The following is a 57,671-nucleotide window of genomic DNA, read 5'->3' on the forward strand; positions in this document are numbered from 1 at the left end:
AATCGTTTGCTGAACTTCTTTTGGGTAATGCTTTAACCAGATTTTGTCCATGTAGCTTCCTGTTTATAGCTATGATTAATAAATTTTATGGCCAAGAAAAGTAACCGATCGTATTGAATAAGGCAACTTTTAACAGCCAGTTGTCGTATTTTGAGCGTGATTTTCCAATAACTGGTTACCTTTCCATCTAACCCTGATTAAATTTTGCCCAGAATTTCAATACAGACTCCGCCACCGATTCAGGATACTGCATATGCAAATGATGGCCACCCTCAAGGTCGATCCATTCAGACTGTTGAAGATAAGAGAGCCTTCTCTCGATAGCCGGCTTTTCCTGCAACATCCCTTGCTTACCACGAATAAACAATACTTCAGCTGCTACGTTATTCATCAAGGCTTCGAGTTGTGGCTCAGTCATGCGTATCCATGAGGCATTCTTTAGACGCGCGTCACTGGACCACTGATAACCTCGGTCGCACAAGGTTACGCCGCGTTCAATTAAAGGTAACAAAGTCTCTGCGCTCAGCTCACTTACTTGTGCACGCGCATTCGCCGCTTCTTCAATAGAGTTAAAATAACGTTTCTGACTACGTTTAGCTTTTCGCTGGTCTATAGCTTGCGCCAATTGCTCAATGGTTTGATGAGGCGTGGATATAAAAGGACCCAGCGCATCAATAGAAACCAGGCTTTTAACACGATTAGGCACCGCTCCGGCATAAATCATGGCTAATGCAGCGCCCATAGAATGACCTAATATATGGCATTTATCGATATGAAGAACATCCAGCGCACCATCAATGATCGAAATCCCTGAAACAAACTGATAGTCCGCATCTTCCGACAAATGCTCAGACTGGCCATGCCCCGGAAACTCAATGGCAATCAGGCGGTATTTATCAGCTAAATAAGGAGCAAGATAGTGAAAAGTTGCCGCATTATCGAGCCAACCATGCAGACAGAGAATGGGTTCGGCTTTAGGATCGCCCCACTCTAAAACAGAAACTTTATTGTGGTGTATTTGGAAGTGGTATTCCTGATCAAATTTGACGTGCATAGTCTTATGTCTCAATCAATTGTTTCAAAACAAGTAACCATTGAAGAATAACATAGCGCATAAAAAAAGGGCCATTTACATGGCCCATATGAGGAAATAATTACTCATTAAAAGAGAAGTGACAATGACAACCCGGAAAACAATTCAGCAGTTTCGCGTTAAGCTGGGATTGCTTCATTGCTTTCCGTATATATTTTGAACAGTTGTCATGTATAAAGTTCCAATAAAGGGACATTTTTTTATTCAATTTCTCTAAATTAGTGTCAGTAATTAATGAAACAATAAGTTACATTACTCTGTTAACAAGATGCTTTAAATTTTCCTCGGTCGTAAAGCGCCCTTTTTCGTCTTTAGTGACCTTGCCGAGGCATGTTTCTGGGTCATGAGTAAAGTAAAGTTGCCCATTTTCCTCAATCAAGCGATCAAGTAACAGCTTCTTTTCCTCAATCAAATTCTCCGGGAAACGGTCATAACCCATGGTGATCGGCAGGTGAACCCAAGGCACACCGGGAATTAAGTCAGCCGCGAATACAACTGGTCCCTGCTCTGTGGTGATTTCGGTAAGCAGCATTCCCGGAGTATGGCCATTCGAGACAAAAAATCGATAATCATCACCCAAAAGAGCACTGTGCTCCCCTTCGATCAGATGCAAACGACCGGTTTGCTCGATTAAATCGGTAAGACCTGGAATAAAAGAGGCTTTATCACGAGGATGAGGATTATTGGCTCTCTCCCAGGCTTCTTTGCCAATGATAAATTCAGCGTTCGGAAACAATAATTCAGGCTCTTTGTCTTCTTGCCACTTACTGAGCAAGCCACCAGCATGGTCGAAATGCAGGTGAGATAAAACTAGAATGTCGATATCCTCATGACTAACACCTGCATCAGCAAGTGATTGTAGCAGCACATGCTCATCTTCCTGCACCCCATAACGATCTTTAAACTTAGGCTCAAAGAATGCTCCGATACCGGTTTCAAATAGAAGGTTTTTGTCACCATCTTTAACCAGTAACGCACGGCACACCAAGTCAATCCGGTTCTGCTCATCCACTTCCACCCAGCGCTGCCATAGAGCTTTTGGCGCGTTACCAAACATGGCACCGCCGTCCAGTTTCTGTGAGTTTCCAAGAATCGAGTAAAACTGTTTTGTCATCTTATAACCTTTTTGTTTGATCTGTGGTTTCGCCTTTATAGTGGATTTCCTCCACTCGAAAAGCAAACCTGTCATTAGTTTTGCTAAAATCAGCGCCATCCAAATTGATGGCTACTGGAATATGAGTGCTGGTAACCTGAGTCAGGTTCCAGGTTGGATCAACGGCAATCCAGTGTCCATCAACCAGAACCTCCACCCAGACATGGCCCCCAAAGCGTTTTTCGTGATCACCTAAATAGACCAAGCCATTGACTTCTCGTGCCGGAACTTGAGCAGCCGATAGCATCTCAATGAGTAGTTGAGCATACTCGGTGCAATCACCAATTTTGTTATCTAGGATATCATCAATATTGAAACCCGCTGGAACTGGTTGATAATTGAGGTAGCCGTAAACAAAGCTCACCAAAGTCTCTACTTTCTGCCAATCATTATTCGACTTTGAAACGGCCTCCAATGCCAACTCGCGTGCAATCGGATTGAGCCGCTTAGTAGCACCCTTACCGATTGAGACTATATCCTCACTTGATGCCTTATATCGACTACCAGGCTTTAACTGAATAGTCTGCTGGTCATCATTAATAGTGACCGTCGGGTAATGCTCAAACCAATCAAGACGACCATTCTGCAAACCCAGCGTTAGCGATTGGATATTATTAGCGCCTCCAAGGGGCTTATCCACCGCAACACCGCTGTTTAAATAAAGATCACTTTGCATTTCAGGACTAAGGGTCACTTGCCGGCTGCTGGCGACATACTCCATTCCGTTTGAAAACGTATGAAGCTTCGGTTGACCCTCTTTTGACAGCCTGTGCCAACTGATTTCATTGTTAGGATGCTTTTGCTGCAAAGCGATATAGGACTGACTAGACTTAGGCTTTAGTACTTGATAATGACTTGTTTCAACTTCAAAGCTGCGTGTATTCAAGCTTTTAACATCAAAAGTGCCTGCTGGTATCGAAACTGACTGCTCAATCAGACTCGATACCATAATGTAATCGCTTAGGTGATAGTCCACAGGCGGCAGCGTTTTGCGATAACTCTTATCATTGCGGTTTTCAGTAACCGTAAGCTCTTCATCATTGATAAAAGATGTTTCCACTCGCAACTGTGGCTCTTCTGAATAGAGTCTCCCGCCGAGTAGTTCATAGGGAGCCTGGTTAGCGAAGTATAACTCTCGGACGTAACGAAACTGAAAGCGACGACCTTGAACTCGCCCTTCCATAAAGTCATCCTCTATAACCGTATATTGATCGCCTTGCTCAAGAAGCTCAACGCTTGCTCGACCTACAGCCTGATTATGCCAATTGATTTGATACCACTGCTTGAAAGGTTCGATGGTGGCTAAGTCATAGCGGTATTTAGGAGAGGATTCTCGCAGTCCCAGCCACAATAGGGCTGCAACTGCGAGTATTAATACACAGAACGTAAAAGAGCGATGTTTAAATTGCGTCGTTGGCCTCATCATGTGGGGCTATTTTAAAGTTCAGCATCCCATAAATAAAGGAAACTATAGGATTTACCAGGTTAAAGAAGGCATAAACCCAGTAAGCACCGGTTGCGACACCTAAGGTGGCCGCCATATAAGCACCACAAGTATTCCATGGAATCAATGGCGAGGTAATGGTTCCGGCATCCTCGAGGGTTCTCGATAGATTTTTAGCATCCAGCCCGCGCCGCTTAAATTCAGCACGATACATACGTCCGGGCAGAACAATGGCAATGTACTGATCTGCGGCAATAATGTTCATACCGATACAGGTCAATAGAACCGAACCGATTAAAGAGCCGGTGGATTTAGCCATACCAATAATGGAATAAACCAGTTTATGCAACAAGCCTGTTTTCTCCATAGCCGCACCGAAACTCATTGCACAAATAATCAACCAGACCGTATTGAGCATGCTTGTCATGCCGCCACGGCTTAATAGTCCATCAAAGATCTCATCTCCGGTACTAATGGAAAAGCCGCTAAACATCGCTGTCCAGACCGCAGAGACATATTGCATGGCCACGGATAAATCGCTGTTATTGACAAACTTGGTAATCACATCGCCTTGAGTCAACATGGCGAATATACCACCAAGCAAAGCACCGATTAGAATCGTCGCAACCGCAGGCACTTTTTTGATAGCCATGGCAAATACAGCAACCAACGGAATCAAAGACCAAAGTGTGATATTAAAATTGGCGTCGAGTAATGCAAGCGTTGACTCAAGCTCTAAATTTTCAGCAGGCACATCACTAGTTAACCCGAAATAAGTAAAAAGTATTAACGCTATAATTAAAGATGGTGTTGTTGTCCAGACCATGTGGCGAATATGAGTAAACAAATCCGTACCGGTCACAGCAGGCGCGAGGTTAGTGGTATCTGAAAGTGGCGACATCTTATCACCAAAATAAGCTCCAGAAATAATCGCACCAGCGGTTATTGCTGGGTCTAATCCCAAGCCCTGTGAAATACCGATAAGGCCAATACCGACCGTACCTGCAGTAGTCCAGGAACTACCAATACTCACTGCAACAATGGCACAAATAATACAGCTTGCCACATAGAAATAATCGGGCGACAAAATCTGCAAACCGTAATAAATCATGGTAGGAACAGTACCTGCCAAAATCCATGTGCCGATTAAAGAACCCACCATTAATAGAATCAGCATTGCACCCATGGCTAAGCTAATGCCATCAACAATACCAGCTTCCAACTCCTTCCAAGTCTGGCCATTAAACAAACCAATTAATACTGCGATAGCAGCACTTAAAATTAGAGCTATCTGATTGGCCCCATAAGAGGAGTCGCTACCGAATAATTTTACGGAGAAAAAAAGCAGTACAATTAAAAAAACTACAGGCACAAGAGCCTGTAGCATACTCGGCTGTCTATCCGATGAATCAACCATAATCTTTCCTAGTTAAAGTTCTCAGGGCTACTTTCTGTAACCGGTATTTTTATCTGTATCTAAGGCTTTATAACGATCACGAAGCTTGGTCGAACGATTTTCCATGCTGGTGGCTTTGCCATCAATCCAAACCTGTTCAGACAAAGTCGTCACTTCAAGTGGATCTCCACTCCAAAGAACCAACTCAGCTTTAAAGCCTTCTGCAATCTTGCCGTAAGCATCGTCGCCACCAAAATAGCTGGCAGGCATTGTAATCATGGCTGCTAACGCCTTGTCGTAGTCCATGCCGTAAGCAACTGCATTCCCTGCAGATTGGCGTACTGTATAAGCGTTATGACTATCAAGGAAACCCTGGCCCAGGAACATCACCTTAACACCTGCTTTTGACAAGATAGCTGCGTTATCGTAACGCTTGCCCAGCGATTCAAAACTGCTTGGAAGGTTATCCATTGGGTCAACAAAAACCGCCGCGTCAGCTTCGGTGATTTGCTTTGCTACGCGCCATGCTTCGGCCGCACCAGCGAACGCAATGTTAATATTCTGCTGTTTAGCAAAGTCGAGTAATGTTAATAAATCACTTTCGCGATTAGCTGAAATGATCAGAGGCACTTTTTTATCAATCACGGCCTGCAAAGCACGCAGGTCGTCGATGCTATAATGAAGCTCGCGGAATTCACCCAACTCAATAGCAGAACGATTATTTTTATAAATTCGTGCTTCATCAAGAGCTTGATTCAACTGGTGCAAAGTGCTGGCTCTCGAACCGCCAGACATATCCGCCGCTCTCTCACCAAAGGCAGCAAAAATGGCGACATCTTTAGCAATTAGCGCGTTATAGTCCCCATCTAAAGACATGATAGCGCCGCGTCCTGCAAAGATATAATAGCCAAGGCTCGGAGCGATCAATGTACGGGTAACACCATTCGAGCGGTTAACGGGAATTAAAGTTGAGTTGTGGTTGAAGACCTTATCCACTCTGAAAGAAGCGCCCTGCTCTTCGTTTTCGGTTGCCATATCGGCTGTTTGGTCAAGCGACCCTAACTCTACTAAACCAATCTGGTTAATCAGGGCAAATATGCCAGGAGTAAGGACTTTACCTTTACCGTCTATTATATTGTCAGCTTGCATCGACAAGTCATCAGCAACTGATTTAATAACACCATCTTCAATTAACACATCACCGGTTTCTAAAACGCCCTGTGGTGACATGGTGTGAATCTTAGCGCCTTTGATTAAAGTTGTTTCAGCATTAGAAACAGAAACCATCAGACTGATCACACTCAAGGTGGCGACTATCGGCTTTATTAATGTTTTAGCTGTTAATAAACTCATTGTGCGCCTCCCTCTTGTGCTTTAACTTCAAAGTCGTACTGACCCAACTGGAAATCACTTACCGGCTGATACTTTTCATCATGGCGGTCATACATAAGCGCACCATCAATAAAGACTTTTTCGGCCTTGGTATAAACACTGAAAGGATTACCATCCCAAAGCACAATGTCAGCCATTTTACCGGCTTCAAGAGTTCCGGTTTGCTCACCGATACCCATTGATTTAGCAGGGTTGATAGTGATCCATTCAATCGCTTTCTCAGGAGTGATATTCATGCCCATGGCATTTCCAGAAGCCATCGATTTAGCAGCATCTTTATTCAGATGCTGAATCCCTGTTGGCGAATCCGAGTGTACAATCGCACAGGCACCCGCTTTTTCAACTAAAGCAACATTTTCAGGAACCATATCGAAAGCTTCCTGCTTGAAACCCCACCAGTCAGACCAAAGTGCTGAGCACACATTGTTTTCAGCTAATTTGTCAGCGATTTTGTAAGACTCAACCGCATGGTGGAAAGTGGAAATCTGGAAATCAAACTCTTCAGCAATTTCCATCATTAATGCCATTTCATCGGCACGGTAACAGTGGTTATGAATAAGAATTTCGCCCTTTAAAACGCCTGCCAGCGTTTCCATTTGTAAGTCACGCTTAGGAGCTTTGCCGTTACCCTCACCATTCTCATAATCTTCCCACTGTTTTTTGTAGTCAGCTGCTTTTATCCATGCATCGCGGAAGCCTGCAATATTCGCCATACGAGTCATCGGCGAGCGACCTTTGTTACCATAAACACGCTTTGGATTTTCACCGCAAGCCATTTTTAGGCCATGAGGTGCACCGGGAAACTTCATCTCCATCACTGAACGAGCGGGAACATTCTTTAAAGTCACCGTACGACCACCGATCAAGTTGGCGGAACCCGGTAGAATTTGCATAGAAGTGACACCGCCAGCCAGCGCCAATTCAAATTGAGGATCATGCGGCCAGACTGAATGTTCGGCCCACACTTCTGCAGTCACCGGCGCAGTCATTTCATTACCATCGGCTGCAGAGTCCACCCCCGGTGACGGATAAACACCTAGATGGGAGTGCACGTCTATCAGACCTGGTGTAACCCACTTATCTTGAGCATCAATTACTTCAAGATTATCATCAGCCGGTGTTTCAATATCAGTTCCGACAGCAACAATTTTGCCATCTTTAAATAACACAGAACCATTATCAATTCTGTCACCAGCGGCAGTGAGTACAGTAGCATTCTCGATTAAAACTGGATGATGACTGTGTGCCTGATAAGTGGATTCGAATGCTGTGTTCGGCTCTTCTTTTTTCTTCTCATCAGATTGCGGTTGTTCGCAAGCAGACAAAAAAGCAGCGCTAATGAGCGCTGCCAGAATGAGCCGGGGTTGTGCAGGAAACTTAATCATAGTGCTCTCCCGAAACTTAAAATTAACTAATAATAACAACGCCAAAGAAGCGGTCTAATATGGTCACGACTGTGATTAAGCCTAGTACAACTGGGCAGAAGAAGGTAATCGCAAAATCAATGTATTTTGATACCCACTTCCAACCACCCTCACGGCCAATAGCAATTTCAGCGTTAAGATTATTTTTCTTCCAAACATAAGCCACGAATATAGAAATTAAGGCACCGCCTAATGGCAAGAAAGTATCACTGGCAATCGCCTCAACAAAGTCCATAAAAGTTACGTATTGCCATTCTGCATTTTTGTTCATCTGTACAAATTGAGTCAGACTATCTACAGAACCATTGCCTAGAAGTGATGGAATACCAATTATGAAGATTAAAGCTGCCATGCCCCAAACAGCAACTGGACGTTTGATTTTCTTTTCATCAACCAGATAAGAAACAGGCACCTCGAGCAATGAAACGGTAGAGGTTAATGCAGCAAAACATAACAGCAAGAAAAATAAAGCCCCGACCACAACCCCAAGGGTTGGTCCAAAACTTGCGAAGACACCTGGCAATGTTGCAAAAATCAAACCAGCGCCGCCATCAACACCTTCCATTGTGCCTTGAGTTAAATAGGCAACAAACGGGAAGATCATCAAACCGGCAAGGAATGCTATAGAAACGTCAGTTAAAGTGATTAAAGCAGCTGACTTAACAATATCTTGTTTCTTTGACACATAACTACCGTAAGTAATCAAAGCACCCATACCCAAAGAAAGCGAGAAGAAAGCCTGTCCTAGAGCAGAATAGATGACTTCACCGTTGATCTCTGAAAAGTCAGGAACCAGATAGTACTCAATACCGACACCAGCCCCATCTAGAGTCATCGCATAAATAATCAGGCCGACTATCATCAAGAATAATGTTGGCATTAAAATCGTAGCGGCTCGTTCAATACCGTCATGAATGCCGCGAGAAACGATGAATGCGGTTATCGCCATAAAGACTAAACCATAAAGACCAATTTTCTGCCAATCCGTGATAAAGCTTCCGAATTCTTCGCCAATACCGAAGTTGCCCTGAATCATTTCAAGAAAGTAACCAAAAGCCCAGCCAGCAACGACGTTATAGAAGGATAAAATTAATACGCCGGCCAAAACGCCCATAAATCCAATAATAGCCCAGTTTTTATGGCCTAACTTTTTAAAAGCTCCCACTGGGTTTAAATTAGTTTTACGACCAATAGCGATTTCAGAGACCATAACAGGGAAACAAAGAAGGAAACAGAAAGCGAGATAAATGACAACGAAAGCCGCACCGCCCCCTTCTCCTACTTCAAATGGAAACTTCCAAATATTACCAAGACCCACTGCCGAACCAGCAGCTGCGAGAATAAAACCTATGCGAGTATTAAAATGACCGCGATCTGTTGCCATGTGATTTACCGAATTATATGTATGTTATTTATGATGGAATTTGCCCCAGCCGCTAATAACATCATAATTATTATCATCACTCAAGCATCTGGAATAATATAATTACAATTTTTTTAATGATTCTCATTAGCTGATTAAATACTAATCACTATATCAATTGACCTGTTAAATTAGCTGACATAGGATTAAAGAGCTCTATGGGGGGGCAAAATACGATAATAGCAAGGAGATACACAATGAAAGATATCTTAAACTTTAACAAAATGGTCACACCTATCATTATTCAAGTTATTTTCTGGGTTGGTGTTTTAGGTATTTTCATCACAGCATTCCAATATAACTTTCTTCAAGGAATATTAATGATAATTTTTGGAACTCTAATCTGGCGTGTTTACTGTGAACTGATGATTGTTATATTCCAGATAAACAAAAATGTGCGTATTCTCGCTGAAGGCAAAAGCAGTAGTGGTAACAGTCCGAGCGATTCTGAAAATATCTAAAGATCAGGCCTTACAAAGCAAGCTGGGGCTTAAAGCCCCAGCTCGTTTTCAATACTCTTCTTAAGACCATAAGCCCTCGGCAATAATCGATTAAAGAAGAATTGCATAGATTCTTTCTTGCCATCCTTACCGGTTTCAGCCATTTTCAACCACAAATAAGCGTATAAGCTCAATGCCATATAGTGCAGGTAGTCGCAGGCGATATATTGCTGCTTGTCCTGATCCGCTGAAAAATGCTCAACAATCTTAATAGACAGACTTTCCAGCTCTTCCAGCTGCGAGGCTAAGATTACTTTATGTGACGTATCCGAAAAGCTTTGCATATCATCGCGCATATCGGTTAACAATTCTGACAGAAACGCCCCTTTATTAGAGACAATCTTGCGACCGATTAGGTCTAGCGCCTGGATACCATTTGTGCCCTCGTAGATTTGGGCAATTCGCGCATCACGCACATGCTGCTCCATGCCCCACTCTCGAACATAGCCGTGGCCACCAAAAACCTGCTGGCCAATAGTACACACCTCATAACCAATATCGGTAAAGAATGCTTTTGCAACAGGCGTTAATAATGCTGCCATGTTTTGGGCTTTGCTAACTACGGCCTCATCCTCTGAATGAAAAGCTTCATCAAGCCATGCGCCAAGCCAGACAGCCAAGGCTCTACCGGCTTGTGTATATGCTTGCATGGTTTTAAGCATGCGCTGGACATCGCCATGCCTGATAATGGGAGCTGTACCTTCTACGCCTTCAGCTCGGCCCTGTAGTCGGTCATTGGCATAATCAAAAGCCTGCTGGTAAGACATTTCACCAAGTCCAACACCTTGCAGACCAATTGAAAGGCGTTCCAGGTTCATCATAGTAAACATGCAACGCAGGCCCTGGTGTGGGCCGCCGATAATAAAACCAGTAGCATCATCCATATTGATGACGCAGGTTGATGAAGCCTTAATGCCCATCTTGTGCTCTATCGAGCCGCAACGAATGCCATTACGTTCACCTAGCGAACCATCATCATTAACCATAAATTTAGGCACTAGAAACAGGCTAATCCCTTTGGGACCAGCTGGCGCATCTGGCAAACGCGCCAATACCAGATGGATGATGTTGTCCGTCATATCATGCTCACCGCCGGTAATGAATATCTTGGAACCACTCAGCTTATAGGTGCCATCTTCTTGTGGTTCAGCCTTAGTTTTTAAAATCCCAAGATCAGAACCTGCATGGGCTTCCGTTAGACACATTGAACCTGACCACTCTCCACTGATCAGTTTCGCTAGATATTGATCTTTGATGACATCATCAGCATGAGCCTGTAATAAGTGGTAAGCGCCAGCGGTTAAACTGCCGTAGAGACAAAAAGAGCTATTGGCTGAATAGAACATTTCTTCTACCAGAACATGCAATGACTTGGGCAAACCCTGTCCACCGTATTGAGCACTCGCCGTTAACGACTGCCAGCCACCTTCAACATAGGCCTGGTAAGCTTCCTTAAAACCTTTTGGGGTCGTAACCACACCATCGTCAAATTGGCAGCCTTCTTCATCACCTGAGCGATTGATCGGTTGCAATATACCTGTAGCAAACTTACCCGCCTCTTCAAGAATAGCGTTATACAGCTCTGCGTCGAACTCAGAGAAATCTGCAATACCTTTCAGTCGATTTTCCAGATCAAAAACGTCTTTAATTAAAAACATCATGTCGTCAACGGGGGCTTGGTATTGCATTGCTTCTCCTAGGTTGTCTGTGCTGATTTATTACAGGCATAAAAAAACTCTGGTGACCACGAGCGCAACGCCGTGGTCAGACCAGAGTCAGTATAGAAAAAACCTAAAGAGTTTGTCTAGCCCTAATCGGCTTGATCTTGTTTAAAGTTTTTCCAGTAGTCTTTAACCGTATTCTTCATGTCTTTATGCAATAAAGTAATACCAATCAAGTTAGGTATCGTCATCAGAGCCACCGTGACATAAGCCAATGTCCAGACAACTGTTGAGTCAACGATTGCGCCCAGGAAGAACAAGGCGACAAATGCAATTCGATACGGCATAACCGCTTTAGGGCCAAATAGGTAAATCGATGCCCTGTCACCATAATATGACCAGGCAATGGCCGTGGTGAACGCGAACAGCAATAAGCCTAGCGACACAATATACTTACCGCTTTCGCCCATGTATCCCTTCGTGAAAGCTAATGCCGTTAAGTTTGCAGAGTGAATCAAAGACTTACCCTGAACGGTAATGGATGAATCTTCAAGTCTACCCTCAGAAACAGGAATCTCACCGGTGAGAGGATTGCCTTCACTATCCAGATAGGTCACCTCCTCAGCAACTGAACGAGAGTTTAATAGTGTGAAGCCATCAGAAATCACTTTTCCCTCTTGCAGCGAGATTGTTCCGGTGAATGGCTTAATCTCAGAAGGTACTGAACGTTTTTCATCGAGGTGAATCATCAGCTTTTTCACATGCTCTTCATTGGAGTCAGTATAATCACCAACCACAAATTCCATATCCGCACGATCAAACTTATTGAAGTGCTTTTCACTCCAAACACCCGAAGACAGAATTACTAAGCCAGTCAAGGTACAAATAATAATGGTATCAATAAAAGGCTCTAGCAGTGACACCATACCTTCAGATGCTGGCTCTTTACCTTTAGCTGCTGAGTGCGCAATAGCTGCCGAACCCTGACCAGCTTCGTTCGAGAATAGGCCACGGTTAACACCACGATCCATAGCGTAAGCAAAGCTTGCACCCAAGAAGCCGCCAACCGCTGAAGAACCAGAGAAGATACTACCGAAAATAGCTTGGAATGAAGGAAGAATATTCTCATAGTTATAAGCGATGACCAGTATGGCACCGACAACATATACAACCGCCATGAAAGGTACGACTTTCTCTGCCACTTTAGCGATCCGTTTAATACCGCCAATAATAACCATGGCTAATAAGATCGCAAGAACGCCACCAGTAATCCATTTTTCAATATGGAAGGTGGTACTCATTACCTCAGCGATGTTATTGATTTGCGGCATATTACCGCTACCGATGGAACTGATGATAGTCGCCATCGCAAACAGCACCGCCAACCACTTCATGTTTAATTTCTTTTCCATGAAATACATCGGGCCACCAGCCATGGTGCCGTCTTCTGTTTTCTCACGGTATTTATGAGACAGTGTGACCTCAACGAATTTGGTCGTCATACCAAAGAATGCTGTCACCCACATCCAGAATAGCGCTGCCGGACCACCAATGAAGATAGCCAAGGCTACGCCACCAATATTACCGGTACCGACGGTGCCGGATAAGGCTGTGGTTAATGCCTGGAAGTGAGAAGTGTCGCCTGGGGAATCTTTTTTAGCATATTGGCCACGGACAATTCGAGTTGCTTGGCCAAAGTAGCGAATTTGTGGAAAACCTAGATATAGCGTGAAGAAAACACCTACACCTATTAATAAATAAGGAAAATATCCTGCTGAGCCCAAGTAACCATCTATAAAAGTGAGCGCATCATTAATCGTCTCGACAATCTCCAAAATCGAATCCCCATTGTTAATTTGTTAGAATCTGTTAAGTGGCATAACCTTACCACAAGTGTAAAAACCTTGGCTAGACTACCCAAAATCATCGTCTAAGTCACTATATTCTAAGGGCAACTGTATAAAGTTAGTGGACTCAGAAGCTTGGAATCGAACGCCAATTCCCAATAATCGCACTGACTTTTCACGTCGATAAAAGCCTTCTTCCATCAACTCATAAAACAAATCATCATTAATTCCGAAACTGGTTCGCTCGACGGTCGTGGCAGTGAAGTCATTGAATTTTAGCTTGGCAAACAGCTTATTTACCGGAGCTCCAACCCCCGATCTGGCCACTCTCCGTTTTAATGTTTGTAATAGATGAGGGAGCTCTTCAAGGCACTCTTCCAAGGTCACCAAATCTTGATCATAAGTATTTTCGACGCTTAATGACTTTCTGGGGTAATGAGTAATCACCTTTCGATTATCAATACCGCGCGACAGTTCGTACAAACGTTGGCCAAAACTGCCAAAGGTTTTGCTGAGAGTTAACAGATCGACTTCTCTCAGCTCTTTGCAGGTTTCAATGCCCATACGCTGAAATTTTTCAGCCGTTTTCTTACCCACGCCATGAATTTTATTGACCGGCAAACGCTCAACAAACCCTTCAACCTCGTCAGGGGTTAACACAAACTGTCCGTTAGGCTTATTCCAGTCTGAGGCGATTTTAGCCAGAAACTTGTTCGGCGCAACGCCTGCAGATGCAGTCAGCTGAAGTTTCTCAAAGATTTGATAGCGAATGGCTTGTGCAATATAAGTAGCACTACCTTTGTATTCTGTGCAGTCGGTAACGTCTAGATAGGCTTCGTCCAGCGATAGAGGCTCAATCAAATCCGTATATTGGGCAAAGATATCTCGAATGACTTTTGAATCATGCCGATACTTATCGAAGTTGGGGGGTACGATTATCAGTCCAGGACACAGACGCCTGGCATAAGCAGAAGGCATCGCCGAACGAACTCCATAGGAGCGAGCTTCATAATTGCAGGTCGCGATAACACCCCGCCTGTCCGGCGATCCGCCAACTGCAATGGGATGGTTCTGAAGAGAAGGATCGTCCCGCATCTCAATAGCCGCATAATAACAATCCATATCAACATGGATGATTTTACGCATGGGCTGTGTATCAGATACGGGATCAGGCATACCCTATTATATTCTGGCTGTATCTCATTGTCTTTTAATCACAAAAGATTAGTGAGTCATAGCTTGCAGAAAACCACACCGAAAGAACATTATGTAACCATCAGTCTGTTAATTTGAATCTGCAACAACTTCCAAGTTAGCACATTTACCCAATGTTGGCTCATATCGTGAAGGGTCATCGTCATCGAATAAATCAATTGTTGTCACTGTCTCTGGCAAAACAAGGAAAGCGACAACTTTCTTCCGGCTCTGACTAAAAGCCGCGCAAAGTCTAATCTGATTCTCTGAGGTGTTATTGATTAAAAACCTTACACCGCTACGTTCAAGCTTATCATTACTTCTTTGCTCATATTCGTTATATCCCATACCGGGGTTTGCCTCTAACCACGGCATATGTGGTAACCATATCAACTCTTCAATAATTAACGTATTCGTACTGTTACCAAGCTCAGATTGAGCCGCTAACCGATCCTCTTTCATATCCCTAACCTTTTGCTCGGTAAACTTAAATGTTTCCATATCATAGAGATGGCAAAACGTTCGGAATTCAAGGTTCCCGCTTGAGCTATAAGGGATGTCTACCTTAAAACTTGATTTGCCTTCCAAAGCGAATGTTAAAGAACTTTCACCATCGTTGTAAGCTAGAGCACAGAAAGCAATATCATCTTCACGTTTAAATTGAATCTTGTACTCTAAGCCAACTTGATGGCCTTGAATATACTGTTCTTCAGTAGAGATTTCTAAAACATCGTCGGAGTTAGCAAAAGAGCTGGTAGAAAAGAATACACCCATAATCAGCGCAGCAAAAATAGATAATTTATAACTCATCATTTTGTCCTCATCATATAACCCAATATCACTGAGTTGAATAGAGTGCGCTTAACCATTGAAACTCACTTTTATCAAAGCTCCACCCAAGTCACTAACATCAACATCAATATCACCGCGATAGGCATCGATAATTTCTTTAACCACTGACATACCGATGCCCTGCCCATCCACAGACTCATCCAATCGCTTTCCACGCGAAAGGACAGCATGACGAACCTCTTCTGCAATACCCGGACCATCATCTTCAATGCAGATAGTCGTTTTCAAGCCATTTCGGCTAGCGCTGACTATGACCTGCTGTTTCGCCCATTTACAGGCATTATCCAGCAGGTTTCCGCAAACCTCATAAAGATCGCCTTCATTCAGCAATACTTGAATCGATTCAGGGATATCAATGCTAATTTCAATCGCCTTGTGTGAATAAACCTTCTCCAAGCCTTTTACTAATTTAGTCATCGCAGGTTTTAAAGAAATAGATTTCATCATAACCTGCGGACCGCTGGTGGCACGTTGTAGCTGATAGCCAACAATCTGGTTCATTCGTTGCAACTGCTCACCACACACTCTTGCCAGATCTTTCTCGTCCGCATCATTTTGTAATGCCGCCTGCATAACTGCCAATGGAGTTTTTAAACTATGCGCGAGATTACCCAGTGTTTCTTTGTAGCGCTTACTTTGGTGCCGCTCATTACTGATGAAACGATTAATATTATGTGTTAACAGACGAATCTCCTGAGGATAACGATCAGATAATTTATCCAGCACTCCCTGCTCCACTTTGTGCAGCTCTTTAACCGCATGCCTGATAGGTTTTAAAGTCCAACGCAATACCACAAAAAGAATCAGTATAAGAGAAGCAGCCAATCCAGCAAGCCACATCCACAAAGTATTTCGATAGGCTTCAATGACCTGATTAAAGGGGCGTTTATTTTCGAGCACCACAAAATGGTAGAGTGAGATTTCACCCTCTTCTGATTCCCATTCAGCAATGTAATGGAATTGAAAAAAGCTTTCATCACCCAACGTGACAGATTTGAGCGTTTCTTCTCCAGGCATACTTAACGGCAGGGAGATTTTGCCCTGCTCTATATCATAAGTGGCCGATAGTGATTGCCAGATGAGACTTTCTGTTTCGTCATAAACAAGTGCCGAGATGCCGCTTCCATATTGATTGAATCGCTTATCCGAAGGAATTTCTTCGGGCAAATAGAGTTCGCCGGGTTCTAACTGATCGGCAACAGATAATAAACTGTAAAACTGTGCATAAAGACGCTCAAAGGTAGCCTGCCGTATGCCAGTTTTATACGTATTAAGTAGAATAAAACTCATTGCGGCAATAAAAAATACCAGCACAATACTGGTATTTAATAATATTCGCTTTTGTAAAGAGTAAGATTTTTTTAAATTCACAGATCAGCTCTTAATCGGTAACCTCTTCCACGCAATGTATCAATCGGTTGAATGGTACCGTCCGGATCGATTTTTTTGCGTAAGCGGCCAACAAAAACCTCCAGGACGTTGGAGTCACGATCATAGTCTTGCGCATACAGGTGCTCGGTAAGCTCAGTTTTTGAAACCACTTTATCAGGATTAAGCATCAAGTATTCTAATACCTTATACTCGTAAGCGGTTAAATCCATTACCTCGCCATTAACCTTTACCTCTTGTTTCAAGCTATTCAGGCTAATAGGTCCTTTGACAATTTCAGGCTTGGCATAACCGGAAGCACGACGCAATAAGGCATTAATCCGTGCCAACAATTCTTCGGTTTGGAATGGCTTAACCAGATAGTCGTCAGCTCCTGCCGCCAACCCATCAACCTTATCCTGCCAATGACCACGGGCGGTTAAAATAAGAACTGGAAATTGTATGTCTTCGTCGCGCAAACTAGTGATCACGTCCATACCCGAGATATCAGGCAGGCCCAGGTCAAAAATCCCTAAATCAAACTCATATTCTCGCGCCAGATAAAGCGCCTCTTCACCGTTTGGAGCTTCTTCTACAACGTAATTTTGTGCTTTTAATGCGCTAACTAGTTGTTCACGCAATGCATCATCATCTTCGACTAATAAAAGTTTCATACGCTTATCTACACCCCACTCCTGACTTACCTTCCACTATGGAAGCTTTTTTCTTTATTAACGGATAACACGTCCGTTACATGCGTCGACTAAAACATAGCTCACGCGTCCTGAAGAACTTAATACTTTGACTCGATAAACTGGCGGCCTGCGATTCATGTTCAATGAAGCCGACAGCACTCTTCCATTGGTGTGTTGTGCGGCTGCACTCATTGCCGCGCTTTTACCAATGGGCACACAAGCCTGCTCTTTGCGCTCAATTTTTGTATCCAGCCGAACGCCAGCAGCTTCAGCAGTACCGAGCAAAAGTGCTGACGTTGCCAAAAAGATGAACAATATATATTTCATAATAACCTTTATTTAATGCTATGAAATTTAATGTCTATAACCACGGCCAGGGGTGACGTTGACTTCAACATCAATCCAACGACCTGGATCATAGTCCATAAAAGTGGTGTATCGCTGGCCTTTATATTTATAGGTGACATTATAGCCAATAATAGCGGCATGACCATATCGGCTTTCTGGGACCTCACAGTGGTAGCGAGTATCGCGTCCTTTATCAGCCACAGACTGACCAATCACAGAGCCTACCACAGCACCAGCGACTGAACCAATACGCTTATCGCCTCGATCGCCACCCAATTTATAGCCTACAACACTTCCCACAACGGCGCCGACAATGGAACCTTTACGGCGATCACGATCTGAACTTACGGTATAGCAGCGCTCTCTTGGGTAGCGACTTTCACTGTAGCCTGAAATTGGCTCAACATGCACCACTTTAGCGCGTGCATAGCGAGTATTCTCGTAGCGAGAGGAGTCGTAGCGAGAACCTTCATATCGCCGCTCATCATGACCAGCTTGGGCAGTGCTAACTAAACTCAAGCTAACTAGAATTGATGTGATTAATAATGGGCTTTTCATACACAATACCTCATATTGTGGACGGGGCCTGCTCAGCAGGTCCCGTAGATTTAAGGTAAGTGTATAAAAATCAAGCTGAATGCTTTCTGAACTTGATTAAGAAGAGTGGATATTTTATTTTTTAGCGAACATTCTTTGCAGTACGAGCAAAATAACAGCTCCAAGAGTGGCCGTCAGTAAGGTTTTGATATTAAAGCCTGATATCTCGCCGAAGCCCAAAAGACTTCCGACATAACCGCCAAGAATGGCACCAACGATACCGATCACAATGGTCATAATGATGCCAGCACCTCTAGCGGCAGGAATAATTGCACGAGCTAAAAGACCAGCGATTAAACCAACGACAATCCACGTTAAGATTCCCATAACAAGATACTCCTTCAGTTTGTCAGTGAGTTAACATCGGTTATTCAGGTTAATCCCAAATAATCATTTCTTGCTTTTTGTAGTGCTTCTCAATGATGGCCTGATAGCGCTTTTCCACTTGCTGACGACGGATTTTTAAGGTCGGTGTAATCAATCCATTGTCAGTTGTCCAAGCCTCATTAACAAATATGAGCTTAGTCAAACGCTCATGTTTTTCAAGCTGATTATTAAGCTTTTGCAAAGTTTGTTCGGTTTCTTGGGTAAATGCAGCACGGTCTTTGATCGTTTTATTATATATCGAAGCAATTGCGACAGGAGACGGCAATCCATCTCCAATAACGCACAAGTGCTCAACCCCAAGTTCTGGTTCAAGTTTTGCCTCAATAGGTGCTGGCGAAACATACTTTCCTTTTGATGTTTTGAAAATATCTTTCACACGACCAGTAATAAACAAGAAACCATCGTCATCAATCATGCCAATATCGCCGGTATGAAAGTACCCTGCTTCATCAATAACTTCTGCTGTCTTAAGAGGTTCTTTATAATAGCCTTGCATCAGACATGGGCTTTTAAGAAGTATCTCGCCACTGTCGGCAAGCTTAGCTTCTGCGGTTGGCATGCAAACACCCACCGAGCCTTTTTTACGACGCTCTGGTTTGCTGGCATGTGAGAAAGCCATCGTTTCAGTTAGTCCGTAAGCCTCGCAAATTTCTAATCCCAGGCTATCGAAAAAATCCATGGTCGCCTTGGGCAAGGCTGCTGCGCCAGATAAAACAATCTTTGTCTTATCTAGTCCAAGACCTTCTAACACTTTGCGTCTGATAATAGTTTTTATAATAGGTAGTTTAAGCAACAACCACAATTTTCTCTTGCCGACTTTTTCCTCAATGCCCTGCTGGAACTTGAGCCAGATCCTAGGCACACCGAAAAATATGGTTGGTCGGACTGAGACAATGTTTTCCTGAAAGCGATCCAAGGATTCAGTAAAGGAAATGACACTACCAGTATGAATACTGATGATTTCGGTCAACTCACGCTCAGCGCAATGTGCCAATGGTAGGTAGGAAAAAGCGCGCTCTTGTTCTATATCCACAAACTGGGCAGCTGCGGCAGCTCCATTAGACAAAGCTCGATAGTCGATCATGACACCTTTCGGGATGCCCGTTGTGCCCGAGGTATAAACAATAGTCGCAAGCTCATCAAGACTTGGAACCGGTGACTCAACCATCGGTTCAGTTTCAGCAATGATTTCATCCCACTCTTTAATACCTGAGTGAGGTTGGTAAAAACTGATTTTGGGTAGGTCATCGGCAACCGCTTCATTCTTAGCTGCCCAGTCAGGCATCTTACCCACGAAAAGCAACTTGGACTCGCTGTGCTCCAAGATAGTCGTAATCGTTTCTTTACCAGCAGTCGGATAAATTGGAACCGATATATGGCCTGCCATCATGATAGCCAGATCTGCCATGACCCAGTGCGAACAGTTTAAGGACAAAATTGCAACCTTGCTTTTGGGGGGTAATGTCGTCTTAAGGTGCTGAGCCATCTTTCGAACCTGCTGCCCAACCTCACGCCAGCTGTATTCCTTCCAGTCATTACCAAAGGGCTGTCGCAAAAAAGCATTGTCAGCGGCAGCTGTTTCCCAATGATAAAAGGCCTTAAGTGTTGGTTCCAAGTTTGACTGACTCATATATTGTTCTCTTATTGAAATGTATAGGACATAAAGTAGTGCGGACCGATGCCTTCGATCACGAACTCTTCACCCTTTATATCAAAATTCAGCTTACTGTAAAATGGTGCAGCAGTGGTTCTTGCATTACACCACAACACCTGAGCCCCCTTTTCTCTACATATGCGCAAGCCTTCTCTTAGTAGCTCAGCGCCATATCCCTTTCCCTGGAATTCAGGGTCAGTAGCCATGCCACGAAGACGCCAAGCACTATCACTGCCAGATTTAGGGGCGGTGTCTAGATTAGGGTGAGACTCCAGATAAAAAGATGCAATAGAAACCAGCTGCTTATCAATTAAGGCAGCCAAATGAAAACATTCCTCCCTATTGTCTTCTTCGTAATAACAAGATTCTATAGGCTGCCCTGCTCTCAAAACAGAGTGGCGAAGAGGAATTATGGTGGCTTGGGGTACTGACTTAATGGTTAACATTTGATAGTTCTTGGTAATTGGTGATTCTTAATAATCAATTCTGTTCAAAACTTTTACTTTTATATCATTCCTACTTAATTACTGATAGTAAAAACAATACAGGCATGAAATTGTCCAGGCATAAAAAAAGCCACTCAATTGAGTGGCTTCTAATACTACATTAACGACTCGACTACTGGTCGTCTTCAATTTCTTTTTCAACTTTCTCTTCCGCTTCTTCAAGCTCTTCTTCGGCAGAGTGCATCATTTCTTCCGCTTCTGCTTCAGCGTCTTCAACCATTTGATCGGCTTCAGCTTTAGCTTCATCTACCATTTCTTCAGCTTCAGCTTTAGTTTCTTCATAATTTTCTTCAGCAGCTTCCTGCAAAGAGCTCACTGTTTCTTCGGTAGTCTCAGTAGTATCTTCAACCGCTTTTTCAGTCGCCTCAACAGCATCTGCTGTTGCTTCTTTTACTGACTCAACTGCTTCCTGTGCTTCTTCTTTCGCAGAATCTTGCTTGTCATCACTACAAGCAACCGCAAGTGTTGATGCTAAAAGTGCAATAGCTAAACGTTTCATTCCTATCTCCTCCTCGGATTATTTACTTATAAGTAAGGTTTTAAAATTTCATAACCTTTTTATAAAGCTTGGGTAAAAAGCCAGGTGGCGGTTACCCAAGCGCTCAATAATATAACAAGATAGATTACTTTTTCCCTAGGAAAAGCCACGTTTCGAGAACTGTGTCAGGGTTTAGTGATACGCTATCAATGCCCTGCTCCATCAACCACTTAGCCAAGTCAGGGTGATCAGACGGGCCTTGACCACAGATGCCAATGTATTTATTGGCTTTTTTGCAGGCCTTGATGGCATTGGCTAGCAACACTTTAACCGTTGGGTCACGCTCATCAAATAGATGCGAAATAATACCTGAGTCACGATCCAGACCTAGTGAAAGCTGAGTCAGGTCATTTGAACCCACTGAGAAACCATCAAAGTGCTTCAAGAATTCCTGAGCCAAAATAGCATTCGATGGTAGCTCACACATCATAATGACGCGTAAACCATTATCGCCTCGACGCAGACCATTCTCTGCCAGTAGTTCAATCACTTTTTCCGCCTCGCCTAAAGTACGCACAAACGGGATCATCACTTCAACGTTATTGAAGCCCATCTTGTTACGAACGCGTTTAATCGCTTCGCACTCAAGCTCAAAGCACTCACGGAACTCTTTGGAAATATAACGAGAAGCACCACGGAAGCCCAACATTGGGTTTTCTTCATGCGGCTCGTATAAATGACCACCGATCAAGTTTGCGTATTCGTTCGACTTGAAGTCAGACATACGAACAATCACTTTTTCCGGTGCAAAAGCACAGGCAATGGTCGAAATACCTTCTACTAATTTACTGATGTAGAACTCTTTTGGATTTGGATAACCCGCCATTTGCATGGCAATGGTCTTTTTCAAGCTTTCATCTTCAAGCTTGTCATAATCCAGCAATGCTTTAGGGTGAACACCGATCATGCGGTTAATAATAAACTCTAAGCGAGCCAAACCAACACCAGCATGAGGCAAATGAGCGAAATCAAATGCGCGATCAGGATTACCCACGTTCATCATAATTTTGAACGGTAATTCAGGCATATCATCAACTGAGTCTTTGCTGATTTCAAAGTCCAGCAGCCCTGAGTAAATCATGCCTGTATCGCCTTCAGCACATGATACGGTCACTTCCACGCCATCTTTGATACGGTCAGTAGCATCACCACAACCAACCACTGCAGGAATACCCAATTCACGAGCAATAATTGCCGCATGGCAGGTACGGCCGCCACGGTTAGTCACGATAGCAGCCGCGCGCTTCATCACTGGCTCCCAATCTGGGTCAGTCATGTCAGTAACCAGAACATCACCCGGTTTTACGCTGGCCATTTGATCTATGGAGCTGATCACACGTGCCTTACCTTTGCCGATCTTCTGACCAATCGCACGACCAGTCGCCACCACATCAGAAGTATTCTTCAGGCGGTAACGCTCAATAATATTCTTATCTGAGCGACTCTTAACCGTTTCAGGACGCGCCTGAACGATATAAATTTTGCCGTCGGCGCCATCTTTGGCCCACTCGATATCCATTGGACGCTGGTAATGCTTTTCAATGATCATGGCTTGCTTGGCAAGCTCCTGAACTTCAGCATTATTGATACAGAACTGCATCCGTTCATTAACACTAACATCCACCGTATCCACAGATTTACCATGCTCGGTATTGTCGGTGTAAATCATTTTGATCGCTTTGCCACCAAGGGTCTTACGAACAATTGATTGACGACCTTCGTCTAAGCCCGGCTTATACACATAAAACTCATCAGGATTAACGGCACCCTGAACCACGGTTTCACCTAAACCATAAGCGCCGGTAATAAAGACCACATCGTTAAAGCCTGACTCAGTATCCATCGTAAACATCACGCCACTGGCAGCAATATCACTACGAACCATTTTTTGAACACCGGCAGAAAGCGCCACTAAAGCATGCTCGAAGCCTTGGTGAACGCGGTAAGCAATCGCGCGGTCATTGAACAATGAGGCAAACACTTCTTTAAGCGCTTTCATCACATTGTCCAAACCGCGAACATTCAAGAAAGTCTCTTGCTGGCCTGCGAATGAGGCATCTGGCAAGTCTTCAGCAGTAGCAGAAGAACGAACGGCAACCGCAAAGTCATCGTTTGCGTCACCTTTTAATTTGGCATACGCCTCAGTGATAGCTTGCTCCATTTCTGGAATAAACGGAGTATCCATCACCCAACCACGGATTTTTGCACCAACTTCGGCTAACTTTGTCACATCATCAACATCCAGGCTGGAAAGCTCGTCGTTGATGCGCTTGTTCAGGCCACTTTGCTCAAGGAAAGCGCGGAAAGCATCGGCCGTAGTAGCAAAGCCATTAGGAACACTAACGCCCATATTGCTCAAGTTGCTGATCATCTCGCCCAGTGACGCGTTTTTACCGCCAACGCGCTCAACGTCACCCATCCCAAGTTGGTCATACCAAAGTACGTAATTATCCAAGGTTCTAATCTCCAGTTTATAAATTTGGAATTACCACAAACCGCCCATTTTTGACTGATGTTCTTGCCGATAGTGAGCGTAAATGCTTAAATTCACGAACAAAGTGGTCTTTGTGGCCGCTATTTTACTGATAAATGAGCAAATATGAAACGCACAGTCTTTTTTATTTCCGACAGAACCGGTATTACCTCAGAAATGCTCGGTCAATCGCTGACTTCCCAGTTCGAAGGCGAGGTAGAATTCACCTACCACACCATTCCATTCGTTGATGATGTGGACAAAGCTAACGCTGCCGTTTCTCGGATCAATCAGACTGCAATTCGTGATGGCCACAAGCCGATTGTCTTTGAAACCATCGTTAAACCGGACATTCGTAACATCATCACTTCCGCCAATGCACTACTAGTGGATTTTTTCCACACCTACATTGGCCCTCTCGAAAAAGAACTGGGCGTACACAGCTCTTTCCGTGTAGGTAAGTCGCACTCCACTGATGATAGACAGGCTTATGATACGCGCATGAGTGCGGTCAACTTTGCTTTGAATAATGATGATGGAGCTTCCACCAAGCATTACAACCAGGCCGATATCATTCTGGTGGGGCCATCGCGTTGCGGCAAAACGCCTACTTCGCTTTACATGGCGATGCAGTTTGGCATCTTCGCAGCCAACTATCCTTTTACAGAAGAAGACCTGCCGAATATAAAATTGAAACAGGGCTTAGCGCAGAATAAACACAAGCTATACGGACTCACCATAGACCCAATGCAGTTGCATGAGATCCGAAACAAGCGCCGCCCCAACAGTAAATATTCAGCGCTCAATCAGTGCATGCTAGAAGTTCGAGAAGTTGAATCACTGTATCGAAGAGAAAACATTCCCTTTATCGACACCACATCCCGCTCGGTTGAAGAGCTAGCAGTCAAGATCATGGCCGATAAAGAAATCCTGAGAAAAATCTTTTAAAACAGGGTCGTTTTAAATTAAGTTAATTGAGAGCGTTAAGAACAGGCTCTAAGAGGTTCCATGAACTCAAGGTACTCGTCTGAATATTTTCTACAAAAAGATCAAAAGCAGATCCTGAATCAAGTTCAGGATGACAACTTTCTGTAAGTCTGATATCCAGAAGGTTAGATACATTGAGCGCTCCGATCATAGGGAGGTTGATTACCGTCCTATTAAGAGCTCGATTCTATCAATAAACCAATTTCCTAAAAGCCTGTCATCCTGAACTTGATTCAGGATCTGCTCTTAAGGTTTTTAAAAGCTCCGTAGCTTATAAAGTGTGGGACGAATAGTTTTCCACTAGCGCTTCTCTTTGAGTTACAGTTAGTAGTTTAATTGACTAACCCAAACTCACCGGCTCTATCAGCAAGGCCATTCTTTGCCCCATCGGAACTTTATTATTGGGGAAAACAATGGCCTCACCATCTGACTCCACAACATAAGGCTCTTCAGGATCAGACAGCAGTTCAAAGCCCTGTTCAAACTCGGTGAAGTTCGCCAGGTCATCGTCCACATTGAGATGAGAATCATCAGAAACGCGCAACAACTCTTTCTTCACCGCAAACAGATTTAACTCATCGGTAGAACGATCATTATTGAAGTGATAGTTGGCAGCGACCAGCTTGCGCAATTGGTTTTCAGATTGCTTAAAATCATCACGGTTATTTTCGCCAAACGGTTTCACTTTCCCGAGCTCGACGGTAAATGCATCGGCTTTAAAATGATGGCTGCTGTGATAGGAAAAAGTAGAACTTGGTTTGTGATACAACAAAACCGTATTAACACCACAGTCTTGCATAAAAGCTAATTGCTCGGCCTTAGCATCGCGCCCATCAAGATAAGGGTAAATAGCAAAGCGCTGATGTTTAGAAGCTCGAATCGCGGTGTGAAGGTCGTAATGATAACGACGCGCATCCCCAGGTGACTTTTCAAAGAAATCCTGAACCGCACTTTCTAAACGCTTTGCGCGCAGAGCTTCATAACAGTTTGGATCAGCTTCCAGGTACGATTTCCAATGATGGTTAAACATGCGATTCAAGTTAAATTCCAGGAAGCGCTCCTGTTGCAGCATGGCTTTAGGATTGCCCAGCAATATCAGAAGATTAACCTGTAATGACTGAACTCCAACAAGAATATCGCGTACTATGTCGCTGACAATTTCCATCGGCGCTGTTTCATTTCCATGCACACCGCAGGAGAGACACACATATTGATCGCTGGTTTGCTTAGGAATAAATTCGAGGATGCCAGCATCATGGAAGATGGCCTTACCCTGCTCGATATCTAGCTCAAAGCGCTCATGCTGATCAGGATTCTGGCAAACAAAATCGATAAAGTTAAAAGTATTAAAATCTTGTGTCGTTAACATAAATAGTGGGGTTACTTAGGTTCTGATTTAGTTTTTGATTGAGTTTCTGTTTCTTCAAAAGGCGGAACCACTAACTGTGGATCCAGGCGGTGATGCAACCAGTTGATACGCCAATCGAGATGTGGCCCAGTTGCTCGACCGGTAGCACCAATTCGACCAATAAAATCGCCCTGCTTTACCGATTCTCCCACTTCAACATCGACACTGCTTAAATGTAAAAAAGTAGAATTCACGCCAAAGCCATGATCGATAATGATAGTGCCTCCTGAAAAATACATATCAGGATGCACCAGACGAACAACGCCATCAGCAGGCGCAACCACTTCAGTACCAGTGGGCGCAGCCACATCAACGCCGAAATGAGGGCGTTTCGGATCGCCATTTAATACACGTTGGCTGCCGTAAAAACCACTCAAGCGCCCTTTTGCTGGCCAGATAAAATCCTGCATGAAATATTTAAAATCAGTGATTTCTGCTCTAGCTTCAGCAACCAATGCCGTTTCACGCTTGATACGTTCAAGTACTTCTGGCTTTCGCGGCGTTACCTTTGATGGAGGAAGTCCGTCAATACGCTCAATGTTGTATTGTCTTTTACTGATGGTAATCGGTTGCGTCTCTGTCTGCTCACTCTTGGAAACTTTCAAGCTAGCCGTTTCTGGCATATCACGATGAAAACCAAATACAAAATATCCATCTTCAGAAACTTTGACTTCCTGACCGTCAAACTCGACTTTAGCACCAGGAACCGCCTGACCGATCACCAGTCCACCTTGAGTAAAGTCACCTTTTAATGACAATATCAAGGGCTCCTGAGCACCTAGTTTAGAAGCACTAAGACCAGTCGCTAATAATAAAACCAAAACAATCAATTTTTTCATTTCATCAACCTACTCAGAATCTTTTTTGTTTTCAATCTTGGCGGTAGCTGCCACTTCTATAGAGTGCTCATGATCCTCATGGTTCAACTCAACCTGCTCAATTTTCTCAAATCGGCTACTGATCTTATCAGCGGAGATAGTCACTTTCTTAACATCATCAGACACGTTATTAATGTGTCGAGCCAAATCACTCATACGCGTTCTAAAACGGCCGAAATCCTTCGACAGATACCCTAAATGTTCCTGAATAATATGGACCTGTTTGCGCGTCGCTTCATCTTTCAGAACAGCACTGGCCGTAGTCAACAAGGCCATCATGGTGGTTGGTGACACCATCCACACCTTTTGTTGCTGAGCAAACTCAACCAGCTCTGGGTGATGCGCATGAATTTCAGCAAACACTGCCTCAGCCGGAATAAACATCACAGCACCAACAGCAGTTTCCTGGTCGATAATGTATTTGCTGGCGATATCATTAACATGCTTTTTAATGTCTTTAATAAAAGCTTTATGCGCCTGATCACGCTCTGGCCCTGAACGCTCGACGTCAACCATCTTCTGATAATTTTCCAGCGGAAATTTGGCATCAACGCCAATCACACCCGTTGGCTCAGGCAAAAACAAAGCGCAATCAACAATTTTGCCATTACTAAAAGAATGCTGAAATTTGTAATGGCTGGTTGGCATAACGTTGGAGACTAAAGACTCCAGCTGTACTTCACCGAAAGCACCACGCGAGCGCTTGTCAGAAAGAATTTCCTGCAAGCTAACCACGTTACTGGACAGCTCGGTAATCTTTTTCTGCGCATCATCAATCAGCGCCAGACGCTTTAATACATCCTGGAAGGTCTGAGTGGTTTTCTCAAAGCCATCAGCCAAACGCTTCTCAACCTGACCACTGATTTCTTTAAGGCGCTCGTCGGTGGTTTTGGTCAAGCCAGACATGTTTTTCTCAAAATTTTCAGCCTGAGTTTTCAGATTCAGCGTAATCTCTTCGCGAACATCTTTCATGCCGCGACGGAACTGCTCCTGCAACATAGCCAAAGCTTCTTTTTGATTCAGCTCAATCTGATCCTTGAGTTGTAGAATATTCTTCTGCAGAGTCTCTTTGAACTGATACAGCTCTTTTTGTTGGCTAACCGTATTGTCGTTAACCTTCTGGCCAAGATTGTCACTAAACTTATTGAAACCGCCCTGCACCAGACTTTGGAACTGTTGAAAGGATTCAGAAAGCTTAACCTGATTACCCGCCAGCTTTTCAACCATGCTATCGGAAGCACGCTGATTCTGTTCAACTAAGCGATTAAAATCGTTCTTAGTCTGCTCAAAGGTATGGCTCTGACGAGAGTCCATGCTCTTCAACAAATCCCGCGACACCGACATATCATCAAGCAGCTGCTTGAAGGTATTCTTTTGACGAATCAAAGCCGCCATAAAAGCAATCGCCAAAATGACAATGATGACCAACAAAATGATTTCAATCGGATACTTAGACCAAAGAGTTTCTAATGACATGAATAATAGGCTTGTGGTTGCAATCGTTTAGTTTCGTTATAGGCACTTATTATACACACAAGCCACCGCATCAAAAGTAGCATTTGCAGACCCCGCTCCTGTAGGTTGGATAAAGCTAAACCGCCATCCAACAGTCGATGCAACCAGCCCCCAGTCCTTTAGGGGCGAACTGCATTCGCCCTAAATTTTTTCATTCAGCGACACCAAGGCGAATCCCCCAGACGAAAGAAGCACTGAAGTCACCCCGCAATGCAAAAGTGCATCAAAAGCGACCCAAATCACAGCCCGGGTACCGAAACCTGCCTACGCCTTGTTGTTTTTTTATACATTTCATAGAGTGTTTTTTGCTGATTTGCTCGCTTTATTCAGCAATAGGAGTATTTGTTGTTTATTGAGAGAGTTGGTCGGCAATACAAAATGGAAATCTAAGGAGAAAGTTTATGAAAAAACTATTAGTAGGAAGCTTAATAGCGTCATCTCTCGCTATTTTAAGTGGTTGTGGGGCTGATGGAAGAGTGACAGGTGGTGGAACCATGCACTCAGCCGGCGGCGATGGAAAAACCGTCTTCACAATCAATGCCAGCCGATGTCCCGACTCCTCTGGGGAAAGCGTTGTAAAAGGAAAAGTTCAATTACACGATAAAACAGCCATTGACTTCGAAAATACAGGCGGTGTCAGCTTGCATGCTGACGTCACTTCAGCCATGTATTGCTCAGATGACCCAGCCGATGACAGCGGTGAATACTGCTTACAATGCCAGTCAGCCGGATATTTCGAAGTTGAGTTTGCTTATAACTCTCAAAACAACCAGAACCCAGGCGAAGGAAGCGGCTATATGTGTATCGCCGATGCAGGCTCAGGAAATGGACTACACGGGATCGCCATCGTTCAGGTTACTTCTGGACCATACGACGGCTACACCAACCTCGGTGGAGTCAGCGGTAACGTACAAACTCACGAATGCGACACTCAAGAGTAAAGGGAGTTTATAACATGAAATTAAATAAAATCAGTCTAGCAACCCTTGCTGCGGTAGGATTAGCTATTTCATCAGCAGCTGCAGCGAACACCTTGGTTCATAAACGCTTTATAGTTGAATACCCAACGCAAAAAAAAGCGGAAGTGATTCAAAAATTAAATGAAGCCGGTGCAGAGATTAAACTGGAACTCGACTCGCTGGATACCATCGCCTTTGAAGTGGATTCACTGGAAACTTTACGAAACTTACGGGCAAGTTCCAATCTAAAAATCGAGATTGATCCTGTCAGAACCGTAACACCTTCAGATGTCACACAGATTGAAGACCACACGGATGATCCTTTAAAGACTCACCCTTCGCTCTACGGTATTCATATGGTGCAATCCGGTGACTTTCCAAATGGAGCGGCAGCAAACCCTTCTAAAATCTGTGTGATTGATACCGGCTACGATATTGCTCACGAAGATTTGCCCAAAAACGCAATGGGCTCAAATGATCTGAGTGGCCCCTGGTATGGCCCACTGCCAGAAGATTTGCACTATCATGGCACCCACGTTGCCGGCACGATTGGCGCGATAGGTAATAATGGTATTGGTGTGTCCGGCGTTATTCCCAATGTTGAAGACACGGGCGGTTTCTATATCGTTCGATATTTTGACTCGGAAGGCGGTGTTGCCTACGCTTCAGGTCTTGCCGGAGCGATTGAGGAATGCGCAAATAACGGCGCTAACGTCATCAATATGAGTTTAGGTGGACCAGTCTATTCCAAAGTGGAAGAAAGAGCCTTTGAACGTGCTCGTAAGGCAGGTGTTTTGAGTATCGCCGCCGCAGGTAATGATGGAGTTTCGACTCATAGTTACCCAGCTTCTTACGACTCGGTCATGTCTGTGGGAGCGCTCGACTCGGCAAAAGTCATTGCTGATTTCTCGCAAACCACTTCACAGGTAGAAATCTCTGCCCCCGGAGTTAGTGTTGGCTCAACAGGTCCCGGTAATGAATACATAATCGCCAGCGGAACCTCAATGGCAACGCCACACGTCGTCGGAGTCGCAGCACTAGTCTGGAGCCATTATCCACACTGCTCAAACTTCGACATCCGCACCGCACTTAAAGCTTCAGCGGAAGACCTGGGCGAACCAGGCCATGACTATGCCTATGGCGCAGGACTCGTTCAAGCCAAAGCAGCCTATGATTATCTTGCAACCAACGGTTGCACAGGCAGAGTCTGCAAAGGTAAAGAATGCGACCCTGCAAAATAATCACCTACTCACCAACCTAAAAGGCGGCCTTAGCCGCCTTTTTTTATGAGTCTCATCAAATCAAAACTCCATTTCTATAGAGAGCGAATAAATACAGTTTTATAGATCTGAATTGAGTTTTCTGCAGGCAATAAAAAACCCCGCATAGTGCGAGGTTTCTTGAATAATGGCGCGCGTGGAAGGATTACTGCGTCGCTACGCTCCTTGCCCTTCGGGCCGTCGTCGGCTACGCCTCCAACGTTCAAAGCACTTCGTGCTTTGTCGAACTCCTTCGGAGGTTCTCATCATTTTCTTTGATACAACGAAAAAAGGCTTCCGGTTTAAGGGAAGCCTTTCGAATAATGGCGCGCGTGGAAGGATTCGAACCTCCGACCGCCTGGTTCGTAGCCAGGTACTCTATCCAGCTGAGCTACACGCGCATCTCGTTGTCGGGCGGTATTATGCCACCAGACGATGATATGTCAACGCCCTTTTGTAAATTTTTCCAGAATATTTCAATAAAATATCTAACTGATTGTTTATCAAACAAATCTGGTTCAAATAGTAGTCAAATTCAATGACTCTTAGTTATAATTTTTTTGACTCTTTCTTATCTTCATACATCATTAAATCAGCTTTGTGTACGAGCTCTTCCATATCATCTGTATCGTAAGGGAACAAGCCGTATCCCGCGCTTAGGGATAGATTTAAGTTATGCTGCTCAAATTTGAAGCTCCGTTCATTAACAGCCTTTTTCAGTTTATGAATAACGCTTTCAACCTCATTCTTTTTGTAAACCCTTGGCAATAAGATTAAAAATTCATCTCCTCCGAGACGACAACAGATATCTGTTTGTCTTACATTATCAAGAATAATATTTGCAACCTCGGTTAGTACATAATCCCCGGCTTGATGGCCGAAATTATCATTTATGTCTTTAAAACCATTTAAATCAATAGAAATTACAGCGAAAGGCTTCTTCTTTTGATCCTCTGTAAGCTTTTCAAGCAAAATAAATGCAAACCTTCTATTGCGCAGCCCTGTTAGTTCATCAAGCATTGAAGCTCTATGAGCTAAATGGTAAGAGCGGTATAGCAGCATGACTAAGAGTAAAATTAAGACTATAAGGCCATAACCCATTACTCTATATATTATTAAGCTATTAAGAAATGTATTAGATGGGGCTTTCATCATGCTACCTGTCATTACCCAGCTACCACCAGGTATTTCAATGACAGAAGTAATATCCGCCTCATCAAAAACCTTTTTATTACCTATAAAAAATGGTCCTTCTCCACCAGTTCCATTCAGGCCCCTAATAGCCACATCAAACTTATTAAGCAGCCTGTAAAGTCCAGCATCTTCAAAAAGCTTTTCAACATCAATTACAATGCTTACCCCACCCCAATAATTGGAATTTAGGGGAACGTCATCAAATACTGGGAAGCGGGCAATAATGGCTTGACCACCTTGCACTAACTCTAGTGGGCCAGCCATAACAACAGACTTAGTAAGACGTGCATTTTCTACCGTCTTGAACTGCTCAGGCTTGCTTCTGAAATCAAAGTCAATTGCCTTTTCATTGCCTTTAAATGGATAGACCTTTGAAATTACATAACCTTCAGAAATTCCGATGTTTCGTATATAACGACCATTTTGGATCAGGGTTTTAGCAAATGCATCAAAATTATCAAGTGCCAACTCTTTATTTACCGACAACACTGTCACTAAGCCGTTAGCTATAAATACATCTGAATACAAGGCAGATTCAACATTAGCTCGAACCAAAAGAAATTCTTCAGTCAAATGTTGCCGAGCCTCTCTATTTATATCTTCTTCGTATGATTTTAAAAAAAACTCAAACAGAATAGTTGTTATTACCAAATAGAAAAAACAAGCTAAAATAACAGCTAGATTAATAACCTTTTTTTTCATAACCTATCTCTCGTATAAACTATTCGCTTATTTTTAATTAGCTGCTCGTTACTATTTTATATTTTTGCTGACAATTTAATCTGATTAAAAACTAATCAGCACCTGAATCTTACCGTTTTCTTGGTGTCACTGAAACCCCATCTTCAATTTCTTCGCTGGGGTTATAAATTAAGTCTTCCCCTTCGCTAACACCACTCAAAACTTCAGCTTCCAGTCCATTAATCGCCCCTATCTGCAAAGTGCGTTTGGTAGCAACTCCATCTTCAATCGCAAAGGTTACCCACTGATTACCTTCGCGAACCATGGCAATAACCGGAACAATCAGGCTGTTCGGTTTATCGGCCAGTATAATATCCACATCCAGCTGGTAGCCATGTCCGAGTTTCAGCCATTGCTCCTGAGGACTTGTGAAATCTATGTAAACATTAACTCTCTGCTCTTCAATTCCTAATGCGGTTACTTTCTTATATGCCATGGGCTCAACCTGCCTGACGAAGCCTTCAAGAACCGTATCGCCGCCCCAACCTTTCATCCGGACCTTCTGTCCCTTGACGACTCTAACTGCTTCGGTTGAAATCAGCTCAACTTTAATATCTAGGTTAGTGGGATCGCCAACATCCATGATTGGCTGAGCTGCATTAATTACACCCGCACTTTCACGGTAGCGAGTTAATACCACGCCGTCAGCTGGCGATAACACCTGGCTGCATTCACACTTAGGCAGGAACTCAGATAATGAGGTATCCAGCAAGGCCTGAACACGCTCCAGCTCTGCTCTTCTGAGTTGTAACGTTGCCTGAGTAGCCTGTAGCTCCTGTTGTAAACTTTGATAAATTTTCTTAGCAGTATCATACTCACGTTCGGAAATCGCCTGGTCTTTATATAAACTATCAGCTCTTTCAAGATCACTTTTGGCAAAGCTTAATTCGTTTTGCACCTGTCTCAATTTAGCCTGAGTCATTTCCAGTGCGGATTGGGCTGCATGCAACTCGGCAACGGCCTGTTTTTCACTGCGCGGATCGAGCGGCTGCGAACGTAACGGCTCGATTTCAGCAACAACGGTTGTATTTGCTTCAACGGGATCACCCACCTCCAGCTCAACGCGACGCAAATAACCAGTTATTGGTGCTGACACCTGGTAAATATTTTTAACCCGAGTCTCGCCGACTTCAGACACCACTTCATAAAATTGGCCTTTAGTAACCGTTACTGCTTCGACTTCAATCGCTCTTGGCCAAAAGCCATAAGCCAGCAAAGCAACCAAAATCGCCACTAACACAATCCATAACTTAAATCGCTTATTGATACCCATGAATAGTTATTCCTTGGTCTTTAATACTTCGATAAGGTCGAGGTGATGAATTCTTTTTACCACAAACAGCGCAGACATCACTGAAGCTATGATCGCCACAATCACGGCATAGCTATAGGTATGGGGGTAAATAATGATCGGGATCCTGAATAATTCAGTTTCAAATGCATAGCCCAATAACTGAGTCAGTCCCCATCCGACAAAACATCCTAAAGCCAATCCGATCAATGTCAGTAACCCCACTTCACATAACAAAATATAAGAGGTTTCACCTTTAGTAAAACCCAAAACTCGTAATGTGGCCAGCTCGCGTCCTCGCTCTGAAAGAGAAATTCGAATCATGTTATAGGAAACCCCAAACACCAGAATTGAGGATAGAACTATAAATATAAACATAAACACCAGCATACTCTCAGCGACCGTTTCATTAAATGCATCAAGCAACGATTGCTTCGTCATCAAGGCCGTAATAGCCGGAGACTCCTTAACTGCTTTATAGAGCTCGTTGTAATGTTGCGAATCAACCACAAGGTTAAGCATAAAATACTGGCCGACTTCCCCAAGCTCCCGATTAAGTGTTTTGAGGTTCATATAAGCTGGCAAGCCAATAAAAGTATCGAATATTCCAACAACGGGGTAATCTCGCCGCAAACCGGACTTATCCAGAAACTCAACATAAATCCGATCGCCAACGCCAATATTTAACTTCTCAGCCAAAATGCTTCCTATGACCATACCCTCTTCAGGCAATGTGACGACTTGTTCTGAATAGGTGTCGTAAATAGGCTGCAAGGTAGCATCCGATTCTAATCCTGTGATAGAACCGCGGTGAGTTTTTGTGCCATTAATAAACTCTACGGAAACATAACGAATTGGCTCTGCTTCAATGACGCCAGGAAGCCGCTTAACCTGATACAAAGCCTCCTGCTTCTGGTTCTCATAAAAAGCCAAGGTCATATCTTGGCGTTGGGCGTCATTAAAAAATGAAATCCCTAAATACTTAATCGCATCTGACATCTGAATGGCTAACACCATCAGACCCACAGCAAAAGAAATTCCGATAACCGTAAAACTGGCTCTGAGCGGCTTACGAATAATTTGACGAACGGCAATTCGGGTTGGCTGATCGAGCCAATGCTTAATATAAGGAGTATCGACAAAACTTTTATGGTAGATATCAGGGCTTGGCGGAACCATCGCGACGGCAGGCGGTAATTGAACCACTCGAGCTATCGATCCAACAATTCCGGAAAGTGCAGCTAAAACACTAACTCCCGAACTGGCTATAAACGAGATAAATGAAAAATCATAAACCAGAAGTGGGAAACGGAAAAACTCCGCATACATTTCAGTATTCGCCTGACCAAGATAAGCGCCCGCGGCTAAGCCAATAACAGCCCCCACTAAGCACATGACCAACACCATCTTGAAGTAATGAGCACCGACTTGAAGGTTGCTATAACCAAAGGCTTTTAATAATCCAATTTGCTCACGCTCATTGGTAATCATCCGGCTTAGTACCATGTTCGTAAGAAATGCCGATACCAGCAGGAAAATCACCGGAAAGATGATTGAGGTGGTTTTTAATTGCTGTATTTCATTATTAACGAACCAATAAGAAATCTGGTCATCACGTAAATAAGAATTCCTGCCACCGTAAGGCTCAAGAACCATATCAATCTGTTTTAATAAAGCCTGATGATCTGACGCCGCGTCGAATTTGAAAGCAACATCATTAAATGCACCTTTGAGGTCAAAGGCAGCCTCAAGTGAGCTTTGCCCCGCCCATAAAATTCCGTAGCGTGCGTCATCAGGCATCAAGGAACCCGGAGAAATTGAGTAGATATACTCAGGGCTTAGCGCAATACCAACTATCCTGAAATAACGCTTTTTGCCATTCATCACAGCCGAAATCCTGTCACCCAAATTCAAGTTGTGTGCTTCGGCAAAAGGTTCATTCACAATCACCTCGTCCGAAGCTCCCGGAGCAATCCAGCGCCCTTGCCTCAGGGCTAGCTGATTAAGCCTCGGTTGCCCCTGGTCGGGAATGGAAGTCAGTAATCCCATAACGGGTTCATTGAAATCCGGCATATCCAGACTGGCATATTTCTTGATACGAGTTTCAACTAAGCTGATACCCTGAATCGCTTCTAATCGCTGCTTAACTGTATTCGGAACTCGCACAGCGCTAACAAAAGCATCGGCAAACTGATAATCGGAATAATACTGCTCGGAAGTTTTTTTCAAGGATTCTAAAGTGGTCAAAGCCATACTCAAGGTTGCAATACCCGATGCAATGACTAAAGCCACAGCAATGACCTGGCCTTTGACATGCCATAAGTCACGCAACAATTTCAGGTTCAGCGCGCGCATATCACCACTTTAACTCGCTCGGAGACAAACGGTTTGAATTGGATTGGATATCAGAAACCTTGCCATCGCGAAGCGTCACCACGCGATCAGCAATGCCGCCCACCGACGTATTATGGGTAATCACCACCGTCGCAGTACCCAGCTCACGATTGACCTGCTCAATAGCTTCCAGCACCAAAATACCGGTCTGATGATCCAAAGCCCCGGTCGGCTCATCGCACAACAGAATTTCAGGTTGCTTGGCGATCGCCCTGGCAATCGCAACGCGCTGCTGCTCGCCGCCCGAAAGTTGCCCAGGGAAATGATCCTTTCGCGGTAACAAACCGACCAAATCTAACGCTTCTTCAGGCTTAATAGGATTTTTAGCAATCTCAGTGACTAAAGCGACATTCTCTAAAGCCGTAAGACTCGGAATCAGATTATAAAACTGAAACACAAACCCCACATGCTCGCGACGAAAACTGGTCAAAAGCCCCTTACTGTCAGAGCTAATCAGCCGGTCTTTGAAATACACCTCACCCGAAGTCGCCACATCCAGACCACCGAGAATATTCAGCAGCGTCGACTTGCCGCTTCCAGACTCCCCCAGCAAAACCACCATCTCATGCTCAAACACCTGAAAATCAACGCCATCCAACGCCTTAACCTCAACCTCCCCGGTCTTATAAACCTTAGTCAGATTGTGCGCATGCAACACAGGCTTTGACTGAGTTGATGATGAATCACGAGTTTCTTCTTTAGTAGATAGTATTTCAGACAAGCTCAAATCCCTGATTAAAAAACAAACACCTTTGATTCATAGTAAGAATCGAACCGAAAGATAGCAACAGAATTTTAAAGGGAATGGGGGTTGGTTGATTTATGTCAGCTGGGTAAGAGCGTTTGGGTCTGAAGTAGCTAAATGCTAGGAACTATTCAATCCAATGTTTGTGGGTGTCCAATACTTTTTCATGTGGAATGTCTCCCTTTTATGGAGTTAATGGGGTCAGAGTATATTTCAAAGCAAAACCATCACACTAACTTAATTAATTTACTCTGACCCCATTAATTCGGCTAACATTAGCGACGAAGGAACGCAAGCCAAGCGTTTTGCGTCCTTTTGAGTAACGTGTTAAATGGCTTGTGCTTTCACCTCTGCCATCTTTTGTTTGTTCTTTAATTGTTTAATTAGGAATTTTACCCACCTCATTGAATATAAGTAATGATCAAACCCTTCGATAAAACTCGAGTACTCACCTTTAAAGCCTTCTTCGACTTCTCTTGGTCTTGCCTCGTAAAATTTCCAGCACTTTGTATGCAAGGTCATATTAAAGCCTTTAACCTTCTTCTCTACCAACTCAACCACTTTTGAGGGCTTCAATTTAAATGGGTTCTCTATGCCTTTTATAAACGCAACCCCCTGCTCATAATTTTCTATTTCTTCATCACTCAAGTTGCTTACGTTCAAAAACTCTACTGCGATATCGGATGATTTTGCATGATTTCCCAATTTAGGTACCAAGAATGCGCGAATCCGATATTTTTGGCTTTGGACAATGTCGTCGTTAAGATCATTTCTATAAGTTTCCATATATTCACGAACAACCTTATAGTTTTCTTTTTGAAGTTGTTTTAATGAGTCGACTTGGGCTTGCTCGCTAATTCTAGTTAATTGCATTGCAATGGCTAAATTAGCTGTAAGAGCGTGGTCGTCACCAAACTCTTCAACAAGTAAAGTTTCAAAGTTACTTAACGCAGACTGACACTCCCCACATACAGCCAAATCGATTGCTGGTAAACTACGATGTTCAATTTTATTTCTTAAACCAATCAAAAATTTAATATTGGCTTTTTCTGCATTTGTCTCTCCTTGCCAAAACGCATCACAACACTCGCTTAGCTCCCAAGCTTTCTCTTCACCATCGATGAATATTGGCTCTCCATTTTCGTCTAAATGGAAGTAATTAGAACCACGCTTTTCGAAAATAGCATGAAAAAGTGAAGTATAAGCAATAACAATGTTTACAATAAAGCCGTAAGTTTTGAATTCTGTATAAGGGTTGTTGTAGGTTGATACAGCAAGTAAGGCGAACTCTTTTGCTTTATGAACTAGGATTCCTTTAGTTGAAAAATCTTCGGTTTTTTGCAGTTTTTGGCTATGTACACTTCGAAATTCTTCTTTACTTAAATATGAAACCCCTGAACTTGAGTACTGAGTTCCATCTTTTGCCACATATTGATGCCAACGCTTAGAAGGGTATGTACTGCATGTACCTGTGCTCCACCCCGTAGCTTCTGCTAACTGCGCAATTGTAAAAGTCTCGGTTTCTTTTTCTTTGGCTACCAAGAATTCGTAAGCCAAATCAACTTTATCATATCTACTCATGCGCGATTCCATTTGCCATTTTAAAGTTAATGAGGATTCAAAGTTAATTCTCTAAACCCATTAATTTTCCTATACTGAAATTTGTGGGTGTCCAATAATTTAGTTTTAACTTTCAAACTTCTGAAAGCTAATTTGATTTGAAGTGTAAATTGGCTCACCTCTCAAAACCCCTCTATTTGGCAAGCATATTTTATATGGCTGACCGGCTGAACTGGGAGGGAAGATTGCCTGAACCTCTGGGGCCGCCTCTTTATAATACTCATCGACAGACTCACCTACTGTGGCCACCATAGTCTTTCCATTGTGTTTATAAGTAAGTGAGTAGATCATTTCTTCTGGCTGAGGACTGGAGTTACCAATAAACTTTGCAATGCTATCTATTACACTTAATGCTTCTTCGGTGCTTTGTGTGTGTGGAACAAAAAATTTCATATTTTCATCCTTGCTTTAGTTTTGAAATATAATACTGACAGTACCGGACAATATGGAACGTAGGGTAAATATCGTTCGGTGTGACTGCTAATGTTATACATAGCTACTTAAATTGATTAAATGTTTTAAGTAGCTTCATTGTTGCTTCATAATCCAATGCGTCACCTTCGTACTCTGAACGATATAACCCTTGGAGGTTGGAAGGAAGCTTAACGCCCTTTTTTACAAGTAACACAAAGTTCTTATTATACAATGCAATAGCTGCACCAATTTCTATAAGAACATTTTCATTAATTTTTGAGTGCTTATTGCCCTCAGGGTCAAGAAGTTCCTGCTCTGCCTCTAAATGTATAACCGCAGCCGAGCACTCTCGCATATCCTCGAAAACCTTCTCTGGGACGGGTATCGAGGCAGTTTCTTTCTCAACCGAGACAACCGGGTTAAACTTGCCAAAAGTCAAAAGTTCTTTTAGCTGCTGCACAACTTTTTTGTTCTTGCCATGGCTTATGAAAACATTGCTATTTCGCTGTACAGGCTTTACTGGTTTCGGCTCACTCTCATTATTTTCCGCAATCCTCCTAGCAAAATGCTCTTCATCTTCCTCAGCATGTCGATCCAACAAATCTTCGTCATCAAGGCTATCGTTTATGTTTTCATCTTCTATTTTTGGCGGAGATGCTGGAGAGCCAAGAGCCACGAACAAACCTGTTTTAGTCTCCTTTAATATCCCTGTATAAATACCATTTTCACGAATAATTTCGACTGACTTTTCAGCACGCTCTTTCGGAAGACCCATTCCAACCAATACGTTTTGAGCAATATTTTCTTTTGGAAACTTGGCCTTGTTATACTTCTTTAGAAATTCACCCATCTTGGTTGGCTGCAAGATAGCCTCAACTCTAGCGAGATCATCGTCTCCATCATCTTCAGGAGCTACAATTCGCCTACCGAGATCAGTTAAAATAATTTCGTTAGCATTGTAACCGCCTTCCGTGAGACCATAAGCAATTGAGGTACCACAAAGGCTACGCCATCCACCGCTAGTTGGAGACAACCCCAAAGCAAGTGCTATTTCGTGTGGCGCAGCTCCTTTACCCGCGAAGTTTTCCCATATAGCTTCTCCTATCACCAGAGCCTTAGCTAGAGTCTCTCTGGGAAATTCTTTTTGACTAAGCTTTGCTCTCTTTTTGCTCTCTGACATTTCAAATCCTTCTAAAGGTACACATTGTATAACCGGAATTTCAACGATAATCTTATGATTTAAAGTGATATATTTTTATATATCCGTTTTATGACTAACACCCTATAAAAAGCGGTCATTCCTGCTCAGTTATCTCTTCCAAGATCTCAGCTTAACTACTCTTTTGTGACATAGTTAACACCTTATAATAGTTTGGTTTTCGAGTATTGCAATGACTTTATTGGTTGAATATTAATCAATACTATATATGCAGGGATAAATTACAGGCATAAGAAAACCTGCCGAAGCAGGTTTAAGTAGTCTAATAGCAGAATTAAGTACGGTTACTTCAGTAAAACTTTGAACTCATCGTCCATAAATTTAATAACGTCACCTGACATGATTTTCTTTCGTTTTCTCTTCTCTATCTCACCGTTGACTAACACCTGACCGTCATCGATTACAGCCTTTGCCTCACCGCCACTACTTACAATACCTTCGAACTTTAGTATTTTATAAAGCTCAACAGGCTCTTTTGTAATTTCTACTATCTTCACTACATGTCCCCTTCTGTATCAATTAATCACATTACATCATATTAACGGACAACAGCGCTTTTAGCCGCTTGCCCGCTGCAGTGCTTTATTTTTCGCAATGTTGAATCGCAACCGCCACTCAGCAAACACAATGTTCGGTACCCAGCAAAGCCAGGCAATGACCATATACGCTTTGGTAAATTCGAATCCAGCAACCATTGAGGCTGAAAGGTATATCCGCAGTGTTACCGCCGCAAGGGTGAGGGAGAAATTACGAATCATCCATTTGCGGTGCTCAGAAATGTCACCACGACGAACAGCAAGATACGCACTCAAACCAGTATACAGCCAGAGCAAAGCAAGTGACGCAAAACCCAACTTGCCCACTAGACCGCCGAATGCAAACTGAGACATATAAAGACCCGAAACACCGCCGATAAGGATGCCCACACCTAAATACACACGCCCGAGCCAGCGGTGAACATTGGTGTGCTTTTGCCTGAGTTTGGTGGAAAACTGGAGCGGTCCAATTACTAGAGCAACAGAAGAAGCAAATATATGGGAATAAATACCTATTTTATTCGCCATAAAACTCACTTTCATTTCTGGGTGTACTAAAGACCCTAGTGGTAGAAAGCTATAAACAAAAACAGCGTAACCAGCCACACCGAGAACCATAAGATAAAACAGTCCATTTCTAATTATGCGCATTTAATTCTTCTTTTAGTTGTGAGTTAAGGATGTCTGAGTACATTCCAACACCAAATCCATCATTCGAATCTAATTAATTTACTCTGGGCTTAACATTGACTCATGATTACTTTGTAAACTGTTTATCAATGATTGACCCATCTTCTTCGGATATCTTGCATAGAAAACCTTCCCATGAGTTTGAATACAATTCATTTTCATTATAGTAAGGTGAATTTGAGTAAATATCTTTTTTAGAGGGTAATTCAGCTCTCCATATGATTTCGCCTTTGAGGCTTACCTTTGCAATATTTCCTTTCCCGAAACTAGACACAAAGTCGTAATACCCATTGTAAACAATTATTGCATCGTTACCTTTGGTCGAAAGAATCTTGTATATAGGAGTGTTTCCTGTACAAACCCTCCATATTTCCTCTCCAGTTTCGGGAGAAATACAAATGGTTGTATTTGATGCTGCAAAGAAAAGTAAATCATTAACAATCTCTGCCAAATGAATACCATTCCATGCTCCTGTCGGCATTTCAATGTTCCCCAGACTTCGTTCCCACTCTAGTTGCCACGGACTACTTTGACAATGTTGGTTAACTTTCGATAGAAGCCTAATTTTTACATCAGTATTGGATGGATTCCCTTTGCCTACCTCACCCCCTCCATTGAATGATAACTCAATCGACCAGCGCTCAGATTCAGACTTAGTAATATATCTTACTTCGTTCACGGCATTCCTTTTCAATCAGCAGTTTAAGTAAAAAATTATAACACCTACAAACCATACGTCATGCTTATCTTTAAGGTTAATTAAACCTTTAAAGTATTACACCACACCAGATAAATTATAGACATAAAAAAACCTGCCGAAGCAGGTTTGAAGAATATTTTTTTGTGAGGGAGGGATTATAAAATACATCCTGTATTTTACCCTTCGGGCCAGCGTCGCTACGCTTCGCTGTTCAAAATCGTTCCAGACGATTTTGTCGAACCTAAAGGTTCTCATCCTTCCATCTGATTACTTTAATTAAGACAAATGTCTAAATTAAAGTAATGGCGGTGAGGGAGGGATTCGAACCCTCGATACCGGATTAGGGTATACTCCCTTAGCAGGGGAGCGCCTTCAGCCGCTCGGCCACCTCACCTTTAGTGCGGACGGAATGTTACCTTATTTTAGATAAATTGCAACACTCCTTTTCCACTTTTTTAATAATATTCGTTATCGTCTGATGAACCGCCTTGATAACCTTCCATTTGCTTTTCATGTTGAATGCGCAAATAGATTTCTTCGCGGTGTACAGCGACTTCTTTAGGTGCGTTGATACCGATACGAACCTGGTTACCTTTAACGCCTAGAACAGTTACGGTGATTTCATCACCGATCATAAGTGTCTCACCGACACGACGAGTTAAGATTAACATTCCAATCTCCTACATTTCCTGTAGCTCAGAAACTCTGCAATCATTGCTAATTCCTTCGCCATCTACAAATCGACTGTATAGATTACATACAAAGTTGAAGCGACGGATTCTATCAATATTCCTCGCACAACTCTACTTTTTTGTGAGTGGACTCACAAAGTTACCTAACTAGGATAATCCGATACAGATTATTTGTATAGCGATAGGCCTGGGATCAGGCCTTTATCTGTTCTGAACTTGTTTAAGTCTAGTTTAAACGCTCAGCGACCCAAGGCTTAACGCTATCAAGGGCTGCCGGTAGTGCTGCTGGGTCTTTACCGCCCGCCTGGGCCATGTCTGGACGTCCACCGCCCTTGCCGCCCACTTGCGAGGCGACCATGTTGACCAGCTCCCCTGCTTTCACTTTGCCGGTTAGGTCTTTGCTGACGCCGACAATAATGCTGACCTTGTCTTCTTCAGCGATGCCTAGGACGACAATACTGGAACCCAGCTTGTTTTTAAGCTGATCCTGTATGTCGCGCAATGCTTTGGCTTCTACGCCTTCTAATTTAGCAACCAGCAATTTTATACCATTTAGGTCTTCGGCCTGGCTCGCTAGATCGCTGCCTTGCGAAGACGCTAACTTGCTTTGCAGTGCTTCGATGGTTTTCTCAAGCTGACGACTCTTGTCCATCAATTGATTCACTTTCTCAGCAACTTGCGATGGCTCTGATTTAAGCAATTTGCCAATCGATTGCAGGCTGGCTTCGGTAGACTGCATCCAGTTCACCGCTCCGGCTCCAGTGGTCGCTTCGATACGGCGAATACCGGCGGCAATGCCTGACTCGGAGAGAATCTTGAAAGCGCCGATGTCACCAGTACGTTGCACGTGCGTACCGCCACACAGCTCAACCGAGAATGGCGACATGGTTAGAACACGAACTTCATCGCCGTACTTCTCGCCAAACAAAGCCATTGCGCCATGCTCTTTGGCTTCATCCATTGACATGGTTGCCGCTTCGACAGCATGGTTCTCATAAATCTTCTGATTGACTAAAGCTTCGATTTGGCGAAGTTGTTCCTGCGTGACTGGCTCTGGATTGGAGAAGTCAAAACGCAAACGCTCTGGGCCAACCAATGAGCCTTTCTGGGTTACGTGAGTGCCTAGAATGTCGCGCAGTGCGGCGTGTAATAAGTGAGTCGCGGAATGGTTACGCATGGTGTGCTGACGACGTTCTGCATCAACTTCCGCGGTCAGTTCAGCGTCATTGCTGAATGAGCCTCTTTGCACATAGCCGATATGGGCTATCGCATCGCCCAGCTTCTGGGTGTCTTCAACGATAAAGGTAGCGCCACAACCAAACAAACGGCCAGTATCGCCGACCTGACCACCGGCTTCGGCATAGAATGGGGTTTTCGCTAAAATCACCACACCCTTCTCGCCCTGGTCCAATTCCTTAACTTCGTCTTCGCCTTTGAGCAAACGGGTAACCACCACATTCTGTTGGGTATAGTGATAGCCGGTAAATTCTGAACGCTCGTCAATGCTAAAGTTATCATTGTAATCCGTGCCAAAGTTACTGGCGGCACGCGCACGCTCTCGCTGCTGATTCATGGCTTTCTCGAAACCATCCCAATCCACTTCGAGACCTTTTTCGCGCGCGATATCGGCGGTTAAATCCTGCGGGAAACCGTAGGTGTCATACAGTTTAAAAACGGTATCGCCAGAAATGGTTTTACCATTGGTTTCAACTAAGTCGGCGATATCCTGATCCAGGATTAACATACCTTTATCTAGAGTACGGGCGAAAGCTTCTTCTTCTTTCGCCAATACTTTTTCAATCAATTCTTTTTGCTCAACCAGAGCTGGATAAGCCTCGCCCATGACTTCGATCAGCGGCTGCACTAACTTAGCAAAGAAAATGCCTTTAGCGCCCAACTGATGGCCATGGCGAACGGCGCGACGAACGATACGGCGCAACACATAACCACGCCCTTCGTTGCTTGGCACAATGCCATCCAATATTAAGAAAGCGCAGGAGCGAATATGATCCGCGATCACGCGCAATGATTTGTTATCGAGGTCTTTAACCTTTAATAGGTCAGCAGTAGATTTAATCAGGTGTTGGAACAGGTCAATTTCATAGTTGCTGTGGACGCCTTGCAAGATTGCTGCAATACGCTCCAGCCCCATGCCGGTATCGACCGATGGTTTCGGCAGGCGCTCCATGGTGCCGTCTTTCTGACGGTTGAACTGCATGAATACCAGATTCCAGATTTCGATAAAGCGATCACCATCTTCTTCAGGCGTGCCCGGAGGGCCACCCCAGATTTCTTCACCGTGATCGTAGAACACTTCGGAGCAAGGACCGCAAGGACCGGTATCACCCATCGCCCAGAAGTTATCGGAAGCGTAACGCTCGCCTTTGTTGTCGCCGATGCGGCTGATGCGATCGGCTGGAAAGCCAATATCGTTCACCCAGATATCGAAAGCTTCGTCGTCTTCTTCGTAAACCGTGACCCACAGCTTTTCTTTAGGCAGCTTGAACTCTTCGGTCAATAGCTCCCAGCAATAGGCAATCGCTTCTTTCTTGAAGTAATCGCCGAAGCTGAAGTTACCAAGCATTTCAAAGAAGGTGTGATGACGCGCAGTATAACCGACATTTTCCAAATCGTTATGCTTACCACCGGCGCGCACGCAACGTTGCGACGAAGTGGCGCGTGTGTAGCTACGCTTATCTATGCCTAAAAAGCAGTCTTTGAATTGCACCATGCCTGCATTGGTAAAAAGCAGGGTTGGATCATTGGCGGGAATTAAAGGGCTGCTATCAACGATGTGATGGCCTTTGTTTTCAAAGAACGTTAGAAAAGCGTTACGAATTTGGTTAGTTGTCATACTCACGGTGATAACCTATTACCTTATTTGATACTTTAATTTATTTTCTTAACTATTTGAAAGTTAAGCTATTCGTCGCTCTCAATTGAGGTGCGAGATAAAATTCGGTTGATTGTGTCGAAATCAAAACCGCGGTACTGCATGAAACGAGCCTGTTTGGCTTTCAGTTTCAGGTCATTACCGGGCAGTTGATTATATTTCTTTTGCCAGATTGATAAAGCGGTTTTATACCAATCTATGTCCATTTCTTCGAATAACAAGCTGATCTGGTGTTCATCAATGCCCTTTTTCTTGAGCTCTTGTTGAATACGAAGGGGGCCGTAACCGGTTTCAATACGCACTCGCATGAAGCTGCGGGCAAACCTTTGGTCACTTTGTAGATTACGCTCTGCCAGTCGGTCAAGATAAGCTTCGACCTCCTCGCCTTCGAAACCACGAACTTTCAGCTTATCCAAAAGCTCACGCCGGGAATGTTCCCGGCGTGCTAATAAGTCCATCGCGATCATTTTGTAATCGCGTTTAGGCTTCTCTTTCTTCATTCAGTGCTGTAAACGTTAGGCTTCAACTTCCGGCACATCTGCTTCATCATCAGCTGGCTTTTTCGCAGTGACAAGAAGCTCTGAGCGAAGTTTGCCTTCAATTTCTTCTTTAATGTCTGCGTTGTCTTTCAGGAACTGAATAACATTCTGTTTACCCTGTCCGATCTTGTTGCCATTGTATGAATACCAGGCGCCAGACTTTTCAACCAGGTCATGCTTAACCCCCCAGTCTAGAATCTCGCCTTCTAGCGAAGTACCTTCACCATAAAGAATCTGGAATTCTGCCTGTTTAAAGGGCGGAGCCACCTTGTTCTTAACCACTTTGACGCGAGTTTCGTTGCCGACAATCTCGTCGCCCTGCTTGATTTGGCCAATACGACGAATGTCCAGACGAACTGACGCGTAGAACTTCAATGCGTTACCGCCAGTAGTCGTTTCTGGCGAACCAAACATGACACCAATCTTCATACGGATTTGGTTAATGAAGACACACAGCGTATTCGAGCGTTTAATGTTAGCGGTCAATTTACGCAAAGCTTGCGACATCAATCGAGCCTGCAAGCCCATGTGCGAGTCACCCATTTCGCCTTCAATCTCTGCTTTTGGCGTTAATGCTGCCACTGAGTCAACCACCACGATATCTACCGCGCCTGAGCGCACTAGCATATCGGTGATTTCCAATGCCTGCTCACCAGTATCCGGTTGCGAAACGATAAGGTCATCAAGATTCACACCAAGCTTCTCGGCATAAGTCGGATCCAATGCGTGCTCAGCATCAACGAAAGCTGCTGTGCCGCCATCTTTCTGGCAACTGGCGATAGCTTGTAGCGCCAAAGTTGTTTTACCAGAAGATTCAGGACCATAAATCTCAACCACACGACCTTTTGGTAAGCCGCCAATGCCCAACGCAATATCAAGCCCTAATGAACCAGTCGAAATTGTTCCAATGCCTCGAGCTGCGCTGTTGTCACCCAAACGCATAATTGAGCCTTTACCGAATTGGCGCTCAATCTGTGTTAAAGCCGCACCAAGAGCTTTCTTTTTGTTGTCATCCATCTTACGGATACCTACCTAATCGTTTTAAGAGTTAAAATTCGCTTCGAAAATAAAGCCCCGATTATTCCACAATCACAGCTGAAAAGTAACCTGTGATCACTGACAACTCATAGAGAAATTGTCATTCGTAAGCTAGAGCTATTTCCTACTTAACCAGCTTACTAGCATACTGCCTAATACGTCATTTAATGTCGCAGAACGAATTTCTGCTCGAGAACCGGTTAATTGCAGCAATCGCGAGTGAACAGCTTTGCCATCAAACAAGCCAATCCAGACCGTGCCAATGGGCTTTTCAGGCGTGCCACCCTCTGGCCCGGCGATGCCACTGACTGAAACGGCGATTCGGTTGTTACTACCTGATGCGATATATGCACCACGCGCCATGGCCTCGACGACTTGCTGGGACACGGCACCATATTTATCGATAATATGAGCCGGTACACCAAGCATATCCTGTTTCGATTGATTGGAGTATGTGACGAAGCCACGATCAAACCACTGCGAGCTACCCGCTTGTTCCGTACAGGTTGCCGCGATTAAGCCACCGGTGCAAGACTCGGCGGTGACCAATAAAAGGTTTTTCTCTATCAATAAGTTAGAAACTTTTTTTACCAATTCACTTGAATGTTCAGTCATAGGTTTTTTATGATTTTGCGGCAAGCTTGGCCTACCTCTTTATCGTCAGATCCGTTAAGCTATGCGAAAGTTTATATCCTACTCGTTTAAAATAACAATAGACATATTTTATGGGCATGACAGAACAAGAAACCTCCCCAAAACATCTCGATCAACACACGCCCATGATGCGCCAATACTGGCAGCTCAAACAGGATCATATGGATTACCTGTTGTTTTATCGCATGGGGGATTTTTATGAGCTTTTTTATGACGATGCCAAGCGAGCAGCTGAATTACTCGATATCACTCTGACCAAGCGCGGTAGCTCTGCCGGTGAACCGATTCCGATGGCAGGCGTGCCCTTTCATGCGGTTGACTCTTATCTGGCTCGTATCGTTAAGCTTGGCGAGTCAGTGGCTATCTGCGAACAGATTGGCGATCCGGCGACCAGCAAAGGTCCGGTTGATCGCAAGGTAGTTCGCATCGTCACGCCGGGCACTCTGTATGATGAAAACCTTCTGGATGCCCTCTCCGATAAACTATTGGCCGCTGCCTATAAAAAACGCAACCATTATGGTCTGGCTTGTCTGGATATGGCCAGTGGTCGTTTCTGGTTATCCGAGTTTGATAATAAGAATGCCTTTCAGGCCGAGCTGTTTCGGATTAAACCGGCAGAATTAATTCTTGCCGACAATCAACAGGAACTTACCCAGGGCTTAACGACCGCCAACAAATGGCAACCGGACTGGGCCTTTGATTTCGAGCAGAACCGCGACAAACTGTTAAATCACTTTGCCGTACAAAGCCTGGCGTCTTTTGGTTGTGAGGATTATGAGCTGGCAATTTGCGCCGCCGGCGCTGTGTTGGATTACGCTAAAACCACTCAGCTCAATAACCTGCCCCACATTCACCTGTTACAAAAACTCGAACACAGCGATCAGCTGGTGCTTGATCCGGCCACTCGCCGCAACCTGGAACTGACCGAGAATATTCAGGGTGGCCAAAACAACACCCTGTTCGAGGTAATGAATTCGACCAAAACGGTGATGGGAGCACGCCTGTTAAAACGCTGGTTACACGCGCCTCTTAGTTCCCATGACAATGTGCAGAAACGGTTGGATAGCGTTGAGAATCTAACTCACGATCATGCCTTTGTGTCGATTCAGCCGATTCTGTCTGAGATTGCGGATATCGAACGGATTGTCACCCGAATTGCTCTGGCCAGCGCCAACCCTCGCGATTTAAAACGCCTGCAACAGGGTTTAACCCAATCAACACTGTTGCTCGATGAATTGCAGCAACTTAATATCAAACTCGACCAGGCCCAATACATTCAGCCGCTGCCTGAGTTGCAGCAACTGCTTGAGCACGCCTTAGTTGAACAACCACCGATGGTCATTCGTGATGGTGGCGTGATTGCTCAGGGCTTTAATGCTGAGCTGGATGAATTACGTTCACTGGCCGATGATGCCAATGAATTCATGTTGTCTTTGGAGCGACGAGAAAAACAAGAGTCCGGCATCAATACCTTAAAAGTTGGCTATAACAAGGTGCATGGTTTTTATATCGAGATTTCTCGCGCGCAAAGCCATCAGGCACCGGCGCATTATATTCGCCGCCAGACTTTAAAAAATGCTGAGCGTTTTATTACACCGGAATTAAAAGAATACGAAGAAAAGGTTTTAACCAGTAAAACTCGAGCATTAGCACTTGAGAAAAGACTTTATGATGAGCTGATCCAGGAACTGCAACAGCATGTGGCGAAGATTCAATCGACTGCCAGCGCGATTGCCGAAATTGATGTGCTGGCCTGTTTTTCTGAGCGGGCAACCAACCTTGGATTTAATCGCCCGACATTAAGCAATAAAGACGGCATTGAAATCAAACAGGGCCGGCACCCAGTAGTTGAGTTCCACAGCAAAGAACCCTTTATTCCGAATAACCTCAATATCAACAATCAGGAACGTTCGCTGATCATTACTGGCCCCAACATGGGCGGTAAATCAACCTACATGCGGCAAACCGCACTGATTACCCTGCTCGCTTACGTGGGTTCTTATGTGCCAGCAGAGCATGCGGAAATTGGCCCAATCGATCGCATCTTTACTCGAATTGGTGCATCGGATGATCTAGCCAGCGGTCGCTCAACATTCATGGTGGAAATGTCCGAAACCGCCAACATTCTAAACAATGCCACCAGCAACAGCTTAATTCTGCTCGATGAAATTGGCCGCGGCACCAGTACCTTTGATGGCTTGGCATTGGCCTCAGCGACCATTCAATATATCCATGAAAAATTGCAGTCCTACACCCTGTTCGCCACTCACTACTTCGAGCTGACGCAGCAGGCAGAACAATGGGACGCCATGGTTAATTTGCACTTCTCAGCAACGGAGCATAAAGATGCTGGGCAGGAAAAACTGATCTTCTCGCATCAGATTCAAGCGGGACCCGCTAATCAAAGCTATGGTATTCAGGTGGCGCAACTAGCCGGACTACCAAAAACAGTGATTCAACAGGCGCGCCTACTGCTACAGCATTTTGAACAGCACGGCACTCATGAAACCGAACTGCCGCAGATTGAACTGGAACTCTTAGAATCAGCGCAATCTAATCCTGAACTGGAAGCAATGGCGGAACTCGTACAATCTGCCAACCTTGATGAGATGACACCACGCGAGGCGCTTGAACTATTGTATAAGCTGAAAGAATCGCTACAATAACCGGCAGTTAGCTTGCCGTAGAAAATAGCTAGGAGAAACTAATGGCATTCGTCGTAACTGATAATTGTATTCAATGTAAATATACCGACTGCGTAGAAGTCTGCCCGGTAGACTGCTTCTATGAAGGACCAAACTTCCTGGTCATTAATCCAGACGAATGTATTGATTGCGCATTGTGCGAACCAGAGTGCCCCGCCGAAGCGATCTTCGAAGAAGATGATATACCAGCCGGCATGGAACACTTCATTGAACTCAACGCCGAACTCTCCGAAGAATGGCCCAACATCACCGAAAAGAAAGATCCCTTACCGGATGCCGAAGAATGGGATGGAAAGCCGAATAAATTGGAACACCTGGAAAAATAATCAAAGCCCTCGAATGAGGGCTTTTTGTTTTATAAAGTCACGTTTATCAGTCTTACCTATAAATCCAGCATCTTTCAATACAGAAAAATAGTCACTGGATTACAAAATACATACCTGTATTTTGCCCTTTGGGCTGGCTTCGCCATTCAAAATCGTTCCAGACGATTTTGTCCGCGGTTAGCGACCGAAGGAAGTACCTTTAGGTATCGCGGGATGACAATGATTCACTTTGACTGAATCACTATCTTACAGGCTAGTACCAATAACCCCCTTAGATTGAGCTAAATAGAAGCCAAGTCATAGCAATTCAAATCGTGGATGATTTGAATAGTAAAATTCGAGCCAGGGACGGCACGTATTTTACGGTGCGTTAAGTGGCTTGGCGGATATGAAGGAAGTTTCGCTTGCGAAACCTCAATCTCGAGGCGCGCTTCTTTTTGCCTTCTTTTTCTTACGCGAATAAGAAAAAGAAGGTCGCTGAGTAGCGAAAACTAAAGATAAGAAAGCCTATAAAATAAGGGCAGACACACAGGTCTGCCCCTACCGATTTATGACATTTCGTCATTTCAATAAACTACAACTCAAAATCCACTGACTTGGTAAAAGGTTTGACTCCGATCGCTTCATAAACTTCATCTGGCTTGTAGAGGTTTTGACCTTTGATAACCAAAGCGACTCGGCGGATGTGGTTCATGTCTTCTAGTGGATTGCCGTCGATGAAAACAAGGTCGGCCTGTTTGCCTTCTTCAATGGAGCCTACGTTTTCTTCATTGCCCACAACTTCGGCTGAGGTAATGGTTGCTAGTTTTAGGACGTCTGCATTGGAGATACCGCCTTGTGAATAGAGAATCAATTCGCGGTGCAGTGTGAAGCCTGCAATGCTGTCGGTTCCTGGGACGACGGTGACGCCTGAGTCATGCAGCTTTTTGACCATGGCGACCATGGCATCAGCTGACTTGTTATAGGCATCACGTTCTTCCGGTTTGATGTCCATCCAGGCTTTTTTGAAGCCTCTGGCAACTGTCACTGGAAGGTGATCATAAATCGCGGCATTTTCCGGGTCAACTTTACCGGCCTCGCCCAATAACAAACTTCTAAATACTGAAACAGTTGGATCGATTACTGTACCCTTCTCTTTAAGCAGCGCCATGAAGTCATTAACTTCTTTGCTGTTCAAATCAAGTTCATGCGCTTTTTCACCGGGAATGGTGAAGCGTAGGCGCTGTCGAGTATCGATATTCTTGCCAAGGAAATTGAGGAAGATCATGTTGATATGTTGAATTTCATCAAAGCCAGCATTGATTGCTTCTTCGGCAGTCATGAAAGCTGGGATATGGCCACTCAAACGCATCCCTTTACTGTGAATATGCTCAGCAAGAGGTTTTATCCATTCGGGTTCCATTGAGCTGTAGGTTTTGATTTGTGGGTAGTCATGCTCTGCATACCAGTCCACAGCAGCCTTAGCGCTTTCAAGAGAATCAACGGTCTTGCCCATTTTCATGGCATAAGGACTTTCACGATCCATAAAGCCGGCGCGGTAAACATCGCCACCAATGATTTCATTGGCTTCACTCATACGTTCAATATCAACAATGTTGTCGTGAGTATTGCCCATATCGCGCACATTGGTAACACCCGCTGGCATATTCAGCAATCCATCGTTCTTGCTTAAATGACCATGCATATCCCACAGTCCTGGGATTAGTGTCTTGCCTTGCGCATTAACTTGGGTGTAATCGCCGTCTGGAATTTCAGTACCAATACGCACAACCTTGCCGTCCTGAATCAGAATAGATTGGTCTTCGACCAGCTTGCCGGAAATGACATCTACATAATTGGCATTGGTGATGAAAATAGGTTTTTCGGAAGTGTGTATCAGCTGGCTCGCTAAATCCTTGAGGTATTGGTTATCGGCTTCTTTCTGAATATCTTGAAGCTGCTCCAGATGTTCACGACCCCAGCCTTCAGGAATAACCCCAAACCAGCCACCGCCATCGGTGGCAAAGAAGTTATAGTCATCATCATACCAGGCAAAGTCTGGGGAGAAGCCGAAGCCGGTAATGCCAATTAAATGAACGGTTTTCTCTTGCTGCCCATTACTTAGCGTTACAGAATCCAGCTTGATCATAGCCGCTTCGCCACTGGGTAATAGCTGCACCTTGCCGTTTTCAGAATTGCTAATCGCTTTTAGTAGCGCACTGTTAGCAACGCCAGTTCCGTCCATAGATACATAAAACTTTTTGCCATCAACTTTTTCTTCGCCTTGTTCGTTAGTACTTTTCCATTGGGCAATGCTGCCTTTCTGACTAAATGACTCATCAATTGGGGCACCAAACGCAGAAATACCTTTGACTGTTTGACTGGTAATGTAGCCCTGCTCATCAACGGTTATCACTTCCTCAATTTTTATCTGCCGGTTGTTCCAGCCAAGTTCCATATCACTACTAAAGACATTGCCAGATTGCTGCACAGACAAAGAGCCTGCCTGGTCTTCTTTGTTGTAGATGTTGTATTTGGTTAACTGTGTGACTGGAGCTTGCTGAGCGTTCTGTTGCTGAGCCAAATTTTCAGTCTGGCTTACCTGAGCAGTATTGTTTGATGCTTGCTCATCTTTTTTATCATCACAGGCAATTAGCTGACTAACCAGCAAGGCTACAGCCGCTACTTTGAAAATTGCTTTGGTGTTCATGATTATTATTCCCCATTGGACTTCTTGTGTTCTAAGAGCTTATAGAGCTGTTGTTTCACTGTCTATATTGGGCTGAGAACTAAATGTAAAAAGATGTGCATAAAAAAGCCCTAAGCCACATACCGTCGACCTAGGGCTGGGGAGAAATCACCAACTAGTTATTGAATTAGTTGATAAGGTTTGTATGACTCAAACGCTTGAACAAAAGAGTCTTCCTTAGCTTCGATTTGTTTAACCAGGTCGCACAAGGCATCCGCTTTTTCTTCAATAAGCTTCGCTTTGGCTTCATATTTGGTTTCCATTTCCTGACCAAACTTTTCCATACGCTCTTCGAAAGCTTTAACCTTCTCTTCGTTACCGCTCATAGCGGCAGCGATCATGGAAGGAATATTGACTTCGACAAACTCAGTGACGCTTTCTTCCATCAAAGCTTCAAATTCTTTTTCGAACTCAGCTCCTTCAAGATATTCACCAATCGCTTCTGGACGCAAATGTGAGTCACTGATGTGCTGTTTCAGCTCAGCTGCAATGGTATCCACTCGAGCGATTATCTCATCGGCTTTTGCTGGGTTGTGCTCCAATAAAACACTGGTTACATCGCGGACTGCGTCCAAAGCCAATAAAGAAGCATCTTCTGCAATGTCACTTGCCGCAGGTAGTAACTCACGAATTTGCTGTGCATATTCGTGCAACAATTGAGTCTGCTTTGCTGACAAGCTTTGTGTCTTACCATCCAACGACAGTGAATTGCTGTCTTTAATGACCACAGACTGTTGCTTATCTTTGGTAAAAACAATCTCATTACCATCTAGATTAACGTCATAAGCCATATCCACATCACATGTCTGGCTTTTTGCATTCGCTACACCCGCACCTGTCGCCATCATGACCGCAATGGCTAACGTTTTTATTGTATTGTTCATAGAATTTCCTCCGTTATTAGCAGCCTTATGTATGACTGCCCTTTTAAGATGCGCTTTATCCGTAAAAAGGTTTAGTCTTTGTTTGTGTAGATCCGGCACTTTGGGTAACAAAGTATTACAGAAACAGGCTATAGAAATGATTTGAAAAATTATTGAGGAAAATAAGGGAGATAAGGCTAACCACATTAGCCTTATCTCATAAAGAGAAGGGAGTTAGACGCCCATATTGCTTAAACTGTTCGAAATACGACGGACCAAACCCGCTAATGACGGGTGCTCTTGCTCAAATTCAACCAATCGATCCTGGAAACGCTCAAGGAAAAATTCGTCTGGGGCCTCGCGGCTATCCTGTAAAAACAGTTTTGACTCAACCACAAACTCTAGTCGGGTCAAGGCAGCCTCTTCTTTCTCAGACAGCTCATTATCGGTATCCAGCGCCTGAATAAGCTTTTCCGCTAATATCAGGATATCACTCTGGTTTTGGGTGGAATCGGACATATTCGCTCCTTTTGAAACATTCTTTTACTGATTGTAAGTCAAAGATACATAAAAGCCATTGGTCTTAATAGTTGTATCCCTTATAATTTGCCACGGTACTACAACAAAGAGAAGGAAACACATGAAAAAATTATTAATTGTTATCGTAATTGCTATTGCAGTTGCAGCGGGAATCTACTTTTACAAAGGTGGCGTTGCTACCGTAGCGGCCAAGGATAATTCTGTTCTTGCCTACGTGCCAGCTGACACCGTTCTATTTACAGGAAGTGTAACGCCAATCAGCTTCGAAGAAGCTATGGCCATGAGCCACAAGCTAGGTCTTGACCCATCAACTTTTATGGATATGCAAGACGACGCTTTTGAGCTGGGTCCAGACTCTCCAGATGCAGCACGCATCGCATTAGGTCTTTATGCGAAATACATGAAGTCTTTCGCAGACAAAACAACCGTTAAAACTCTAGGTATTACAGAAGCTCCAAATGCAGCATTCTATACTGTTGGCGCTTTACCAGTAATGCGTATTGAGTTAGACGGTTCAGATACTTTTGCCAAGTTAATCGAGCAAATCGAGACTGAGCAAAACATCGCAGCAGACATTAAGAACATGGATGGCGTTGAGTTCCGTGAATATGCGTTCTCAAACGACTCTTCGGTTCCTTATTCATTAGTGATCAGCTCACACGATAACCAGGCGGTTATGACTGTGAATACGCCACTAACCGATGATAAAGACATCAAAGTAGCCTTAAGCAAGCCAGAAAAAAGCATCGCTGACACTGGTCGCTTGACTGATATGATGGCTAATAACGACTATCTAGGTCATTCTTTGTTCTTCATTGACAACTTGGCAATCATGAAAGGCTTAACCAACCCTCAAACGAATAGCTTTGGTGTAATGGTCAATGACCTTCTAGTTGCTAACGGCATGCAAGGCGCTCTAGCAGACATGCAAACTCCTGCTTGTGCTTCTGAGTTTACGGCACTTACAGCTAACTGGCCTACTATGTCAGGTGGTTACACTGAATTCAGTGCTAACGAAGCTAACTTCAAGTTTATGCTTGAAGGCGCTAACGCTGATTTGCTTAAGAGCTTACAAGGCTTGCGTGGTCACTTGTCAGAAAACTTGAACAATGATGACTACGTCATGAGCTTCGGTATGGGTTTTGACATGGACCAAATGGTTCCTGTGATTACTGATGTTTGGCAGCGTTTGACGGAAACTCCTTATGAGTGTCCTCCACTAGCTGAAATGCAAGCTGGTTTGAAACAACAAAACCCAATGATGTTAGGCATGATGACTGGCATGGTTGCAGGTATCAAAGGTATCGGCTTCGGTATCGTTGAAATGGACATGGCAGGTTTAGAGCAAGCTTCATCTAACCCAATGGCTGTAGCTGACAGTATGCAAATGATTGTTACTGTAAGTGCACAAAAACCACAAGACTTATTGATGACTTTAAGCTCATTTGCGCCGCAATTTGCACAAATGGAACTTAAAGACGGTGGTGATGCAGTATCGTTGCAAGATCAAATGGGTATGCCAGCAAGTATTGCACTTCGCGGCCATGACTTAGTTATGTTGGTTGGTGCTGATGCTCTATCTCAACTTCCAAGCATTAAGTCAAACGACGATCTTTCAAGCAACGGCTTATTCAGCATGAGCATGAACTTTGGCAAATACATGGAACTTATCTCTTCGGTGATGAACGACATGGATGCTAACTCAGAAATGGCTCAAGACCAGAAAGCTATGTTTGATAAGCTTAAAGAAGTAGACGGTACTATCAAAGGTACACTTGATATTACTGACGAGGGTGTCGTTTCAGAGACCAGCTTCAAAGCGAAATAATCTAGTCTTCACTATTAGATTCAATCAAGCCCGGTTCGCCGGGCTTTTTTGTGCCCGCCTGCCATTACCACATCGGTTTCAATTGATTAACTGCTCATTATTTGATCTACGTCATCTATTCAACTCCTAGATTAGACTACTCTAATATTAATTGATATCTCGTCTAACACGCTTTGACGGGGATCTGAAAAGGAGTCAGCAATGAAAAAGATTATCGTATTAGGAGCAGGTATTGGCGGTATCCCAATGGCTTACGAGTTAAGGGATGAACTCAAGGATGTTGCGGAAATAACCGTGGTCAGTGATCTTCCTTATTTTGAATTTACCCCATCCAATCCCTGGGTCGCAGTTAACTGGCGTAAGAAAGAAC

General features: G+C 43.9%; 50 protein-coding genes and 2 tRNA genes (2 of these 52 cut by a window edge). 8 read left to right on the forward strand and 44 right to left on the reverse strand.

The features are described from left to right. The 8 genes from fadD to KKOR_RS07015 form a co-directional block, all read right to left on the reverse strand. Positions 1–51, reverse strand: the start of a protein-coding gene (gene fadD / locus KKOR_RS06980; protein ID WP_012801325.1) for a long-chain-fatty-acid--CoA ligase FadD. 1,608 nt of this gene lie to the left of the window's left edge; only the first 51 of its 1,659 coding nucleotides appear in the window; the start codon lies at positions 49–51; the stop codon falls past the left edge of the window. A gap of 136 nt (positions 52–187) precedes the next feature. After that, positions 188–1,054 carry an alpha/beta fold hydrolase gene (locus KKOR_RS06985; RefSeq protein ID WP_012801326.1) on the reverse strand — a complete coding sequence of 289 codons (867 nt, stop codon included), beginning with the start codon at positions 1,052–1,054 and terminating at the stop codon, positions 188–190. A 286-nt stretch (positions 1,055–1,340) separates the two neighbouring features. Continuing rightward, on the reverse strand, positions 1,341–2,207 hold the full coding sequence (locus KKOR_RS06990; protein WP_012801327.1) for an MBL fold metallo-hydrolase: 867 nt from the start codon (positions 2,205–2,207) through the stop codon (positions 1,341–1,343). Position 2,208: 1 nt separating this feature from the next. Further along, positions 2,209–3,672 (reverse strand): transglutaminase-like domain-containing protein, encoded by a 1,464-nt coding sequence (locus KKOR_RS06995; protein ID WP_012801328.1) that lies wholly within the window; start codon positions 3,670–3,672, stop codon positions 2,209–2,211. Further along, positions 3,647–5,107, reverse strand: coding sequence for a Na+/H+ antiporter NhaC (gene nhaC / locus KKOR_RS07000; RefSeq protein ID WP_012801329.1), 1,461 nt, complete (start codon positions 5,105–5,107; stop codon positions 3,647–3,649). Before nhaC ends, KKOR_RS06995 begins: the two co-directional genes overlap by 26 nt. Before the next feature lie 27 nt (positions 5,108–5,134). Further along, positions 5,135–6,439 (reverse strand): amidohydrolase family protein, encoded by a 1,305-nt coding sequence (locus KKOR_RS07005; protein ID WP_012801330.1) that lies wholly within the window; start codon positions 6,437–6,439, stop codon positions 5,135–5,137. Continuing rightward, the gene (locus KKOR_RS07010; protein WP_012801331.1) at positions 6,436–7,863 is read right to left on the reverse strand and encodes an amidohydrolase; all 1,428 of its coding nucleotides are present in this window, start codon (positions 7,861–7,863) and stop codon (positions 6,436–6,438) included. Before KKOR_RS07010 ends, KKOR_RS07005 begins: the two co-directional genes overlap by 4 nt. A 22-nt stretch (positions 7,864–7,885) precedes the next feature. Continuing rightward, on the reverse strand, positions 7,886–9,286 hold the full coding sequence (locus KKOR_RS07015; RefSeq protein WP_012801332.1) for a sodium-dependent transporter: 1,401 nt from the start codon (positions 9,284–9,286) through the stop codon (positions 7,886–7,888). Positions 9,287–9,522: 236 nt separating this feature from the next. On the opposite strand from KKOR_RS07015, the gene KKOR_RS07020 reads away from it, so the two are divergent. Beyond that, complete coding sequence (locus KKOR_RS07020; RefSeq protein ID WP_012801333.1) at positions 9,523–9,786, forward strand: DUF4282 domain-containing protein; 264 nt, start codon at positions 9,523–9,525, stop codon at positions 9,784–9,786. A gap of 29 nt (positions 9,787–9,815) precedes the next feature. Here KKOR_RS07020 and KKOR_RS07025 read toward each other — a convergent pair whose 3' ends face one another. The 13 genes from KKOR_RS07025 to ppsA form a co-directional block, all read right to left on the reverse strand. Continuing rightward, complete coding sequence (locus KKOR_RS07025) at positions 9,816–11,513, reverse strand: acyl-CoA dehydrogenase family protein (RefSeq protein ID WP_012801334.1); 1,698 nt, start codon at positions 11,511–11,513, stop codon at positions 9,816–9,818. A gap of 122 nt (positions 11,514–11,635) precedes the next feature. After that, the gene (locus tag KKOR_RS07030; protein ID WP_012801335.1) at positions 11,636–13,321 is read right to left on the reverse strand and encodes an alanine/glycine:cation symporter family protein; all 1,686 of its coding nucleotides are present in this window, start codon (positions 13,319–13,321) and stop codon (positions 11,636–11,638) included. A gap of 78 nt (positions 13,322–13,399) precedes the next feature. Further along, positions 13,400–14,509: a DNA polymerase IV gene (gene dinB, locus KKOR_RS07035; protein WP_012801336.1), complete on the reverse strand. Its 1,110-nt coding sequence runs from the start codon at positions 14,507–14,509 to the stop codon at positions 13,400–13,402. Between the two features lie 108 nt (positions 14,510–14,617). After that, the gene (locus KKOR_RS07040; protein ID WP_012801337.1) at positions 14,618–15,340 is read right to left on the reverse strand and encodes a hypothetical protein; all 723 of its coding nucleotides are present in this window, start codon (positions 15,338–15,340) and stop codon (positions 14,618–14,620) included. A 48-nt stretch (positions 15,341–15,388) separates the two neighbouring features. Then, positions 15,389–16,750, reverse strand: coding sequence for an ATP-binding protein (locus KKOR_RS07045; protein ID WP_012801338.1), 1,362 nt, complete (start codon positions 16,748–16,750; stop codon positions 15,389–15,391). Beyond that, the gene (locus KKOR_RS07050) at positions 16,747–17,421 is read right to left on the reverse strand and encodes a response regulator transcription factor (protein ID WP_012801339.1); all 675 of its coding nucleotides are present in this window, start codon (positions 17,419–17,421) and stop codon (positions 16,747–16,749) included. The genes KKOR_RS07045 and KKOR_RS07050 overlap by 4 nt, the downstream gene beginning before the upstream one ends. Before the next feature lie 57 nt (positions 17,422–17,478). Beyond that, a complete protein-coding gene (locus tag KKOR_RS07055) occupies positions 17,479–17,769 on the reverse strand; it encodes a PepSY domain-containing protein (protein ID WP_012801340.1) in 291 nt (96 codons plus the stop codon). A 27-nt stretch (positions 17,770–17,796) separates the two neighbouring features. After that, entirely contained in the window at positions 17,797–18,348 is a 552-nt protein-coding gene (locus tag KKOR_RS07060) for a glycine zipper 2TM domain-containing protein (RefSeq protein WP_012801341.1), read from the reverse strand. A gap of 114 nt (positions 18,349–18,462) precedes the next feature. Then, positions 18,463–18,714 carry a GlsB/YeaQ/YmgE family stress response membrane protein gene (locus KKOR_RS07065; protein WP_012801342.1) on the reverse strand — a complete coding sequence of 84 codons (252 nt, stop codon included), beginning with the start codon at positions 18,712–18,714 and terminating at the stop codon, positions 18,463–18,465. A gap of 49 nt (positions 18,715–18,763) precedes the next feature. Continuing rightward, positions 18,764–20,404 carry an AMP-binding protein gene (locus KKOR_RS07070; protein ID WP_012801343.1) on the reverse strand — a complete coding sequence of 547 codons (1,641 nt, stop codon included), beginning with the start codon at positions 20,402–20,404 and terminating at the stop codon, positions 18,764–18,766. Between the two features lie 11 nt (positions 20,405–20,415). Further along, positions 20,416–20,874, reverse strand: coding sequence for a GNAT family N-acetyltransferase (locus tag KKOR_RS07075; protein WP_012801344.1), 459 nt, complete (start codon positions 20,872–20,874; stop codon positions 20,416–20,418). Between the two features lie 172 nt (positions 20,875–21,046). Then, entirely contained in the window at positions 21,047–21,433 is a 387-nt protein-coding gene (locus tag KKOR_RS07080; protein ID WP_012801345.1) for a hypothetical protein, read from the reverse strand. 124 nt (positions 21,434–21,557) lie between these two features. Beyond that, positions 21,558–23,927, reverse strand: coding sequence for a phosphoenolpyruvate synthase (gene ppsA, locus KKOR_RS07085; RefSeq protein WP_012801346.1), 2,370 nt, complete (start codon positions 23,925–23,927; stop codon positions 21,558–21,560). A 144-nt stretch (positions 23,928–24,071) separates the two neighbouring features. On the opposite strand from ppsA, the gene ppsR reads away from it, so the two are divergent. Beyond that, entirely contained in the window at positions 24,072–24,893 is an 822-nt protein-coding gene (gene ppsR, locus KKOR_RS07090) for a posphoenolpyruvate synthetase regulatory kinase/phosphorylase PpsR (protein WP_012801347.1), read from the forward strand. Positions 24,894–25,272: 379 nt separating this feature from the next. Here the strand turns inward: ppsR and astE are convergent, their stop codons facing one another. Genes astE through KKOR_RS07105 form a run of 3 tightly spaced genes read right to left on the reverse strand, consistent with a single transcriptional unit; the run spans position 25,273 to position 28,694 of the window. Further along, on the reverse strand, positions 25,273–26,301 hold the full coding sequence (gene astE / locus KKOR_RS07095) for a succinylglutamate desuccinylase (protein WP_012801348.1): 1,029 nt from the start codon (positions 26,299–26,301) through the stop codon (positions 25,273–25,275). 11 nt (positions 26,302–26,312) lie between these two features. After that, complete coding sequence (locus KKOR_RS07100; RefSeq protein ID WP_012801349.1) at positions 26,313–27,179, reverse strand: M23 family metallopeptidase; 867 nt, start codon at positions 27,177–27,179, stop codon at positions 26,313–26,315. 9 nt (positions 27,180–27,188) lie between these two features. After that, complete coding sequence (locus KKOR_RS07105; protein WP_012801350.1) at positions 27,189–28,694, reverse strand: DNA recombination protein RmuC; 1,506 nt, start codon at positions 28,692–28,694, stop codon at positions 27,189–27,191. A 440-nt stretch (positions 28,695–29,134) separates the two neighbouring features. On the opposite strand from KKOR_RS07105, the gene KKOR_RS07110 reads away from it, so the two are divergent. Together KKOR_RS07110 and KKOR_RS07115 are read left to right on the forward strand one after the other, a co-directional pair. After that, positions 29,135–29,674, forward strand: a complete 540-nt coding sequence (locus tag KKOR_RS07110) for a hypothetical protein (protein ID WP_012801351.1) — start codon at positions 29,135–29,137, stop codon at positions 29,672–29,674. A 14-nt stretch (positions 29,675–29,688) separates the two neighbouring features. After that, positions 29,689–30,933: a S8 family peptidase gene (locus KKOR_RS07115; RefSeq protein ID WP_012801352.1), complete on the forward strand. Its 1,245-nt coding sequence runs from the start codon at positions 29,689–29,691 to the stop codon at positions 30,931–30,933. 342 nt (positions 30,934–31,275) lie between these two features. On the opposite strand, the gene KKOR_RS07120 is transcribed toward KKOR_RS07115, so the two are convergent. From KKOR_RS07120 to KKOR_RS07200, 17 genes are all read right to left on the reverse strand, one after another. Further along, positions 31,276–31,352, reverse strand: a tRNA-Arg gene (locus KKOR_RS07120). Positions 31,353–31,500: 148 nt separating this feature from the next. Beyond that, positions 31,501–32,847: a diguanylate cyclase domain-containing protein gene (locus KKOR_RS07125; protein ID WP_012801353.1), complete on the reverse strand. Its 1,347-nt coding sequence runs from the start codon at positions 32,845–32,847 to the stop codon at positions 31,501–31,503. A gap of 109 nt (positions 32,848–32,956) precedes the next feature. After that, positions 32,957–34,159 (reverse strand): efflux RND transporter periplasmic adaptor subunit, encoded by a 1,203-nt coding sequence (locus KKOR_RS07130; RefSeq protein ID WP_012801354.1) that lies wholly within the window; start codon positions 34,157–34,159, stop codon positions 32,957–32,959. 6 nt (positions 34,160–34,165) lie between these two features. Beyond that, positions 34,166–36,532: an ABC transporter permease gene (locus KKOR_RS07135; protein ID WP_012801355.1), complete on the reverse strand. Its 2,367-nt coding sequence runs from the start codon at positions 36,530–36,532 to the stop codon at positions 34,166–34,168. 1 nt (position 36,533) lies between these two features. Then, a complete protein-coding gene (locus tag KKOR_RS07140; RefSeq protein ID WP_012801356.1) occupies positions 36,534–37,292 on the reverse strand; it encodes an ABC transporter ATP-binding protein in 759 nt (252 codons plus the stop codon). A 351-nt stretch (positions 37,293–37,643) separates the two neighbouring features. Next, on the reverse strand, positions 37,644–38,897 hold the full coding sequence (locus KKOR_RS07145; RefSeq protein ID WP_012801357.1) for a DUF3644 domain-containing protein: 1,254 nt from the start codon (positions 38,895–38,897) through the stop codon (positions 37,644–37,646). Positions 38,898–39,002: 105 nt separating this feature from the next. Continuing rightward, complete coding sequence (locus tag KKOR_RS07150; protein ID WP_012801358.1) at positions 39,003–39,329, reverse strand: hypothetical protein; 327 nt, start codon at positions 39,327–39,329, stop codon at positions 39,003–39,005. A 103-nt stretch (positions 39,330–39,432) separates the two neighbouring features. Then, entirely contained in the window at positions 39,433–40,530 is a 1,098-nt protein-coding gene (locus KKOR_RS07155; RefSeq protein WP_012801359.1) for a TIR domain-containing protein, read from the reverse strand. A 323-nt stretch (positions 40,531–40,853) separates the two neighbouring features. Then, complete coding sequence (locus KKOR_RS07160) at positions 40,854–41,066, reverse strand: RNA-binding S4 domain-containing protein (RefSeq protein ID WP_012801360.1); 213 nt, start codon at positions 41,064–41,066, stop codon at positions 40,854–40,856. Between the two features lie 60 nt (positions 41,067–41,126). Further along, positions 41,127–41,756 carry a DUF2306 domain-containing protein gene (locus tag KKOR_RS07165; RefSeq protein WP_071818308.1) on the reverse strand — a complete coding sequence of 210 codons (630 nt, stop codon included), beginning with the start codon at positions 41,754–41,756 and terminating at the stop codon, positions 41,127–41,129. A 106-nt stretch (positions 41,757–41,862) separates the two neighbouring features. Next, positions 41,863–42,474 carry an outer membrane protein assembly factor BamB family protein gene (locus KKOR_RS07170; RefSeq protein WP_012801362.1) on the reverse strand — a complete coding sequence of 204 codons (612 nt, stop codon included), beginning with the start codon at positions 42,472–42,474 and terminating at the stop codon, positions 41,863–41,865. A gap of 324 nt (positions 42,475–42,798) precedes the next feature. Then, positions 42,799–42,889, reverse strand: a tRNA-Ser gene (locus KKOR_RS07175). Between the two features lie 61 nt (positions 42,890–42,950). Continuing rightward, positions 42,951–43,166: a carbon storage regulator CsrA gene (csrA, locus tag KKOR_RS07180; RefSeq protein ID WP_012801363.1), complete on the reverse strand. Its 216-nt coding sequence runs from the start codon at positions 43,164–43,166 to the stop codon at positions 42,951–42,953. Between the two features lie 247 nt (positions 43,167–43,413). After that, the gene (alaS, locus tag KKOR_RS07185) at positions 43,414–46,047 is read right to left on the reverse strand and encodes an alanine--tRNA ligase (RefSeq protein ID WP_143715051.1); all 2,634 of its coding nucleotides are present in this window, start codon (positions 46,045–46,047) and stop codon (positions 43,414–43,416) included. Between the two features lie 62 nt (positions 46,048–46,109). Next, entirely contained in the window at positions 46,110–46,580 is a 471-nt protein-coding gene (recX, locus tag KKOR_RS07190; protein ID WP_012801365.1) for a recombination regulator RecX, read from the reverse strand. A 15-nt stretch (positions 46,581–46,595) separates the two neighbouring features. Next, positions 46,596–47,636 (reverse strand): recombinase RecA, encoded by a 1,041-nt coding sequence (recA, locus tag KKOR_RS07195; protein ID WP_012801366.1) that lies wholly within the window; start codon positions 47,634–47,636, stop codon positions 46,596–46,598. 138 nt (positions 47,637–47,774) lie between these two features. Continuing rightward, positions 47,775–48,272 (reverse strand): CinA family protein, encoded by a 498-nt coding sequence (locus KKOR_RS07200; RefSeq protein ID WP_041296027.1) that lies wholly within the window; start codon positions 48,270–48,272, stop codon positions 47,775–47,777. 110 nt (positions 48,273–48,382) lie between these two features. Here KKOR_RS07200 and mutS point away from each other — a divergent pair, with 110 nt between their 5' ends. Next, the gene (gene mutS / locus KKOR_RS07205; RefSeq protein ID WP_012801368.1) at positions 48,383–50,977 is read left to right on the forward strand and encodes a DNA mismatch repair protein MutS; all 2,595 of its coding nucleotides are present in this window, start codon (positions 48,383–48,385) and stop codon (positions 50,975–50,977) included. Between the two features lie 41 nt (positions 50,978–51,018). After that, the gene (fdxA, locus tag KKOR_RS07210) at positions 51,019–51,342 is read left to right on the forward strand and encodes a ferredoxin FdxA (RefSeq protein ID WP_012801369.1); all 324 of its coding nucleotides are present in this window, start codon (positions 51,019–51,021) and stop codon (positions 51,340–51,342) included. A gap of 574 nt (positions 51,343–51,916) precedes the next feature. Here the strand turns inward: fdxA and KKOR_RS07215 are convergent. The 3 genes from KKOR_RS07215 to KKOR_RS07225 all read right to left on the reverse strand — a co-directional run bounded on the left by KKOR_RS07215 (position 51,917) and on the right by KKOR_RS07225 (position 55,452). Next, a complete protein-coding gene (locus tag KKOR_RS07215; RefSeq protein WP_012801370.1) occupies positions 51,917–54,031 on the reverse strand; it encodes an amidohydrolase family protein in 2,115 nt (704 codons plus the stop codon). A 158-nt stretch (positions 54,032–54,189) separates the two neighbouring features. Next, positions 54,190–54,954, reverse strand: coding sequence for a DUF2884 family protein (locus KKOR_RS07220; protein ID WP_012801371.1), 765 nt, complete (start codon positions 54,952–54,954; stop codon positions 54,190–54,192). Between the two features lie 213 nt (positions 54,955–55,167). Then, entirely contained in the window at positions 55,168–55,452 is a 285-nt protein-coding gene (locus KKOR_RS07225; RefSeq protein WP_012801372.1) for a DUF4404 family protein, read from the reverse strand. A 121-nt stretch (positions 55,453–55,573) separates the two neighbouring features. Between KKOR_RS07225 and KKOR_RS07230 the strand changes: the two genes are divergently transcribed. Both KKOR_RS07230 and KKOR_RS07235 read left to right on the forward strand, forming a co-directional pair. Then, entirely contained in the window at positions 55,574–57,301 is a 1,728-nt protein-coding gene (locus KKOR_RS07230) for a hypothetical protein (protein WP_012801373.1), read from the forward strand. 201 nt (positions 57,302–57,502) lie between these two features. After that, positions 57,503–57,671 carry the beginning of an NAD(P)/FAD-dependent oxidoreductase gene (locus KKOR_RS07235; RefSeq protein WP_012801374.1) on the forward strand. 1,106 nt of this gene lie beyond the right edge of the window, so the window shows 169 of its 1,275 coding nt (coding positions 1–169); it begins with the start codon at positions 57,503–57,505; its stop codon lies beyond the right edge, outside the window.

This window comes from Kangiella koreensis DSM 16069, from assembly GCF_000024085.1.
Taxonomy (GTDB): Bacteria; Pseudomonadota; Gammaproteobacteria; order Enterobacterales; family Kangiellaceae; genus Kangiella; species Kangiella koreensis.

Bases quoted from the DNA above. Each gene is read 5' to 3' on its own strand.
- KKOR_RS06985 (WP_012801326.1), bottom strand. From the start codon at position 1,054: ATGCACGTCAAATTTGATCAGGAATACCACTTCCAAATACACCACAAT.
- KKOR_RS06990 (WP_012801327.1), bottom strand. From the start codon at position 2,207: ATGACAAAACAGTTTTACTCGATTCTTGGAAACTCACAGAAACTGGAC.
- KKOR_RS06995 (WP_012801328.1), bottom strand. From the start codon at position 3,672: ATGATGAGGCCAACGACGCAATTTAAACATCGCTCTTTTACGTTCTGT.
- nhaC (WP_012801329.1), bottom strand. From the start codon at position 5,107: ATGGTTGATTCATCGGATAGACAGCCGAGTATGCTACAGGCTCTTGTG.
- KKOR_RS07005 (WP_012801330.1), bottom strand. From the start codon at position 6,439: ATGAGTTTATTAACAGCTAAAACATTAATAAAGCCGATAGTCGCCACC.
- KKOR_RS07010 (WP_012801331.1), bottom strand. From the start codon at position 7,863: ATGATTAAGTTTCCTGCACAACCCCGGCTCATTCTGGCAGCGCTCATT.
- KKOR_RS07015 (WP_012801332.1), bottom strand. From the start codon at position 9,286: ATGGCAACAGATCGCGGTCATTTTAATACTCGCATAGGTTTTATTCTC.
- KKOR_RS07020 (WP_012801333.1), top strand. From the start codon at position 9,523: ATGAAAGATATCTTAAACTTTAACAAAATGGTCACACCTATCATTATT.
- KKOR_RS07025 (WP_012801334.1), bottom strand. From the start codon at position 11,513: ATGCAATACCAAGCCCCCGTTGACGACATGATGTTTTTAATTAAAGAC.
- dinB (WP_012801336.1), bottom strand. From the start codon at position 14,509: ATGCCTGATCCCGTATCTGATACACAGCCCATGCGTAAAATCATCCAT.
- KKOR_RS07040 (WP_012801337.1), bottom strand. From the start codon at position 15,340: ATGATGAGTTATAAATTATCTATTTTTGCTGCGCTGATTATGGGTGTA.
- KKOR_RS07050 (WP_012801339.1), bottom strand. From the start codon at position 17,421: ATGAAACTTTTATTAGTCGAAGATGATGATGCATTGCGTGAACAACTA.
- KKOR_RS07055 (WP_012801340.1), bottom strand. From the start codon at position 17,769: ATGAAATATATATTGTTCATCTTTTTGGCAACGTCAGCACTTTTGCTC.
- KKOR_RS07060 (WP_012801341.1), bottom strand. From the start codon at position 18,348: ATGAAAAGCCCATTATTAATCACATCAATTCTAGTTAGCTTGAGTTTA.
- KKOR_RS07065 (WP_012801342.1), bottom strand. From the start codon at position 18,714: ATGGGAATCTTAACGTGGATTGTCGTTGGTTTAATCGCTGGTCTTTTA.
- KKOR_RS07070 (WP_012801343.1), bottom strand. From the start codon at position 20,404: ATGAGTCAGTCAAACTTGGAACCAACACTTAAGGCCTTTTATCATTGG.
- KKOR_RS07075 (WP_012801344.1), bottom strand. From the start codon at position 20,874: ATGTTAACCATTAAGTCAGTACCCCAAGCCACCATAATTCCTCTTCGC.
- KKOR_RS07080 (WP_012801345.1), bottom strand. From the start codon at position 21,433: ATGAAACGTTTAGCTATTGCACTTTTAGCATCAACACTTGCGGTTGCT.
- ppsR (WP_012801347.1), top strand. From the start codon at position 24,072: ATGAAACGCACAGTCTTTTTTATTTCCGACAGAACCGGTATTACCTCA.
- astE (WP_012801348.1), bottom strand. From the start codon at position 26,301: ATGTTAACGACACAAGATTTTAATACTTTTAACTTTATCGATTTTGTT.
- KKOR_RS07100 (WP_012801349.1), bottom strand. From the start codon at position 27,179: ATGAAAAAATTGATTGTTTTGGTTTTATTATTAGCGACTGGTCTTAGT.
- KKOR_RS07105 (WP_012801350.1), bottom strand. From the start codon at position 28,694: ATGTCATTAGAAACTCTTTGGTCTAAGTATCCGATTGAAATCATTTTG.
- KKOR_RS07110 (WP_012801351.1), top strand. From the start codon at position 29,135: ATGAAAAAACTATTAGTAGGAAGCTTAATAGCGTCATCTCTCGCTATT.
- KKOR_RS07115 (WP_012801352.1), top strand. From the start codon at position 29,689: ATGAAATTAAATAAAATCAGTCTAGCAACCCTTGCTGCGGTAGGATTA.
- KKOR_RS07125 (WP_012801353.1), bottom strand. From the start codon at position 32,847: ATGAAAAAAAAGGTTATTAATCTAGCTGTTATTTTAGCTTGTTTTTTC.
- KKOR_RS07130 (WP_012801354.1), bottom strand. From the start codon at position 34,159: ATGGGTATCAATAAGCGATTTAAGTTATGGATTGTGTTAGTGGCGATT.
- KKOR_RS07135 (WP_012801355.1), bottom strand. From the start codon at position 36,532: ATGCGCGCGCTGAACCTGAAATTGTTGCGTGACTTATGGCATGTCAAA.
- KKOR_RS07145 (WP_012801357.1), bottom strand. From the start codon at position 38,897: ATGAGTAGATATGATAAAGTTGATTTGGCTTACGAATTCTTGGTAGCC.
- KKOR_RS07150 (WP_012801358.1), bottom strand. From the start codon at position 39,329: ATGAAATTTTTTGTTCCACACACACAAAGCACCGAAGAAGCATTAAGT.
- KKOR_RS07155 (WP_012801359.1), bottom strand. From the start codon at position 40,530: ATGTCAGAGAGCAAAAAGAGAGCAAAGCTTAGTCAAAAAGAATTTCCC.
- KKOR_RS07165 (WP_071818308.1), bottom strand. From the start codon at position 41,756: ATGCGCATAATTAGAAATGGACTGTTTTATCTTATGGTTCTCGGTGTG.
- csrA (WP_012801363.1), bottom strand. From the start codon at position 43,166: ATGTTAATCTTAACTCGTCGTGTCGGTGAGACACTTATGATCGGTGAT.
- recX (WP_012801365.1), bottom strand. From the start codon at position 46,580: ATGAAGAAAGAGAAGCCTAAACGCGATTACAAAATGATCGCGATGGAC.
- recA (WP_012801366.1), bottom strand. From the start codon at position 47,636: ATGGATGACAACAAAAAGAAAGCTCTTGGTGCGGCTTTAACACAGATT.
- KKOR_RS07200 (WP_041296027.1), bottom strand. From the start codon at position 48,272: ATGACTGAACATTCAAGTGAATTGGTAAAAAAAGTTTCTAACTTATTG.
- mutS (WP_012801368.1), top strand. From the start codon at position 48,383: ATGGGCATGACAGAACAAGAAACCTCCCCAAAACATCTCGATCAACAC.
- fdxA (WP_012801369.1), top strand. From the start codon at position 51,019: ATGGCATTCGTCGTAACTGATAATTGTATTCAATGTAAATATACCGAC.
- KKOR_RS07215 (WP_012801370.1), bottom strand. From the start codon at position 54,031: ATGAACACCAAAGCAATTTTCAAAGTAGCGGCTGTAGCCTTGCTGGTT.
- KKOR_RS07220 (WP_012801371.1), bottom strand. From the start codon at position 54,954: ATGAACAATACAATAAAAACGTTAGCCATTGCGGTCATGATGGCGACA.
- KKOR_RS07225 (WP_012801372.1), bottom strand. From the start codon at position 55,452: ATGTCCGATTCCACCCAAAACCAGAGTGATATCCTGATATTAGCGGAA.
- KKOR_RS07230 (WP_012801373.1), top strand. From the start codon at position 55,574: ATGAAAAAATTATTAATTGTTATCGTAATTGCTATTGCAGTTGCAGCG.